The following is a 53,884-nucleotide window of genomic DNA, read 5'->3' as shown; positions in this document are numbered from 1 at the left end:
CATCGGACCGGAGAAGACCCTTGCGCTGCTGGGCCCGGAAGAAGCCCACCACCCTTTCCAAGACACCCAGGATGCCTTTCGGAGGTCCTGCGCCCCTTAGCCCCGGGTGGCGGAGAAGCTCGGCAAGCAGCTTGGGCAGAAGGGCCTGGTGGGCCTTTAGGAGGTCCAGGTAGGCCTCTAAAAGCTGCCTCAAGCCCTCCTCCAAGGGAGCCTCCTCCGCGGGGAGGCGTTCCAGAAACCCCGCCGGGATAAAGCGGGAAAGGGCTGCCCGCAAAAGGGCCTCCTTGCTGCCGAAACGCCGGAAGAGGGTTACCTCGTTCACCCCGGCCCGCCGGGCGATCTCCTTGGTGGTGGCCCCCCGGTACCCCCGCTCAGCCAAAAGCTCCAGGGCCGCAAAAGCAGCCCGCGATCCGGATCCTTGCCCCAGCCCTGGTCCTCCGGCCCTGCACGTAAGTGCATACTTACAGCGCAAGCCTACCCCCTTTCTCCCCCAGGGTCAAGGGTGGGTGTGGCATACTCAACCTAGGAGGAAAAACCATGACCCTACTGGACCGCCTAAGCCGTCTCATCCGGGCCAACCTGAGCGACCTGCTGCGCCGGGCCGAGGACCCCGAGAAGATCATCAACCAGGCCCTGGAGGACATGAAAGAAGCCCTAAGGGAGGCCCGGGAGCAGGTGGCGGCTGCCATGGCTGAGGGCAAGCGCCTGGAACGGGAGGTGGAAAGCCACCTGCAAGAGGCCACCCTCTGGGAGGAGAAGGCCAAGGAGGCCCTGAAGGCAGGCCGGGAAGACCTGGCCAAGGAGGCCTTGAGGCGAAGGAAGCGGGCCCTGGACCTGGCCGAGGGCTTCAAGCAGCAGGCGGAGGAGCAGAAAACCCTTGTGAGCCGCCTCATGACCCAGCTCAAGGCCCTCGAGGCCAAGATCGACGAGGCCGAGGCCAGGAAAAAGCTCCTTCTCGCCCGCAAGAAGGGGGTGGAGGCCGCCGAGGCAGTGCGGCGGATGGAATCCAAGCTGGACGCCCACCCGGCCCTCGAGGCCTTTGAGGAGATGGAGGCCCGCATCCTCTCCATGGAGGACCGGCACGAGGCCCTGAAGGAGCTGGATGGCCAGGACCTGGAAAAGGAGCTCGCCGCCCTCTCCGCGGAAAAGGAGCTGGAGGAGGAGCTTTCCCGCCTCAAGAAGGAGCTTGGCCAATCCTAATCCGGGCATCCCTCCTTGCGGGCAGTGTAGGCCGGCCCACGGGGGCTTAAGGGGTAAACTCCGTATCATGAGGCGGTACCTTATGGCCCTCGCCCTCTTTCTGGCCGCCTGTGCCCCCCAGGCCACCCAGGCCCCCGAGGCCCGGCCCCTTCTTAAGGAAACCGCCTTCTATCCCGCCACCACGGGCCTGGAGTGGGTCTATGTGCCCGAGGGGGAGGCCCTTTCCTCCCCACCCTACCGGGTGCGGGTGGAGGGCCCGGCCCTTTACGAGGGGCAGGAGGCGGTGCGCTTCCGAAGCTTCGGCCGGGGGGAGGACAGGGTCTACTACCGGCAGGTGGGGGCCTTTGGCGTGCGGCTTTTGGGCTTCCAGGACCCCTCCGCCCGGGTGGTCTTCACCCCCCCCATCCTGGAGTACCCCCCGGAGGCCCTCCTAGCCGTGGGCTACCGCTGGGGGGGCAGGGTGACAGTGCGGGTGGAGCTCCTCACCCCTGGGGGACGAGAGCCCCTGGCCCAGGGGGGCCTGAGCTATACCATGGAGGTGCTGGAGGAGCGGGAGGTGCGCCTGCCCGCCGGGGTCTTCCAGGTGTACCGCATCCGCCAGGTCTACCAGGACGAGCGCGGCCAGGATGTCCGGGAAGTCTGGTTTTCCCCCAGGGTGGGGGAGGTGCGCACCCGGGAAGGCCGCGTTCTGGTGGAGAAGAACTTCTAACTAGGGGGGAGCAATGGTACTGGACAAGGTGAATAGCCCGGACGACCTGAAGGGCCTGACCCTCGAGGAGCTCCTGGCCTTGGCCGAGGAAATCCGGAGCGAGATCATCCGGGTCACGGCGCAAAACGGAGGCCACCTGGCAAGCTCCCTAGGAGCGGTGGAGCTCATCCTGGCCCTGCACAGGGTCTTCCAGTCCCCTAAAGACCGCATCCTCTTCGACGTGGGCCACCAGGCCTACGCCCACAAGCTCATCACCGGGCGCAAGGGCCGCTTCCACACCCTGAGGCAGGAAGGGGGGCTTTCCGGCTTCACCAAGGTTCCCGAGTCGGAGCACGACGCCATCACCGCCGGGCACGCCAGCACCTCCTTGGCCCATGCCCTGGGCATGGCCATCGCCCGGGACCTGGCGAAGGAGGACTACCACGTGGTGGCGGTCATAGGGGATGGGGCCCTCACCGGAGGAATGGCCCTGGCCGCTCTCAACAAGATCGGGGAGCTGGGCAAGAGGATGCTCATCATCCTGAACGACAACGAGATGAGCATCTCGGAAAACGTGGGGGCCCTCAACAAGTACTTCAAAGAGCTTCAGATAAGAAAGTGGGTCCAGGACGCCGAGAAGCTGGGCCGGAGCATCCTGGAGCACATCTCCCCCAAGCTCTTCGGCCTGGTGGACCGGGCCAAGGAAGCGGCCAAGCTCATCCTCCACCAGGAGAATCCCTTCTACGCCTGGGGGATCCGCTACATCGGCCCCGTGGACGGCCACGACCTCAAGGGGCTCATCCACATCCTGGAGCACCTCAAGGAGCTGGACGGCCCCACCCTGCTCCACGTGGTCACCAAGAAGGGAAAGGGCTACAAGGTGGCCGAGGCCGACCCCATCTACTGGCACGGGCCCTCGGGCTTTGACCCCCTCAAGCCGGAGAAGGTTTCCAAGGGCTACACCTGGAGCCAGGCCTTTGGGGACGCCGTCACGGAGCTGGCCTATCTGGAACCCCGCCTCTTCGTCCTCACCCCGGCCATGCGGGAGGGGTCGGGCCTGGTGCGCTACTCCGTGGAACACCCCGACCGCTACCTGGACGTGGGGATCTGCGAGGATGTGGCGGTGACCACGGCCGCGGGCATGGCCCTACGGGGCCTCAAGCCCATCGTGGCCATCTATTCCACCTTTTTGCAACGGGCCTACGACCAGGTGATCCACGACGTGGCCATAGAGGCCTTGCCCGTGATCTTCGCCATAGACCGGGCGGGGGTGGTGGGGGCCGACGGAGCCACCCATCACGGGGTTTTTGACATCGCCTACCTGCGCACCATCCCCAACCTGCAGATCGCTGCCCCCAAGGACGCCTTGGAGCTAAGGGCCATGCTGAAGAAGGCCTTAGAGATCGGAGGGCCCATCGCCATCCGCTACCCCCGGGACAACGTGGAACGGGCCCCGGAGGGCGCCTGGCCCGAGATCCCCTGGGGCCGGTGGGAGGTGCTCAAGGAGGGTACCGAGGCCTACATCCTGGCCTTCGGAAAGACCTTGAAGTACGCCCTCGAGGCCGCCTCGGACGACCCCAGGATCGGGGTGGTGAACGCCCGGTTCCTCAAGCCCCTGGACCGGGAGATGCTCAAGGCGCTTGCCCACTACCGGCTCCTCACCGTGGAGGACCACCAGCGGATGGGGGGGTTTGGAAGCGCGGTCCTCGAGGCCCTAAACGAGATGGGCTTGAAGCCTCAGGTGAAGGTCCTGGGCCTGCCCGACCGCTTCCTGGAGCACGGCTCCATCCCAAGCCTCCACCGCCAGGCTGGGATCGACGCCGAGGGCATCCGGAGGGCCCTGGCGGAAATGGGCGTCCCTCCCACCTATGAGAGGGCTTGAGGCCCTCCCCTTCGCCGCCAACCTTTACAGGGTTCCCGTAGCGGAAGGGTACTTCCTGGTGGACGCCGGGCTTCCCTGGGAGGCGGGAAGGCTTCTAAGGCTCCTCAGGGAACCCCCCAGGCTCCTCTTCCTCACCCACCACCACACGGACCATAGCGGCGGGGCCCGGGCCCTTTGGGAACAGTTTGGCCTTCCCATCCTGGCCCATCCCAAGGAGTGGCCCTACCTGACCAAGGAAAAGCCCCGCCCTCCCCTACCCATACCCCTCCTGGGTCCCTGGCTCGCCAACCTGGCCCCGCCCCTTCCCCGGGAGGCCTTGAGGCCAGTGGAGGAAGGGGAGGAGGTCCTGGGATGGCGGGTGGTGGAGCTTCCCGGCCACACCCTGGGGCAGGTGGGGCTTTTCCGGGAAGGCCTCCTGATCGCCGGGGATGCCTTAAGGGGCAAGGGCCTTCCCCCCAGGTTCATCAACGAGGACCATGCCTTAGCCAAGAAGACCGTGCGCAAGATCCTGGACCTGGGAGCAGAAACCGTCTACCTGGGCCACGGAGGGCCCCTCTCCCGCCAGGAGGTGGAGGCCTTGGCCCTTAAACTGGGGGTATGAGAAAAGTCCAAGCGGGCCTCCTAGCCCTCCTCTGGAGCCTGGGCGCCTTGGCCTGGGCCCAGGAGGTGGTGGTCTACCCCGGCTTCGCTGAGGTCAAGGAACCCGTGCTCCTTCCCCCTTCCGCCTGGGTCTATTTGGCCGGGGAAAAGCTTTCCCGCATGGCCCCGGGATCCTTAAGGCTCCTTGGGGTGGAGGAAAAGGAGCGCATCAACCAGGGAACGGTGGTCCTTTTCCGCTACCAGGGGGAAGGGCCCGCCACCCTGCGCTACCTTTACACCGGGCTTTCTGGGGAGGTCTTTTACACCCTGGAGGAGGGAAGGCTTACCCTCTGGGCCCGGCTCCGGCTGGAGGGAGGGCCCCTGGAAGCCAGAAAGCTCACCCTGCTCGCCGGGGAAGCCCCCCTTCTCGGGGTGGCCGAGGCCAAGGGGATACCCATGCGGGCCTTCGCCGAGGCGCCTTCGGGGGAAAGCCCCTTTGGCCTCTTCCGCTACCCCCTGCCCCCGGGCCGGCTGGAGCCCGGCACCACGGAGATTCCCGTCCTCAAGGCCCAGGTAAGCCCAACCCGGCTTCTTCGCTACCAAGGACCCTTCCGCACGGACAGGCTTCTGGCCCTGGAGCGGGGCTACCGCTTTACGGCACCCTTCCCCCTGGCTCCGGGGAGCCTCGAGGTGGTGGAGGAAGGCTTCTTCCTGGGCCAGGCCCTGCTTCCCGCCACCCCTGAGGGAGAGGTGGCCGAGGTGTGGCTGGGGCGGGACCTCGAGGGCCGGCTGGAACGGTCGGTGAACCTGCTCCAGCAAAGCGAAAAGGAGGCCACCTACCGGGTGGAAACCCGCTTCAAAAACCCCTACCCCTACCCCATCGCCCTCCTCCTTTCGGAAACCTTCCCCCAGCCCTTCCGCCTGGACTTCCCCGAGGCCACCCACCTGCCCCAGGGCTACCGCCTGGAGGTCCCCCTTAAACCCGGGGAGGCCCTTACCCTGGTCTACCGCCTCACCCTTCTCCGCTAGGGACATCTGCCCCCACCCCCAGGCGGCATCCTGGAGGCATGAAGCCCGACCTTCACCGCTTCCCCCTCCTGGTGGCCTGGGAGATGACCCGGGCCTGCCTGCTCGCCTGCCAGCACTGCCGGGCCTCGGCGGTGCCGGACCCCTTACCCGGGGAGCTCACCACCGAGGAAGGCTTGAGGCTCTTGGAGGAGCTCGCCACCTACACCCCCAAGCCCATCCTCCTGCCCACGGGAGGCGATCCCCTGGCCCGGCCCGACCTCTTCCTCCTGCTGGAGGAGGCCAAACGCCTGGGCCTTAAGGTGGGGATCACTCCCGCCGTCACCCCCAGGCTCACCCGGGAGGTGGTGGAGCGCTTCAAGGAGCTTTCCGTGCACCAGATGGCCATCTCCCTGGACGGGGCGAGCCCCGAAAGCCACGATGGCTTCCGCGGAGTCCCGGGCACCTTCGCCCTGGCCCTACAGGCCCTGGAATGGGCCCGGGAGGTGGGCCTCATGACCCAGGTGAACACCACCGTGACCCGAAAGACCAAGGGGGAACTCACCGGCATCGCCGAGATCCTGGCGGCCAAAGGGGTGGCCACCTGGGAGGTCTTCTTCCTGGTACCCGTGGGCCGGGGAGCGCTTTTAGAGCAACTCTCCCCTGAGGAATACGAGGAGGTGATGCACCTCCTTTACGATCTCTCCCGCCGCCACCCCTTCAAGGTGCGCACCACGGAAGGCCCCATGTTCCGCCGGGTGGCCCTGGAGCGCCGCAAGAAGGAAGGAGGGGAGGACGGAGCCCTGGTGGGGGAAGGCCGGGGGGTGCACCTCTCCGACGGCTTCGGCTTCGTCTTCGTTTCCTCCACGGGGGAGGTGTATCCCTCGGGGTTTCTCCCCCTCTCCGCCGGCAATGTGCGGGAGAAGCCCCTTCTGGAGATCTACCGGAATAGCCCCCTTTTCCTCGAGCTCCGCAACAAGGCCCTTCTCAAGGGCAAGTGCGGGGTCTGCGAGTACCGGGAGCTTTGCGGGGGAAGCCGGGCCCGGGCCTGGGCGGAAACCGGGGATCACCTGGCCGCCGACCCCCGCTGCGCCTACATCCCTAAGGGCCTAGGACAAATGCCCCTGGCCTAAGGGGAGCGGGGTTCCCCATAATGGAGCCATGAAGCGCCTCTTGCCCGCCTTGCTCTTCCTGGGCCTTCTGGCCCTTGGGCAAAGCCCCGGGGCCAAGCTCTACTCCGCCAACTGCCAAAGCTGCCACCAGGCCACGGGGCAAGGGATACCCGGAGCCTTCCCGCCCCTCACCCACCTGGACAAGGTGGTCCAGGCCAAGGGGGGCCGGGAGTACCTGATCCGGGTGGTCCTCTACGGCCTCCAGGGAAGCCTTACGGTGGAGGACAAGACCTATAACGGGTTCATGCCCCCCTTCCGCCAGCTCAAGGACCAGGAGGTGGCCGACCTCCTGAACCACATCCTCACCACCTTCGCCAAGTCCAAGGCCAAGCCCATAAGCGCCGAGGAGGTGAAGGCGCAAAGGGCCAGGGCCCTCTCCCCCCAGGAGGTCCTCAAGTCCCGTCCCCCGGTCAAGTAGACCTGTGTACTCCCTCCCCCCGGGGCCTTTAGGCCCCGGGCACCTTTTCCTTAGCCTTTGGCGAGGGATAATGGTCTTGCCGTGGAGCCTGGGTTCCACCTTCTCTACGCAAGGCGCCTGGCCTGGCGCCACCGGCTCCTCTTGGCCCTTCCCTTGGCGCTTCTAGGCTTTCTCCACCCCTTCTTCGCCCTGGCCTCCCTCCTACCCTTTTTGCTTCCCGCCCGCCTTTGGGAAGGGCGGGCGCTACGGGAGATCGCCCGGGCCAGCCTGGCCTATCCCACCGCCTTGGCCTACGGGGAAGAACGGCTTTGGCAGGAAGCCCGCAAGCTGGAGATCCCTCCTCCCCCCTTCCCCCTGGGCCTTCTCGCCCTCTACCTAGTCCTCCTGGCCTTGGCCTTGGGCTCGTGGACGGGGCTTCCTCCCAGGGAAGCAAGCCCCTTCTGGTCCCTTCCCAACGCCGGGCGCCCCGCAATCCCCCAAACCCCCTTGGAAAGGGAGAAGCCAGCCGAAGCACCCGGGGCTTCACCTGGGAAAACCACGCCGCCCCCGGATTTCCCAGAGGCCCTCAGGAAGCCGCAAGGGAAGGAGCCAGGCCAGGGCCACCCCGCCCCAACCTCCCAGGAGGGAAGGGAACCGGAGCCCAGCCCCCAGGGATCTTCCCCCAGGGGTTCCCCCCGGGCCCCGGGGCAGGGCACCCAGGCGCCAAGCCGAGGGGAAGGAAAGCCAGAAGCCACCCAGGAGGTCCCAGGTCAGGAACCGGGCCAGCCTAAGGAAGCAGGCACCCCCACCCCAGGTGCCTCAGGACCCTCCCCAACCCTGGAGGCTCCCGCCTCCTTGCCCCTCCCAGAGCCCACCGGTCCCGGGCAGGAGCTCCTCGGGCCCGGCCGGGAAGGAAAGGGCCAGGACCTACCCTCCCCTTGGCGGGAGGGAAGCCCTCCAGAGGAAGTGCGCCGGGGAGTGGAGGTCTACCTGGAGCGCACTCCCCTCTCCCCTGAGGCCAAGGAGCTTCTAAGGCGCTACTTTAGCGGGCCCTGACCCTTTCCAACGCCTCGGCCACGCTCACCGGCCCCACCTCCAGCCGATCCGCCATGGGGAAGGCCCCCATGGAACCCCCGTGGCCGAAGCGGGCCCCCACCCGCAGGTCCACATCCTTGAGAAGCTCCCGCATGAGCTCGTGCTTCCTTCCGCCCTCCATGGCGGCGTAGGGGTTTTCCCGCACCTCGAGGAGGCTCACCTTTCCTCCCCCTTCCACCTCGTAGATGGCGAAGCGGGGGGCGTGCCCGAAAGGACCCGGATAAACCTTCTGGTCATCGTTTTTAGATAAGGCGATGGCGATGCGCATAGCCCTAGAATATACCCCAGGGGTATCAAGGGTCAGGGGTGCGCCGCCACTCCCCGCTCTTGCCCCCCGCCTTGTGCAAAAGCTGCACCCTCGAGATCACCAGGCCCTTGGAGGCTGCCTTCAGCATGTCGTACACGGTGAGGGCCGCCACGGCGCAGGCGGTTAGGGCCTCCATCTCCACCCCGGTTTCCGCCTTGGTGCGCACCGTGGCCTCGATGCGCACCCGCTTGGCCTCCCTTTCCAGCTCCACCCCCACCTCCACCCCGGTGAGGGGCAGAGGGTGGCAAAGGGGAATGAGCTCAGAGGTCTTCTTGGCCCCCATGATGCCCGCAAGCTGGGCCACCGTGAGGGGATCCCCCTTCCCCACACCCCCCTTTTCCAGGGCAGCCAGGGCCTCTTCCGTGAGCTCCACATAGGCCTCGGCGGTGGCGGTGCGGAAGGTGGCGGACTTCTCCGTCACGTCCACCATGTGGGGCCTGCCGTCCTTAAAGTGGGTGAGGTCCATGCCTCCAGTCTAGGGCCTGGGCAGGGCTACCCGCCAAAACCCATCCCGCTCACAAAGCGCAGGATGGGGTCCCGCAGGAAGTAGACGAAGAGCAAGACCAGTAACTGCAGCCCGAAGAAGGGAATCCCGCCCAGATAAATATCCGTGGTCTTCACCTCCTTGGGGGCCACGTTCCGCAGGTAGAAGAGGGCAAAGCCAAAGGGCGGGGTGAGGAAGGAGGTCTGCAGGTTCACCCCCACCAGGAGGCCGAACCAGAGCTTGTCTATGCTCAAGGCCTCGGCCCCGATGGCCAGAAGGGGCAGGGCGATGAAGGCGATCTCAAAGAAGTCGATGAAGAAGCCCAGCAGGAAGACCAACACCATCACGAAGAGGATGAAGCCCACCTCACCGCCCGGCAGGCCCGTGAGGAAGCCCTCCACCCAGAGATCCCCGTTGACACCCCGGAAGACCAGGCTGAAAAGGGTGGAGCCGATAAGGATGAAGATGACGAAGGCCGTGAGCTTGGCCGTGCCCTCCATGGCCCCGTAGAGGACCTTGAAGGAAAGCCTGCGGTTCAAAGCCGCCAGGATCAAGGCCCCCACCACCCCCATGGCCCCGGCCTCCGTGGGGGTGGCCAGGCCGATGAGCACTGTACCCAGCACCAAAAAGATGAGAACCAAAGGGGGCACCATGGAAAGAAGGGCCCTTCGGAGGAGGGGATTCCTGCGGATCCAAGGAAGGAGGAGCAGGGTCCAAACCCCCAAGGCCAGGAGCACCTCCAGCCACTCCGCCCAGGCGGGCAGGAAGCGCCCCACCGCATAAGCCCCTACCCCCACCAGCAGATAGGAGAGAAGGGCAAAAGCCGCCTGGGCTTCCTTACCGGCTTCGGGACGGGCTTCCGGAGGAAGGGCGGGAACCCACCTTGGGCGGAAAAGGGCCACGTAGATCACGTAAAGGAAGTAAAAGCCCACGGTAAGGGCGGAGGGGATCAAAGCGGCCTTGTACATATCCCCCACGGAAACCCCTAGCTGGTCCGACAAAACGATGAGGACCACGCTTGGGGGGATGATCTGGGCCAGGGTGGCCGAGCCCAGGATCACCCCGCTGGCGAAGCGGGGGTTATAGCCGTACTTCAGCATGATGGGCAGGGAGATAAGGCCCATGGCCATGACGCTGGCCGCCACCACCCCAGTAGTGGCGGCCAAGATGGCCCCCACGAAAACCACGCTTAGGGCCAAGCCGCCCCTTAAAGGCCCAAAGAGCTTCCCCATGGTGTCCAGGAGGTCTTCGGCCAGGCCGCTTTTCTCCAGGATGATGCCCATGAAGGTGAAGAAGGGGATGGCCAGGAGAAGCTGGTTGGACATGATGCCGAAGATGCGATCGGGCATGGCCTTAAGAAGGGGTGCGGGGAAGATGTCCAGGGCGATGCCCAAAAAGCCGAAAACGATCCCCACCGCCCCCAAGGAGAAGGCCACGGGGTAGCCGGAAAGCAAAAAGACCACCAGAGCCAAAAACATCAGGGGAGGCATGAGGTTTTCCAGGTTCATTCCACCACCTCCCGTTCCTCCTCCACCAGCTGCAGATGCCCCGTGAGGTAGGCGATGCGCTTGATCAGCTCGGAGATCCCCTGGAGGGTCAAAAGGGCAAAGCCCAAGGGCAAGGCCAGCTTGATGGGCCAGCGGGGAAGCCCTCCCACATCGGGGGACATCTCCTTCCCCAGGAAGGAGTTCATGGCCCAGGGCCAGGAGAGGTAGATGACCCCCACCGCCATGGGCAGAAGGAAGAGCACCGTCCCCACCACGTCGATCCAGGCCTGGGTGCGCTTGGAAAAGCGCCCGGAAACAAGGTCGATGCGCACGTGGGCGTTGCGCTTTAAGGCGTAGGCCCCGCCCAGGAGGAAGATCAGGCTGAACAGGTACCACTGGGCCTCGAGGTAGGCGTTGGAGCTGTAGCTGAAGCCGTAGCGCATGATGGCATTGCCCGCGGAAAGCAGGGCCACCAAAAGCACCAGCCACACGGTGAGTCTGCCTATGGCCTCGGTCAAGACATCTATGGCTTGCGAAAGACCCAGGAGAAAGCGCATTCCCAACCCCCTTGAAAACCCGCCCCATCCTACCCAGGGCAAGCGGGGGTGTCAATGCGGGCTTGCGTCCAGAAGGAATTTTTCCCTGGTCCCTTTCCACCCGAAGCCCTTACCGGGCCCGGCGGATCGGGGCTACCAGGAAGGCCCCCAGGAGAAAGAAGGTCCCCGCCAGGAGGAAGAGAACCAGATAACCCAGACCCTCTCCGCTGGCGTTCAGAAGGTCCAATGGCCGCCCGAAGGCTCCCGCCAGCACCTGGGGCACCACGATGGCGGTCTGCCATAAGCCCATGTCGGTGGCGTGGGCCTTGGGATCCCTCAGCACATCCGCCACCAAAGCCCAGTCCACCGCCAGGTAGACCCCGTAGAAAAGGCCAAAGAAAAGGGCCAGGAACAGCATGGCGTCATACCGGGGGAAAAACAGAATGAAGGGCATGAGCAACCCAAGGCCAGCCCCCGAAAGGTAGATCAGGGGCTTTCGGCCCAGCCGGTCCGAGGCCTTCCCTGCGGGAACGCTGGCCAAGGCCGCCCCCAAGGAGATCAGGAGGCCCAAAAGGGCCACCGCCTGGAAGGGCTCATTGGCAAGGGTCCGCCCTAGGGCCTGGAAAACCCGCACCACATCGGCCAGGTAGTACTGCAGGTAGGTCTGGGCCAGGTAAAAGCCCAGCATCACCAAAAAGCGGGTCAGGTAGACCAACAGAAAGTCCCGGTCCCGCCAGGGCCCCGCCATGGCAGCGAGAAAGGGACGGGGATGGGCCCCTGAAGGTCGGTCGGGGGCAACCCGGAGGCTAAGCCCAGCCCCCAGAAGGTTCACAAAGGCCGCCAGATAGGCCTGGAAGGCCAACGGAAGAAGAAACCCCACCGCACCCCCCAGGATCTGGCCGGAAACCTGCAACACCCCCATGTACCCCGAGGCGGTGCCCCTTTCCTTTCGGGGCACCAGGTCGGGGATGAGGGCGGAGTAGGGCCCGGTGGCCAGGTCGTCCGCCACCTGCAGGAGGAGGTAGGCCACCAGGAGCCAGAGGTAGCTTGGGGCATGCGCCAAAAGGAGAAGGGCTATGGCGGTGAGGAGGCTACCCGCAAGGAGGAAGGGCTTTCTCCTGCCCAGGCGGTCGGAGAAGTAGCCCATGATGGGGGGTCCAAGAATGGCCATCACCGCCCCCAGGCCGAAGAGGAAGCCGAGGCGGCTGGCCTTCTCCTCGGGAGGGGAAAGCTCCGCCACCTTGGCGGGCAGGATCACCAGAAGGACCAGGAACCACTTGAAGCTGGTGGCGAACCAATAGGCGGAAAGGGAAAGGTACCAGCCGGGCCCGTGGCGCATGGGCCTTACCTTACCAGACCGTGGCCTCGGGAACCACCAGGAGGGGCAGGGAGCTCTGGTGGGAAAGCACCTCCACCATGCGCCCAAGCCGGTGGCGCCAGGTGCTCTTGGCCTTGGAACCCAGGACCAGGAGGTCCGCCTCCCGAGCCTTGGCCAAGCGCAAAAGGTCCAGCTCCTCTTCCCCCTTGGACACCTCCACCACCCCGGTGGCCTTGAGGAGGCTTTCCAGGTGGGCTTTGGCCCGGGCTAGAACATCCGCTAGCCCCAAGGTTTCAGGATCCAGATAGGTGGGGAAGCAACACCCTCCTTGCCCGCTCACCAGGTGCAGGCCGAAGACCTCAGCCCCCAAGGCCCTTCCCCAAGCCTCCGCCACCCGGAAGGCGCTAAGACTTGCCGGGCTATCGTCCAGCCCCACGGCGATGCGGCGCACCCCCCTGAGGGCCCTGGGGAGCAGCAGAACCGGAACCTCCCCTCGGTGCAGGAGGTAGCGGGCGAGCCCACCCCGGGCCAGGACCTCGAGGGCATCCGTGCCCCGCTGTCCCAAAAGGACCAGGCGGCTTCGCAAGGCCTCCCCAGCCACCACCTGCGCAGGGAAACCCCGGAGCACCCGGGCCCTAAGCCCGGTATCCGCCAGGGTCTTTTGCACCTCCTTCTCCACCTGGCTAAGGGCTTCCTCCAGCCCCGGCCTAAGATGGGGAAAGCGGCGGCCAAGGGCCTCAAAGTAGGGAGTGGGCACCACGTGGAGAAGCTCCGCCGGGATGCCAAGCCCCTCCTGAAGGAAGCGGGCGCTTTCCACCACCGACTCCAAGCCCTCCCCCAAATCCACCGCGGCCAACAGGCGCATGCTTCACCCCCTGGCCCCAATATAATCCTTGCGTGCTCTGGCTTCGCGACCGCACCCTGGACCTCTCCCACCCCCGGATCATGGGGATCCTCAACCTCACCCCCGATTCCTTTTCCGATGGCGGCCTCTACCTGGACCCGGAAAGGGCCCTGGAAAGGGCCAAGACCCTGGTGGCCGAGGGTGCGGATCTTCTGGACCTGGGGGCTGAATCCACCCGCCCCGGGGCCGAGCCCGTGTCCGTGGAGGAGGAAAAGAAGCGGCTTCTTCCTGCCCTCGAGGCCATCCTGGAACTGGGGGTGCCGGTGAGCGTGGACACCCGCAAGCCCGAGGTGGCGGAGGAGGCCCTGAAGCTAGGAGCGCACCTCATCAACGACGTGACGGGCCTTCGGGACGAGCGCATGGTGGCCCTCTGCGCCCGGTACGGGGTGGCGGCGGTGGTCATGCACATGCCCGTGCCCGACCCCCAGGCCATGATGGCCCATGCCCGCTACGGGGACGTGGTGGCCGAGGTGAAGACCTTCCTCAAGGCCCAGGCGGAAAACGCCCTGAGGGCCGGGGTGCCCCAGGTGGTCCTGGACCCGGGGTTCGGCTTCGGGAAACTGCTGGAGCACAACCTGGCCCTCCTTAAACACCTGGAGGAGATCGTGGCCCTGGGCCACCCCGTTTTGGTGGGGCTTTCCCGGAAGCGCTCCATCGGGGAGCTCACGGGGGTGGAGGAACCGGCAAAAAGGGTCCTTGGCTCCGTGGCCGCCCACCTTTTCGCCGCCATGAAGGGGGCCAGGATCCTTCGCGTCCACGACGTGGCCGCCCACCGGGAGGCCCTTGCGGTGTGGAACGCCCTTTGGGAATAGATATGGGGGAGATCGCCCTTTTAGGTTTGGAGTTCTACGGTCGCCACGGGGTGAGGCCCGAGGAAGGCCGGCTTGGAGCCCGGTTTGTGGTGGACCTCTGGCTTAAGGTGCCCTTTGAGGGCAGGGGGGACCGGCTGGAGGAAACCGTGGACTACGCCGCCGTCTACGCCCTGGTGGAGGAGGTGGTGCGCCACCGCCGCTTCTACCTGATCGAGGCCCTGGCCGACCACCTGGCGGAAGCCCTCCTGCAAGCTTTCCCTCGCCTCGAGGGGGTGCGGGTGCGGGTGCACAAGCCCCACGCCCCCATCCCCGGGGTTTTTCGCGACGTGTACGCGGAAACGGAAAAAACGCGCTCCTAGAAACCGTTTCGGCCACTCATCTTGCGCTCATGGGAAAACCGTGGTAGGATAGCCCCGCCCAAAAGGGCTACGTGGAGAAGACCTATCCCTTCCCCCACTGCTCCCCAGGGAGCGGTGGGTTATAAACATTCTCACCCCCTTGGGCTAAACTGAAGGAGCCCGGCAAGGGGCGGGTCTATTATGGAAAGGGTAGCAATATTCATTGACGGCTCCAACCTGTACAAGGGGTTGGTGCAGCACCTGGGGCCGGATTATCGGCTTAACTTCGTGGAGTTTATCAGCCTTCTCACCGCCGGGCGCAGGCTTTTGCGCGCCTACTACTACAACGCCCCCCTTCCTCCAGAAGACCCCGCCGCCAAGGCCCACCAGAGCTTCCTCAACTACCTGAAGCGGGTGCCCTATGTGGCCGTGCGCCTGGGAAGGCTGGAAAGGCGGGCGGATGGCTTCGTGGAAAAGGGGGTGGATATCCAGATCGCCATAGACATCCTGCGCCTGGCCTATGCCGACGCCTATGACGTGGCGGTGCTGGTCTCCGGGGATGGGGACTTCGCCGAGGTGGTCAAGGTGGTCCAGGACATGGGCAAGCAGGTGGAGAACACCACCTTCCACGCCCTTTCCTCCCACCGCCTGGCCCAGCAGGCGGACCGCTTTTATCCCCTGGACGACTTCCCCTGGGAGCGCCTCCGGGCGCAGAGCCTGCCCCAGGCCCCCGAAAGCGGCGAGTAAACCCCGGCCTAGAGGAGTTCCTCGGGTCGGAAGAAAAGGGCGATCTCCCGGCTTGCGTCCTCGAGGCTCGCCGAGCCGTGGATCACGTTCTCGTCGATGGTGGTGGCAAAATCCCCCCGGATGGTGCCGGGAAGGGCGTCCTTGGGGTGGGTGGCCCCCATCATCTTCCGCACCTCGGCCACCACGTTCGGCCCCTCCAGCACCATGGCCACCACCGGACCCGAGGTGATGAAGCTCACCAGGCCGGGGAAGAAGGGTTTCTCCCGGTGCTCGGCGTAATGCCTTTCCGCAAGCTCCTGGCTGATCTGTAAAAGCTTAAGCCCCACGATACGAAAACCCTTCCGCTCAAAGCGGGCAAGGATCTCCCCCACCAGACCCCTTCGCACGCCGTCGGGCTTCACCATGACAAAGGTGCGCTCCATACCCCTAGGAGTTTAGCAGGTCTAGGGCCTTTTGAAGTAGCCCAGCAGGATGTAGGCCACCACCACCACCCAAAGGAGCACCAAAAGGGCATCCCGCCAGTTCAGGCGAACCCGGGGACGCTTGGGCTCCAGGACCTGGGTGGGCAGTTCCTCAGGCTCCTCCCCAAGCTTTAGGCGCACCGGGGCTCCTTTTGCCGCCTCGAGGGGCAGGGCATAGGGGCGACCCCCCTGGGGAAGCTCCTCGGGCACCCGCACCACGATGGCGCTCACGTTATCGGGGCCTCCCCACTCGTTGGCCAAGGCCACCAGGCGCCTGGCCGCCTCCTCCGGGGGAAAGCTCTTCAGAACTTCCCCCAGGGTGCGGTCCTCCAACACCCCGGAAAGGCCATCGCTGCAAAGCAAAAACACATCCCCAGGCTCCAGCTTAAGCCCCATGAGGTCCACCCGGGCCTGGGGAAAGGAGCCCAGGGCGTTGGTGATCACGTTGCGCCAGCGGTGGGTCTTGGCCTCCTCGGGGCTCAAAAGGCCCTGGCGCACCCTTTCCGCCACCCAGGAGTGATCCTCGGTGAGGAGGGTAAGCTCCCCTTTCCTGAGAAGGTAGGCCCTCGAGTCCCCCACATGGGCGATCAAGGCATAGGGAAGATCCAAAAGGAGGCAGGTGGCGGTGGTGCCCATACCCCGGTTCTCGGGGCGTTGCGCCTCCTGGTAAATGCGCTCGTTGGCCTTTTCAAAGGCTTGAAGGAGGGCCCTCGGGCTTGGGTCTACATTGCGCAGGTTCTCCAGGATCATCTCCACGGCCAGCCTGGCCGCCACTTCCCCTGTGCGGTGCCCCCCCATCCCATCCGCCACCACGAAGACCCCTCCCCAGGGGGTGAGGGCATGCCCCACGGCGTCCTCATTTTTGGGCCGCTTGAGGCCGGGGTGGGTTTCCAGGGCGAAGGCCAGACTGGACACGGGGGGATTTTACCGCATAGCCTTGACGCATACCGCATACCGCGGTAGCTTGAGAATAAGCCCGGGCCCGCAAGCCCGGCCTTTTGCTTTGGGTTGCTTGGCCCGGAGGGCCAACACATGGAGGGCGCCATGCGCTTTGAGAAAATCGCCCCCTATACCTACCGCATCCCCCGGCAGGGGAAGATGCGGGTGGATGCGATTTTCTTCGCCTCGGAGGAGATTTTGAAGGACCTCCAGGGGGAAAACTACGCTTCCCTGCAGCAGCTCATGAACGTGGCCACCCTGCCGGGGATCGTGGAACCCGCCCTGGCCATGCCCGACATCCACTGGGGCTACGGCTTCCCCATCGGGGGGGTGGCGGCCTTCGATCCCGAGGAAGGAGGGGTGGTGAGCCCGGGAGGGGTGGGATTTGACATCAACTGCCTTCCTGCCGGCACCCGCGTACTCTTTCATGACCGCTACACCCGCCCCATAGAGGAGGTGGCGAGGGAACAAGAACCCCTCCTCACCGTGTGGCGGCTTGGGGAAAAAGCCGAGGCAGGCAAAGCCTTTCTCCTCCTCTCCCGAGAAGCGGAAACCCTGGTGCGCCTCCGCACCGAGGGAGGGTTCATCCTGGAGGCCACCCCCGATCATCCCGTCTACACCCCCTCGGGAATGCGTCCCATAGGCACCCTGAAAAAGGGAGACCAGGTGGCCGTCCACCCCTTCCAGGGCTTTCCCCACGAACCCCCTCCGTCCCTGACCCTTCTAAGCGAGGAAAGGGCCCAAGCCCTAGGCCTTGCCCTGGGGTTTCCCCGAGCGGCAGATGTGCTGAAAGAGAAGGGGCTCCTTCCCCTACAGGCGGACCACCCTCACTTGCCAGCTATCCTACGCCTCTTGGGCTACGCCTTGGGGGATGGAACCCTTTACCGGTCCCGGGGCAGGGGGTACCTGGTGCTCTATGGGGACGAAGAAGGACTCCTGGAAGCCAAGGAGGACCTTAAGCGTCTGGGCTTCCAGGCTGGGGGCCCTTACGTTCGGGTACGAAACCACAGCTTCCGAGGACGGACCTTCACCTACCAAGAGGCTAGCCTTAAGGCCTCCTCCCGGGCTTTGTTCCTCCTTCTCCACGCCTTAGGCCTTCCCGAGGGCCCCAAGGCGCAAACGGCTTTTGCCTTACCTCATTGGCTCTTCTTCATTCCCGCTTGGCTTAAAGCCAACTTTTTAGCAGGACTATTCGGAGCGGAGCTCTCCGCGCCGAAGTGGGTAAGCGGACATGGGTACAACCTCGCCTCTCCTGTGCTCTCCCAGTCCAAACGGAAAAGCCTTTTGGGGATTGGCCGGACCTTCATGGAAGATCTGGCCCGCTTAATGGAAAGCTTGGGCCTGGAAGTCCAGTCCCTGCGTGAGGAACTGGATTGGGAGGAACCCGCTGATCCTTCCCACCGCTTCAAACTGATCCTCCGGAGTACACCGGAAAACCTCAGCCTCCTTTACGAGAGGGTGGGCTATGCCTACGCTCCCCAAAAAGCCTGGCTAGCCCAGGCGGCCGCTTTCTACCTGCGCCTGAAAAAGGCCCACTTAGAAGCTCGGGAAACCCAGGCCGAGGAGGTCTTGGCCCTACGGCAGGCAGGCCTAGGACCAAAACGCATCGCCGCCACCCTAGGCCTTCCTCGGCGCTTCGTGGAGCGTACCCTTTACGAGAAGCGAGGTGGATTCCGCCCCTGGGGATTTCCCACCTTCCCTGAGTTCCTCCAAAGGGCCGGCCCCATGTTTTTTGACAGGGTAGTGGCTATGGAAACCGTTCCCCACGGGGGAAGGGTTTACGACCTCTCCATGGCTCATGAGGGACACAACTTTGTGGCCGAAGGGTTTGTGGTCTCCAACTGCGGGGTACGCCTTTTGGCCTCCCATCTCACCCTGGAAGACCTCCTCCCCCGCCAACGGGAGCTGGCCGATACTCTCTACCGCCTCATCCCCTCGGGGGTGGGAAGCGAGCGCAAGGACGTGCGCTTCAGCAAGAAGGAGCTTAAGGAGATCCTCAGGGAGGGGGCTGGCTGGCTCATCCGCAGGGGCTTCGGCTACCCGGAGGACCTCCACTTCATCGAGTCGGAGGGCCGCCTCCCCTGGGCCAACCCGGACAAGGTTTCGGAGAGGGCCTTCGAACGGGGAGCTCCCCAGATCGGCACCCTGGGAAGCGGGAACCATTTCCTCGAGGTCCAGTACGTGGACCAGATCTACGACGAGGAAGCCGCCGAAGCCTTCGGCCTCTTTCCCAACCAGATCACCGTCCTCATCCACACGGGAAGCCGGGGCCTCGGCCACCAGGTCTGCCAGGACTATGTGGAAAGATTCCTCAAGGTGGCCCCCCGCTACGGCATAGAGCTGGTGGACAAGCAGTTGGCGGCAGCCCCCATCCAGAGCCCGGAGGGCCAGGACTACCTTCAGGCCATGGCCGCCGCCGCCAACTTCGCCTTCGCCAACCGGCAGCTGATCGCCCACTTTGTGCGGGAAGCCTTCGAGGCGGTGGGCTTCCCACCCAGGGAGCATGGCCTAAGGGTCCTCTACGACCTGGCCCACAACAACGCCAAGTTTGAGGAGCACGGGGGAAAGAGGGTCCTGGTACACCGCAAAGGGGCCACCCGGGCCTTCGGCCCCGGAAACCCCGAGATCCCCCTGGAGTACCGGCATGTGGGCCAGCCCGTGCTGGTGCCCGGGGACATGGGCCGCTACTCTTATGTGCTTTCGGGAACGGAAAAGGCCATGGCGGTATCCTTCGGCTCCAGCTGCCATGGAGCCGGACGCAAGATGAGCCGCCACCAGGCCAAGCGGGTGGCCCGGGAGCGCAACCTGATCAAGGAACTGGCGGAAAGGGGCATCCTGGTGCGGGCGGCCACCAAGGCCACCGTGGACGAGGAGATGCCCGAGGCCTACAAGGATGTTTCCGTGGTGGTGGAGGCGGTCCAGGGAGCTGGAATCGGAAAGAAGGTGGCCCGCCTAAGGCCCCTCATCGTGGTCAAGGGATAAACTCTAAGCGCTTTCTCACCGCCATCTGCTCCCATGGAGGGATGAGGCTCCTAGCTCTCCTCCTTTTCCTCTCCTGCTCCCTGGCCCAGACCCTACTTCCCGCCAGCACCTTTGGCCTTTCCTTTCGGGAGGAGGCTTCGGCCTGGATTTACGAGGGGGAGGGGGTGCGCTTCGTCTACGTGCCGGGGGTGGGCTGGGCGGAGCCCTTGGACCCCAGACTTCCCCCACCCGATGGGGAAAAACTGCCCCTCGAGGCCCTGAAGGCCTTGGGCTACTTCCGCACCCCGGAGGCCGGGGTACGCCACGGCGCCCAAGGACGGGCCCTCCGCCTGGTGCTGGACCTCCCCGGGCCCGAACCTGCAGCCAAGCCTTCCTCGGAGGGCCAGGCTCCAGGAAGCCTTTCCCTCCTTCTCCCCTACCTGGCCCCGGGGATGACCCAGGTTCCCTGGCCCAAGGGCATGGAGGCCCGGGTGCGCCTTTTGCCAGGGGGCACAGAGCTCAGCCTGAACTTCCCGGGAAAGCTCCTTCGCTACCGCCTCTTTCCCCTGAAGGACCCCGCGCGCCTGGTCCTGGATCTCTATGCCCTCGAGGCCGAGGTGGAGGAACCCGTGGCCGCGGGAGTCCGCTATCGGGAGATCTGGGCCTTTACCCCAGAGCCCCTAAGGCTTTACCTGGTGGAGGCGGAGAAAGGCAGGCTGGTTCCTGTGGGCAAGCCCGGGGTCCGGGCCCTACCCAAGGACCTTGCCCCAAACGCCCTGGCGGTGCTGAACGGGGGGTACTTTGACCCCAAAACCGCTACCCCCATCGGCCTCTGGGTCCAGGACGGGGTTACGGTTTCCTATCCCAGCGGCCGCATGGCTCTCTTATGGGATGGATTCAGCTTCTTCCTGGGGGTTCCCCGGTTTGAGGCAATGGTCCAGGGTCCTTCCGGAGAGCGGGTGCGGGTGGGCATCAACACCTCCCGGGCCCGCTACACCGCCCACACGGTCCCGGGACCCGTGGGCATGGAGGGGGAGGAGGTGGCCTTGGTGATGGGAAACCGGGTACAGGCCATCTTCCCCGCCCCCCAGGAACTTCCTCCTGGAGCCTGGGCCCTTACCTTTCCCAAAGGAGCCCCTCCCTTTCCCCTAAAGCCTGGGGACACCCTAAGCCTCTACGGGCGCCTGGACCCCCCTTTCCGCTACGCACTGGAAGCAGGCCCCCTTTTGGTCCAGAAAGGCCAGTACGCCTTTGACCCCAACCGGGAGAACTTCCGCGACCCAAGGCCCCTCCAGGCCATAGCCCCCCAGGCGGCCGTGGCCTGGACCCGGGAGGGGAAGCTTTGGCTTTTGGTTTCCGAGCCCACCACCCCCGGGGTCCTGGCCCGGGCCCTCCTCACCTTGGGGGCGTGGAACGCCCTAAGGATGGACGGGGGTGGATCCGCCCAGCTCTGGGTCAAGGGGAGGCTACGGAACCCTTACCAGGGCTCTCCCAGGCCTGTGGTTAGCGCCTTGGCCCTCTACGCTCCTTGAAGGTGCCTCCCCCCACGGGAAGCGGGAAGTTAACCCCACATCCGGACTGCTTTGGGGAGAGTACCCCTGCAAAAAGGCTTTTCCAGGATTCCCACCCTGGCACGGCCAGGGTGGGGTGATGTTAGCTCACCCGCTCCACCCGGATGAGGTTGGTGGTCCCCCGCACCCCAAAGGGCACTCCCGCGGCGATCACCACCCTCTCCCCCACCTGGGCCAGCCCGCAGGCCTTGGCCTTCTCCAGGGCGATGCGCACCATGTCGTCGGTGTCCTGGGGGTCGGGGGCCAGATGGGGCAGAACACCCCAGACCAAGGCCAGCTGCCGCTCCACCTCGGGGTTCGGGGTGAGGGCCAGGATGGGCACTTTGGGCCGCGTGCGGGCAATGCGCCTGGCGGAGCTTCCCGTGGCGGTAAAGACCACAATGGCCTTGGCTTCCACCGCCTCCACGATGTCGTCCGCCGCCTGGGCGATGGCGTCCTGGGTGGTGGGGGTGGGAGCCGGGCGGAGGACGTTGAGCTTTTGCAAGAACTCGGGGGAGGACTCCACCACCCGGGCGATCCTGGCCATGGTGGCCACCGCCTCCACCGGGTAAGCCCCGGCAGCGGTTTCCGCGGAGAGCATCACCGCATCCGTGCCGTCGAAGATGGCGTTGGCCACATCCGAGGCCTCTGCCCGGGTGGGGCTTGGGTTCTGCACCATGGACTCCAGCATCTGGGTGGCGGTGATCACCGGCTTGCCGGCGGCGATGGCCCAGAGGATAAGGCGCTTTTGCATGATGGGCACCTCCTCCAGAGGCATCTCCACCCCCAGGTCCCCCCGGGCCACCATGATGCCGTCGGCCTCTTCCAGGATCTCCTCAAAGCGGTAGACGGCGGAAGGCTTCTCTATCTTGGCCATGAGCCGGGCCCGGGAACCATGCCGGGCCAGGTAGTGCCGGGCCAGGAGCAGGTCATCCCGGGTGCGCACGAAGGAAACCGCCACCCAGTCCACCCCGAGCTCCGCCCCCAGGGCCAGGTCCTGGATGTCCTTTTCCGAGAGAGCGGGGATGGAAAGATCCGAGCCAGGGACGTTGATCCCCTTACTGTCGGAAAGAATCCCACCCAGCTCCACCACGGTGTGGATCTCGTCCCCTTGGATCCTCTCCACCCGAAGGCGCAGGCGGCCGTCGTCCAAGAGGAGCACCTGACCGGGAGCCACGTCCTCGGGAAGCCCCTTGTAGGTGATGGAAACCCGGGTCTCGTCCCCCTCCACGGGAGCCCGGGTGAGGATAAAGGGCTGGCCCACCTTCAGCTCCACCCGGCCCTCCTTGAACCGGCCGATGCGGATCTTGGGGCCCTGGAGGTCCTGGAGGATGGCCAGGGTTTTGCCCAGTTCCTTCTCCACCTCCCGCACCCAGGCCACCCGTTTCCGGTGCTCCTCGTGGGTGCCGTGGCTAAAGTTCAGGCGAAAGACATCCGCCCCTGCCTCCGCCAGAGCCCGGATGGCTTCCTTGGAGTCCGAAGCGGGCCCCAGGGTGGCCACAATCTTGGTGCGCTTAAAAGGCCTCATACCCTAAAAAGCGCGCCGCACGCCCCAGCTCCTCCTCGATGCGCAGGAGCTGGTTGTACTTGGAAAGGCGATCCGAACGGGAGAGGGAACCCGTCTTGATCTGCCCGGCGTTCACCGCCACCGCTAGGTCGGCGATGAAGCTGTCCTCGGTTTCCCCGGAGCGGTGGCTGATCACCGCCCGGTAGCCGGAGCGCTGGGCCAGGCGGATGGCCTCGAGGGTCTCGGAAAGGGTGCCGATCTGGTTCACCTTCACCAGGATGGCGTTGGCCACACCTTGCTGGATCCCTTGGCGAAGCCTGTCCGGGTTGGTTACGAAAAGGTCATCCCCCACCAGCTGGACCCTGCCACCCAGGCGCTCGGTGAGAAGCCGCCAGCCTTCCCAGTCGTCCTCCGCCAGGCCGTCCTCAATGGAGCGGATGGGGTATTTGTCCACCCATGTGGCCCAGAACTCCACCATCTCCTCCGAGGAAAGCACCCGCCCTTCCCCTTCCAGGTGGTACTTCCCCTCCTGGTAAAGCTCGCTGGCCGCGGGATCCAGGGCCAGGGAAACCTCCTGCCCCGGGGTGTATCCCGCCCGCTCAATGGCCAAAAGAAGAAGCTCTATGGCCTCCTCGTTGCTCCTTAGGTCCGGAGCGAAGCCTCCCTCGTCCCCCACATTGGTGCTGTATCCCTTTTCCTTCAGCACCCCCTTCAGGGTGTGGAAGACCTCAGCCCCCACCCGCAAGGCCTCGGAAAAGCTTTCCACCCCCGCAGGCACCAGCATGAACTCCTGGAAATCCACCCGGTTGTCCGCGTGCTTTCCCCCGTTGATCACGTTCATAAGGGGAACCGGCAAAGTAACCGCCTGAACTCCCCCCAAATAACGGTATAAAGGCAGACCCAAAGCCTCCGCCGCCGCCCGGGCTGTGGCCAGGGAAACCGCCAGGATGGCGTTGGCCCCCAGGTTGGACTTGTTAGGAGTGCCGTCCAGCTCCAGCATGGCCCGGTCCACCCCCTCCTGGTCCAGGGCATCCCGGCCGATGAGCTCGGGGGCGATGCGTTCCAGGATGTGGGCCACCGCCCGGCGCACCCCCTTCCCCAGGTAACGCCTACCCCCATCCCGTAGCTCCAAGGCCTCATGGGTGCCGGTGGAGGCTCCGGAGGGCACCATGGCCCTGCCCCTGGCACCACCTTCCAGCTCCACCTCGGCCTCCACCGTGGGAAAGCCCCTAGAGTCTAAAACCTCCCTGGCTTTCACGTTCACGATCGTGGTCATGGACTCCTCCCCTAAGCGTTTCTGGAAGCGCTTCCCGCCCCTCGGAGCCAAGTTTACACCCGTAGGGGCACCACCACCGCCTGGTACCCCTCCGCCGCCTCCCCGGAGGAAGCCTCCCCTGGGCGCACCAGGCTAGGGCTGGTGGGCCCGGAAAGCAACAACACCGCCTGGCCGGAGAGAGGGGAAAGGGCCTCCAAGAGATAGCGGGCGTTGTAGGCCACCGCCAGGGGCAGGCCCTCGAGGTGCACGGGAACCTCCTCCTGCCCCTTGCCGTAGTCCCCCTCAGCGGAGAGCAATACCCGCCCCTCCTCAAAAAGAAGGTCCACCCTATGGTTTTGCCGGTCAGAAAGGACGCTCACCCGGCGCAGGGCCTCCCGGAAGGCCTCCACATCGAAGGCCGCCTTCAGGGGAAACTCCTTGGGGATCACCCGCTCATAGTCCGGGAACTCCCCTTCCATAAGCCGGACAGCCATGCGCAGCTGTCCCTTGCCGGTGGCGGCAGCGCCTTGCGAACCGCTGGTGGCGAGGCCTAGAACCCCCGGGCCCAGGGCCAGGGCCACCTCCCCCTCGCCCATACCCTTCAGAACCCTCACCATCTCGTCCACGCTTCGGGCAGGCACCACCACCTTCTTGGCAAAGGGTTGGGGCTTGGCAAGCCTGTAAAGGGCCAGGCGGTACCCGTCGGAGGCCACGGAGCGAAGCCCGCCCTCGGAAAACTCCAGCTGCACACCCCGGAAGATCGCCCGGTACTCTTCGTTGCTGGCCGCATAGCGCACGTGGGATAGCGCCTTAAGAAGCTCCTCCACCGGCAAAAGGGTCTGGAGGGGATAGGGCTCTGCGGGGCCTTCCAGGCTGGGAAAGAAAAGCTCCGGGTAGCCTTCGTCGGGGGCAAGGCTCAGCCGGGTGCTGAAGGAACCCGAAGAAAGGGAAAGCTCCGCACCGAAGTCCAGCTCCACCTGATCCCCGGGAAGGCTGCGCACCAGTTGGAAGAAAGGCTGGGCGGGAACCAGAAAACGCCCCTCTCCCTCCGTGGGAAGCTCCAGGCGCACTTCCAGATCCACCTCGCCATTGGTTCCGAACAACACCAGGGCATCTGGCGTAAGGGCTAGGCCCAAGTAGGTAAAAAGGGGGTTGGAGCTTCGCGTGGGAATGACCCGTTCCAGCAAGGCCACGTGTTCGGTTAGCAGGGTTTTTGGAACTTTCACCTTCACGGGGTTTGCCTCCTCTCTACTGTTCTTACTATGGGTTTCTTAAAGATCTTAAAGGATAGTAGTCGTAGTAATAGGGGCTGTGGATATGTGGATAAGGGGTAGAAAATGCTGTGTGGGAGCGAAAAGGGCTTGTGGAAAACCTTTGTGGATAACTGGCCTTGGGTTGTGGATAAGCTGTGGATAACTGGCCAGTTATCCACAGGCTCCGAAGGGGGGTTGGTTTTCCACAGTTTGTCCACAGGGTTATCCACAGGAAAATCGGGGTTATCCACAGGGTTATCCACAGGTTATCCACAGGGGTCATGTCAGGGCCTCTTTCAGGCTGCGAAGCAGCTTCTGCACCTCTCGGTCGCTTTCCGAAAGCTCCTGAACCTTTTGGATGGCATAGAGGACGGTGGTATGGTCCCGCCCTCCGAAGAGCTGGCCGATTTCCGGGAGGGAGGAGCGGGTGAGTTCCCGCACCAGGAACATGGCGATCTGGCGGGGTAAAACCACCTCCTTGCGCCGGCCACCTCCCACCAGGTCCTCCGGGCGCAGGGCGAAGTACTCCGCCACCTTGCGCACGATCTCGTGGGGATCCACCTCCACCTCCTTGGAGGCGAAGATGTCGGAAAGCGCCTTGGCGGCCACGGCGCGGGTGAGTTCCACCCCGTTTAGGGAAGCGTAGGCGATGGTGCGCATCAGAGCACCCTCCAGCTCGCGGATGTTGGAGGTCACCTGCCGGGCTATGTACTCCAGCACCTCCTCGCTGATCCTGAGACCCCGTTGCTCGGCGTTCATCTTGAGGATGGCGATGCGGGTTTCCAGGTCAGGGGGCTGGATGTCGGTGATGAGGCCCCATTCGAACCGGCTTCGTAAGCGGGCCTCGAGGGTCAGGATATCCTTGGGGGGCCGGTCGGAGGAGAGGATGATCTGCTTGTGGGCCTCGTAGAGGGCGTTGAAGGTGTGGAAGAACTCCTCCTGGGTGCGCTCCTTGCCGGCGATGAACTGGATGTCGTCCACCAAGAGAAGGTCCACGGAGCGGTACCGCTCGCGGAATTCCGTCATGCGGTCCTCGCGGATGGCGTTGATGAGCTCGTTGGTGAAGGTTTCCGTGGATACGTACTCGATCTTCAGGTGGGGGAAACGTTTGGCCACGGAGTGCCCCACGGCGTGCATGAGGTGGGTCTTGCCCAGGCCCACGCCCCCGTAGATGAAAAGGGGGTTGTAGGCGCGCCCCGGGGACTCGGCCACCGCCACCGCCGCCGCATGGGCCATGGAGTTGTTGGGCCCCACCACGAAGTTTTCAAAGGTGTACTTGGGGTTGAGGTTGGGCTTGGCTGCTTCGGAAGGGGCAGGGGTGTGGAAGATATCCTCCTGGACGGCCACGCTGGGGACCACCTTGAGCTCAAACCGGGGAGGCTGGGCTCCCAGGAGACCCAGGGCCTCCTGGATCAGCTCGGCGTAGTGGCGCTTGATCCAGTCCAGGGCGAAGGAGGTGGGCACCGCCAGCTGGAGTACCCCATCCTGGATGCCCAAGGGGCGGATGCGCTCGAACCAGGTGTGGAACTCCACCTCGGTGATGTTGCGGCGGATGTGCTCCAGGATGTGTTGCCAGACGGCCTCGTGGGTCAAGGCTACCCCCCCGCGTTTCCGGAGGAACATTCTACGCCAAGGCCTTGGGTAAAGTGGAGGGTGGGATGCGTTACGACGTGGTGGTGGTGGGAGGTGGGCATGCAGGGCTGGAGGCGGCCTGGGCGGCCGCGGCCCTCGGAGTGCGGGTGGCCCTGGTCACCATCAACCCCGAGCGCATAGGCATGATGCCCTGCAACCCGGCGGTGGGCGGACCCGGCAAAAGCCAGCTGGTGGCGGAGCTCACCGCCCTGGGGGGGCTTATGGGCCGGGCGGCGGACGCCACCGCCATCCACACCCGGGTGCTGAACCGCTCCAAGGGACCGGCGGTGCAAAGCTTGAGGGTCCAGGTGGACCGGGATCTCTACGCCCTTAAGGCCCAGGAAATCCTGGCGGAGAGGCCGGTCGAGGTGATCCGGGGGGAGGTGGCGAGCCTCTTTGTGGAGGGGGGAAGACTTCTTGGGGTGCGCACCGTGGATGGCCGGGAGATTCCCGCCAAGGCGGTGGTGGTGGCGGGGGGAACCTTCCTGGGGGGGGTGGTCTGGTACGGAAGGCGTTCCCGGCCAGCGGGACGGCAGGGGGAGCCGCCGGCCCGGTTCCTTTCCCGTAGCCTCGAGGCCGTCGGCCACACCCTGCGCCGGTTCAAGACGGGGACCCCACCCCGGATCCGGGCGGATTCCGTGGACTTCTCGGAGCTCTTGGTGGTGCCCCCGGAGGTACCCCCGGGAAGCTTCACGGGAAGCCCGGGACCCCATGCGGCCAAGCTTCCCACGTGGCAGACCCGGACCACATCCCGCACCCACCGCCTGATCCTGGAGAACCTGCACCTGTCTCCCCTTTATGCCGGGGATATCGTGGGCATCGGTCCCCGCTACTGCCCCTCCATTGAGGATAAGGTGGTGCGCTTTTCCGACAAGGATAGCCACCTTCTCTTCGTGGAGCCCGACGGGCTTGCCACCAGCGAGGTGTACCTGCAGGGGTTCTCCTCCAGCCTGCCGCCGGAGCTCCAGGAGGAGATGGTGAAAAGCCTGCCGGGGTTTGGGCGGGCGGTGATCCAGCGCTACGCTTACGCGGTGGAGTACGACAGCCTGGATCCCACGGAGCTTACCCGGGGGCTCCGGTCCCGCTTCCTCCCTGGGTTGTTCGCTGCCGGGCAGGTGAACGGCACCTCGGGGTACGAGGAGGCCGCGGCCCAGGGCCTCCTGGCGGGGCTGAACGCTGCCCGGTATGCCCTGGGCCTCTCAGAGGTGCATCTCCCCCGGGAAAGCGGCTACATCGGGGTGATGGTGGACGACCTGGTGGGCCGGGGTACGGACGAGCCCTACCGGATGATGACCTCGAGGGTGGAGCTCCGCCTCCTCTGCCGGGCGGACAATGCGGACGAGCGCCTGGTGCCCTTGGCGGTGGAGTGGGGCCTTAGGCCCAGGGAGGATCTGGAAGCGATGAGGGAAAAGTACCGCCGGGTGGAGGCGGAGCTAAGGCGCCTCGAGGCCTTGCGGGTGGATGGGGTGAGCGGCTTGGTGTGGCTGAGGCGTCCGGAAAACACCTACGGGGCCTTGGCGGAACGCTTTCCCCCACCTGTTCCTTTGAGCCCCGAAGAAGCCTACCAGGTGGAGGTGCGGGCCAAGTACGCGGGGTACATCGAGCGGCAGGAGCAGCTGCGGGAAAAGCTGAGGGACCTGGAGGGCTTTCGCATACCCGAGGGTTTGGAGTTCCCCCGGGTCCCGGGCCTTTCCCGGGAGGCCGTGGAAAAGCTTTCCCGGGTGAGGCCCCGGACCGTGGCGGAGGCTGCCCGGGTCCCTGGGATACGGGACTCGGACCTCACGGCCCTGCTGGTGCACCTCAGGGTGCTTTCCCGGTGAGAGGGGGATGTTTCCCGTGAAACATTGGGGGTGGGGGTGGGTCTAAGCCCAAAGGGCGTTCAGCTTCTTCTGGAGGGTGGAAAGGCCTTGGGGCTGGACCTCGAGGCCCACCTTTCCACCTTCTCCCGCCTTTACGACCTCCTCATGGAGGCCAACCGGCGCACCAACCTCACGGCCTTGCGCACGGAGGAGGAGGTGGTGGTCAAACATTTCCTGGACTCCCTCACCCTCCTTACCTTGCCCCTCTTCCAGGGGCCATGGCGGGTGCTGGACCTGGGCACGGGGGCGGGGTTTCCCGGGCTTCCCCTGAAGATCGTGCGCCCGGAGCTGGAGGTCACCCTCCTGGACGCCACCAAGAAGAAGGTGGCCTTCGTGGCCCAGGCGGTGGAGGCCCTTGGGCTGAAGGGGGCCTACCCCCTCTGGGGCCGGGCGGAGGAGCTGGCCCATATGCCCGAGCACCGGGAGGCCTACCACCGGGTGGTGGCCCGGGCGGTGGCTTCTCTTTGCGTCTTGGTGGAGCTGGGCCTGCCCTTCGTGGCCCTGGGAGGGTATATGCTGGCCCAGAAGGGTCCGAGGGTGGTGGAGGAGGTGGCCCCCTTGCCCAGGGCCCTAGCCCTCCTGGGAGGCGGTTTGGTTACCGTCCACTCCTTGGTTCTTCCCGTGGCCCAGGAGGAACGGAACCTGGTGGTGGTGCCCAAGGAGGCCTCTACCCCGGCCAGGTATCCCCGGCGACCGGGGGTGCCCGAGAGAAATCCTTTATGCTAGGGTCCAAGGTGTTGCGGCGGATCGCCCTGGTGAACCAGAAGGGGGGGGTGGGCAAGACCACCACCGCCATCAATCTGGCCGCCTACCTGGCCCGCATGGGGAAGAAAGTCCTCTTGGTGGACCTGGACCCCCAGATGAACGCCACCAGCGGCCTTGGGCTCCGGCCCGAGCGCGGGGTGTACCAGGTGTTGCAGGGGGAACCCCTGGAGGCCTTGGTGCAGCCCGTGGACGGTTTCCATTTGTTGCCGGCCACCCCGGAGCTGGTGGGGGCCACGGTGGAGCTTCTGGAAAAGCCCCTGGCCCTAGGGGAGGCCTTACGGGACGAGGGGTACGATATCACCCTCTTGGACGTGCCCCCCAGCCTCTCCGCCCTCACCCTGAGCGCCCTGGCGGCGGCGCACGGGGTGGTGGTCCCGGTGCAGGCGGAGTACTACGCCCTGGAGGGGGTGGCGGGGTTGCTCTCCACCCTGGACGAGGTGCGCACCCGGCTGAACCCGTGCCTTAGGCTTCTCGGCATCCTCATCACCATGTACGACGGCCGGACCCTTTTGTCCCAGCAGGTGGAGGCCCAGCTTCGGGCCCACTTCGGGGAGAAGGTGTTCTGGACGGTGGTGCCCCGGAACGTGCGGCTGGCAGAGGCCCCGAGCTTTGGCAGGACCATTGCCCAGCATGCCCCCACCTCGCCGGGGGCCCACGCCTACCGCCGTCTGGCCGAGGAGGTGATCGCCCGTGTCCAAGAAGGCTAGCGGTTTAGGGAGGGGCCTCGAGGCCCTCCTGCCCAAGGGCGGCGGAGGGGTGGTCCGGCTTCCCCTGTCCGCCATCCGGCCCAACCCCCACCAGCCTCGCCGGAGGTTCTCCCAGGAGGGTCTGGAGGAGCTTGCGGCTTCCATTCGGGAGAAAGGCCTGCTTCAACCCCTGGTGGTGCGTCCCAAGGGGGAGGGATACGAATTGGTGGCCGGGGAGAGGCGCCTTAGGGCCGCGGAGATGGCGGGCCTGAAGGAGATTCCCGTCATCATCCGCGACCTCACGGACCAGGAGGCCATGGAGGTGGCCCTGGTGGAGAACCTCCAGCGGGAGGACCTCACCCCGTTGGAGGAGGCCCGGGGTTACCAGGCCCTCTTGGGTCTGGGCCTCACCCAGGAGGAGGTGGCCAAGCGGGTGGGTAAGGCCCGCTCCACGGTGGCCAACGCCCTGAGGCTTTTGCAGCTTCCCGAGGAGGTTTTGGAGGTCTTGGAACAGGGGCTCATCAGCGCAGGCCACGCCCGGGCCCTTTTGATGCTGGAGCCTGAGGACCGGCTTTGGGGCCTGAGGGAGATCCTGGAAAAAGGGCTTTCCGTACGCCAGGCGGAGGCCTTGCGGGAGCGTTTGGTGCGGGAACGGGAGCGCAAAACCCAGGAACCCTCTCCCCTTTCCCTGGAGCTTTCCCGGCACCTGGGCCTGCCGGTGAGGGTGGTGGGGGGAAGGCGGGGGAAGGTGGTCATCCACTACCGCTCCCTGGAGGAGCTGGAGGCCCTTTTAGAGCGGCTGGGTTACCAGGCGTAGCCAAAGAGGACCCGTACCGCGCCGTTTTGGTCGGTGCGGTAGACCCTTACCCCATGCTGGTCCAGGCGCTCCAAGACCTCGGGGTGGGGGTGGCCATGGGGGTTCCTTCCCACGCCTATCAAGGCCACCTGGGGTCGGGTGCGTTCCAGGAGGTCCTCGTCCGTGCCCGTGCGGGAGCCGTGGTGGCTAACCTTAACCACCGCCACCTGCGGGGGAGTGAGCCTTTCCTCCACCTCCCCGGGCACGTCTGCCAGGAGAAGGGCTTTGGGCCCGACGAAGTCCAGGAGGAGGACCAGACCGCCTTGGTTGTCGTCTGCTTGCGGGCCAGGAGGCCAGAGGACCTCGAGGCTCCCTTTGCCCACGCGAAGGCGGGTGCCGGTTCCGGGGAAGAGGATGGGCACTTTCCGGCTTTGCAGGGCCTGGACCAGGGGGTGCTCCTTTGGGAAGGCGGGGGAGAGGAGGGCGAGGCCGATGGGAACCTCCTCGGCCACCTTGAGGAGGCCTCCGTGGTGGTCGGCATCGGGGTGGGTGGCCACCAGGACCTCGAGGGCCTCCACCCCCAGGGCCCTTAGGGCCCGCACCACCTTTTCCCCCTGCTCGGGCCGGCCCCCGTCCACCAGCACCTCGGCCCCACCCAGCCGGGCCAGCAGGGCATCCCCCTGGCCCACGTCCAGGGCAAAGAGGTCCAGGGGCTTGGGCCAGGAGGCGAGGAGGCTGACCAGAAGGGGAAGGCTGGCAAGGAGGAGGGCTTTCCGCCAGAGGAGAAGCTGGTGCAGAGCCAGGGCCAAGGGGAAAAGCCCAAGGTAGTAGAGGGCGAAGCCCAAAGGGGAGATTTCCCCCCAGCTTAAGAGTGGGCCACGGCTTGCGGCCTGGGCCAGGAGAAGGAGGGCCCGGGCCATGGGCTCCAGAAGGGGTGCCGGAAGACCCCCAAGGAACAGCTTGAGGAATCCCAGGGGTACCAGGAGGGAGGCCAGGGGCAGGGCCAGGAGGTTGCTGAGGGGGGAGAGGAGGGGTAGGAAGCCGAAGCGGTCAAGGAGAAGGGGAACCAGGGGGACCTGGGCGGCCAGGCTGGTGAGAAGGGCTCCTCTTAGGTACCCCCATGCTCCCTGGGGTCGGGGGAGGGCGGGCAGGAGGAGGGCGATCCCCGCAACCGCCAGGTAGGAGAGCTGGAGGGAAAGGCTTAGCAGGCTTGCGGGCCACCACAGGAGCTGAAGAAAGAGGGCGAGGCCCAGGGCCTGGAGCACCCCGGCGGCTCCAAGGCCGAGGAAGAGGCCCAGGAGGGATAACCCGGCCATGAGGCTGGCCCGCACCAAGGAGGGGCTTGGCCCCGCCAGCCAGAGGTAAAAGGGTAGAGCCAGGAGGGCCAGGAGGTAGCGCCATCGGCCCAAAGGGGTGAGAAGGAAAACCAGGCTTGCCACCAGAAAGCCCACGTGGAGGCCCGAGAGGGCCAGGAGATGGGCGAGCCCCGCCTTTTGGAACTGGGCGTAGGTATCCTCGAGTTCCCTTTTGTCCCCCAGGACCAGCCCCTCCAGTACCTCGAGGGCAAGGGGCGAGAGTCCCTGCGCCAGGCGGGCACGGAAGGGAGCCCGGGGGTCGGGAAGCGGGGCCAGGGGTTCCGCCCGTTCCACGTGAAACACCCCTCTTATCCCCCGGGAGAGGAGCCAGGTGCGCTGGTCAAAGCCCCCGGGGTTGCGCTTGCCCTGGGGTGGAGCCAGGTACCCCCTCAGCCGGTAGCGGCCATCCTCCAGGCCCGGGTAGTGCTGCACCCAGAGCCTGTGCCCCTGCCAGAGGATGGTGCCTTGGTGGAGGGTGAAGACACCCTCGAGGCGGGTGCCGTAAGGGGGTTCCGGTACGGGGAAGAGGAGGCCCCGGAGGAGGACAAAAACGAGCCCAAGGGCGAAGGGAAGCCGGAGGAAGGGGAGGAGTAAGGGCGCCAGGAGAAGGACCCAGGGATGGAAAAGCCCCCAGGCTCCCAGGAGCCCGCCTAGACCCAGGCCTACCCCTGGACCCCAGGTGGAGAGGGGAGGCTTGGGGAAGAATGCCCTAGGGCCGGACATAGGGCCTGAGCCGTTCCAGGGTGGCGGGGCCGATGCCCTTGACCCTCAGGAGGTCCTCCACCCTGGCGTAGGGTCTTCCCGCCACGATCCTCTGGGCCAGCACGGGGCCGACCCCAGGGAGGCTCATGAGCTCCTCGAGGCTGGCTTGGTTCAAGCTAATGGGCTCAGGGGCTGGGGGCTCAAAGCTGGCCTCCGCCAGGGTTTCCACCCACACCGGCTGGGGTTTCGGGACCAGCTTGGGCCAGAGGCTGGAAAGACCCAGGAGGGCTACCGCGAGGAGGTAGAGGAGGACCACTCCGTCAAGGCCAGACCAAGCCCGCCTAGGAGAACCCCGGCCAGGACCCAAGGATCCACCCCGGGGTTCAGGGCCACGAAGGCCACGGTGTAGGCCAGGGTGAGGAGGGAGAGGACCTTTAAGGGGAGGGCCAAAGGGTTTCTCCCTCCCTGGGCCTTGGGCGTGGGGGCTGGGGGAGGGGACTCCGGCTCCGGGGCTAGTTCCACCGAATCCCGCTTGGGAGGGAGTTCCTCTTCCCACACCGGGGCCTTCGGGGGGCTCGGGAGGAGGGGGGGTGGGGGGGAGGGGGTTTCCTGGGTCAGGGGGAGCCTTGGGGGGCGGGGGCGGGAGCCGAGGTGGCCTTGCGGGCCCGGGCCACGTGAGGTTTCAACCCTTCCAGAAAGACCTTGAGCTCCTCCAGGGGGAAGGCCTTCAGGGGGAGGACCAGGGAATCCTCCTCCCCTTGCACCAGGAGGGTGCCGGCCTCTCCCTTGCCCACCCGGCGGATCCTGGCCAGCTCCAGGCGCTTTACCCCGGCGTCGTCCACGAAGACCAGGTGGGCCTCGGTGACGGCCAGAAAGCCACCCGGCCCTTCCAGCTTGACCAGGGCTTCCTCGCCCAGGCGGGAAAACGCCGCTTCATACTTGCTCATGGCCCCATTGTATACTTCCCCTCGTGCCCTTGCGCTTGGGACACCGCGGCGCCCCTCGCCTGGCGGAAGGCGAGGCCCAGGTCTATGTGGAAAATACCCTGGAGGCATTCCGCCAGGCCTTGGAGGCTGGGCTGGATGGATTTGAGCTGGACGTGCACCTCACGCGGGATGGGGTCTTGGTGGTGCACCATGACTTCACCCTGGGAGGCGTCCCTATTAGCGGGGTTTCCTCTAGGGAGCTCCCGGCTTATGTGCCCACCCTCGAGGAGGTGCTGAGGACCTTCCCCGAAGCCTGGATCAACGTGGAGCTGAAAAGCCTTCCCCCGGAAACCGACGGCCGGGAGGAGGCCTTGGCCAGGCTCCTGGCCCGTTACCCCTCGGATAGGATCTGGGTGAGCTCCTTTGATCCCTTGGCCCTGGTGCGCCTTAAACGGCTTGGGGTGGGGCCCCTGGGCCTTCTTTATGAACACGAGGAGGCGGAGGCCCTGGCCCCCTGCCTGGGGGTGGAATGGGTGCATCCCGAGGCCTCTTTGCTCAGCGAGGCCAAGGTGAGGGAGCTAAGGACCCGCTACCGGGTACTGGTCTGGACGGTGAACCGCCGCCAGCAAGCCCAGGAACTGGCCGCCTGGGGGGTGGATGCCCTGGTCACCGATTTCCCGGGGGTCCTCGTATAATGGGGGGGCTATGGCGAACCTGAAGAGCCTTCCCGTGGGTAAGGGTGCCCCCGAGGTGGTGAACATGGTCATCGAGGTGCCCAGGGGTTCCGGCAACAAGTACGAGTACGATCCGGAGCTTGGGGTTATCAAGCTGGACCGGGTCCTTCCCGGAGCCCAGTTCTATCCCGGGGACTACGGGTTCATTCCCTCCACCCTGGCCGAGGATGGGGATCCCCTGGACGGCCTGGTTCTCTCCACCTACCCCCTTTTGCCCGGCGTGGTGGTGGAGGTGCGGGTGGTGGGCCTTCTGCTCATGGAGGACGAGAAGGGCGGGGACGCCAAGGTCATCGGGGTGGTGGCGGAGGACCAGCGCCTGGACCACATTCAGGACATTGGCGATGTGCCCGAGGGGGTTAAGCAGGAGATCCAGCACTTCTTTGAAACCTACAAGGCCCTCGAGGCCAAGAAGGGCAAGTGGGTGAAGGTCACGGGCTGGCGGGACCGGCAGGCGGCCCTGGAGGAGGTAAGGGCCTGCATCGCCCGCTACGGGGCCCGTTGAGGCCAATCCTCTGGGAAAGGACGGGGCCTGGCCGAGGGGCTAGGCCCTTTTTAAGCGGCTTACAATGGGGTTGGAGGAGGCTTATGGTCTGCCCGGCATGCGGGGAAACCCTGGAGCTGGAGGGGTACAAGGCGGGGGACCTCCTGGACTGCGAGGCCTGCGGGGCGGTCTTGCGCCTGCTTTCCGACGGCACCCTGGAGCTGGTGGAGGCCCCCCCCGAGGAGGAAGGAGAGGCCCTTTGGGGGCTTACCGCCTATGGGGAAGGGGAGGAGGCGGTTCTGGTTTTTTCCGACGGCACCTTGGAGGAGGAGGTGCGAACCCTCAAGGCCGACCTCCTGGAAGCCCTTCGCCGCCTGGAGGAGGGGGTGGGGGAGGAACCCCCCAAGGAGGCCGAGGACGAACCCAATCTGGAGCCCGATTACCTGACGGCCCATGTGGAAACCGACCAGGGCCCCATGGCCCTGCGCCGCATCCTTTTCCCGGGAAGCCCGGACCTTTTGGAGTTCACCCTGCCCTCGGGCTCGGTGTACCAGTTCACCTTCCGCGAGGTCCAGGAGCTTCTCAAGCCCATCCTCCTCTAAGGTGCGCCTGGTCCTGGTACCCACCCCCATCGGCAACCTGGAGGACATCACCCTAAGGGCCCTGAGGGTGCTCAAGGAGGTGGAGGTGGTGGCCTGTGAAGACACCCGGCGTACCGGGCTTCTCCTCCGCCACTACGGCATCCCTACCCCCACCCTGCGCTTGGACCAGCACACGATGGGAAAGGCCAGGGAACTCCTTTCCCCTTACGCTTACGTGGCCTACGCCACGGACGCCGGCACCCCGGGCATCTCCGATCCCGGGGCGGATCTGGTGCGGCTGGCGTTAGAATGGGGCTGGCGGGTGGAAGCGCTTCCGGGTCCCACCGCCCTCATCCCCGCCCTGGTGGCCTCGGGCCTGCCCACCCACCGCTTCACCTTTGAGGGGTTTCTGCCCAAGGGGGGCAAGGAGCGCAAGGAACGGCTTTGGGCCCTGGCCCGGGAAGGGAGGACCGCGGTGCTGTACGAAAGCCCCCATCGCCTGCAAAAAACCCTGGAGGACCTCATGGGGGTCTACGGCCCCGGGCATCCCGTGGCCGTGGCCCGGGAGATCAGCAAGGTGCACGAGGAGATCTTCCGGGGGACCCTGGAGGAGGCCTGGAGGCACTTTCAAAACTCAAGGGGCGAGTTCGTTTTGGTGCTGGGACCCAAGGAGGCGCCACCCGTGGAGGCCAACCAGCTCTTGGAGGAGCTAAAAGCCCAGGGCCTTAAGGGTAAGGCCCTTTTCCGGGCCCTTCTGCAGAGGGGGGTTCCCAGGAACGAGGCCTATCGCCTGGCTTTGGAAGGGGAGAAGAAGCCCTTTGAGGAGGGAGAATGAAGCGCATAGGGGTGTTTACTTCCGGCGGCGACGCCCCGGGGATGAATGCGGCCATCAGGGCGGTGGTGCGCCAGGCCTATGCCTTGGGCCTCGAGGTGATCGGCATCCGCCGCGGCTATGCGGGCATGATCCTGGGGGAGATGGTGCCCTTGGGGGTGCGGGATGTGGCCAACATCCTTCAGCGGGGGGGAACCGTCCTCCTCACCGCAAGAAGCCAGGAGTTCCTCACGGAAGAGGGCCGGGCCAAGGCGGCGGAGAAGCTCAAAGCGGCGGGCATCGAGGGCCTGGTGGCCATCGGAGGGGACGGTACCTTTCGCGGGGCCATGCGGCTTTTGGAGGAGCATAAGGTCCCCGTGGTGGGGGTGCCCGGCACCATCGACAACGACCTTTACGGCACCGATTACACCATTGGCTTTGACACCGCGGTGAACACGGCCCTCGAGGCCATAGACCGCATCCGGGACACCGCAGCCAGCCACGAGCGGGTCTTCTTCATCGAGGTCATGGGGCGGGACTCCGGGTTCATCGCTTTGGATGTGGGGCTGGCTGGGGGGGGCGAGGTGATCGCCGTGCCCGAGGAACCCGTGGACCCCAGGGCCATCGCCGAGGGGCTTCTGGAATCCCTGCGCCGGGGTAAGTCCAGCTCCATCGTGGTGGTGGCGGAAGGGGCCTATCCCGGGGGGGCGGCGGGGCTTCTCGCCGCCATAAGGGAGCACGTGCCGGTGGAGGCCCGGGTTACGGTCCTTGGCCATATCCAGCGGGGGGGAAGCCCCACCGCCAAGGACCGCATCCTGGCGAGCCGCTTGGGGGCGGCAGCGGTGGAGGCCCTGGCTGGGGGGACCAGCGGGGTCATGGGTGGGGGAGGTGGAGGGGGAGGTGGAGCTCACCCCCCTCAAGGAGGCGGTGGAGCGTAAGAAGGACATCAACCGCTCCCTTCTGGCCCTGTCGCGGATTCTGGCCCTCTAGATAGCCTTGCGGCTGACCTAGATAGCCTTGCGGCTGACCTAGATAGCCTTGCGGCTGACCTAGATAGCCTTACGGCCGATCTAGGCCCAGGGCCCGCCTGAGCCATGGGGAGGTCCAGGCCAGGCGGAAGGCTTCCCGGGTGAAGGGGCTCTGGCTCACCCCGTCGTAGACCGGGGTGGGAAGGTTCAGGGAGGGGTAGCGGAGGCTCCCGGCGGCGGTTTTTTCCCAGGGATAGCCGGTCCAGATGGCCAGGGCCACGAAGAGGCCCAAAAGGAACCCTCCCAGGGAGCCCAGGAGGACCTCGAGGCCCTGGGAAAGGGAGGGAAGGGGGAGGCTTTTGGCCAGAAGCCCCAGGAGAAGCCCGAGGCCAAGACCCCACCAGGGGCCGGCAAACCCCACCTGGGCCAGGAGGAGGTAGAGCACCACCCCAAGCCCGGCGAAGGCCCCCTGGAGGCCGCTCCGGTAGCCCCAGGCCAGGGCCACGGCCAAGCCTAGCAGGGCCAGGAGATCCACCCAGGTGAGCATGGCCTCAGTTTACCGCCTAGCCCCGGATATCCCAGCCCCGGCTTCTTAAAGCCGTCAGGAGGCGGGCCATGGCCTCCTCCACCTCCTCGTCCTTGAGGGTGCGCTCGGGGTGGCGGAAGCGCAGGTGGAAGGCCAGGCTCTTCTCCCCAACCCTAAGGGGTGGGCCCTGGTAGAGGTCAAATAGCCGTAGGCTTTCCAGGTAGGGTCCAGCTGCCTGGCGAAGGAGGGCCTCCACCTCCCCGTAGGGCGTGGCCTCGGGAACCACCACTGCCAGGTCCCTGAGGGCTAAGGGGTAGCGGGAGGGGTCCTGGAAGCGGAAGGGTTTCTCGGGAAGGGGGAGGTGAAGCTCAAAGATATAGACCGGGGGAAGCTCGAGGGCCTTGAGGATCTCCGGGTGCACCTGGCCCAGGAATCCCTTTTCCTCCCCGGCCACCCTTACCTTCCCCGAAACGCCGGGATGGAGGAAGGGGTAGGGATGGGCCTCCACCCTCAGGTCCAGGCCCAGCCGGTTCAAAAAGGCCTCCAGAAGCCCCTTGAGGAGGGGGTAGCCGGAAAGCTTCTCCCCATGGGGAAGCCCCAGGCCTTCCCCGAAGAGGAGGCCTGCCAGATGGGTTTCCTCCCTCACCCAAGCCCCCTCTTTCCCGAAGACCCTGCCCACCTCGAAGAGGAGGGCTCTTTCCGGGCGGTCCAGGGCCAGGTTTTCCTTGAGGAGCCTGAGGAGGCCGGGGAAGAGGTGGGTCCTCAGGGCGGCCTTTTCGGGACTCAAGGGATTTTTGAGGCGCCAGGGGGGCGGGGGCAGGCGAAAGAGGGAAGCCTCCTCGGGGTCCATGAAGCTATAGGTGTAAACCTCCTGGAAGCCAAGGCCCGAAAGGAGTTCCCGCAGGCGGCGCTCCCTTTGGTAGGGCCTCTCCACCCCCCGGTTGTCGGGGGCGGGGAAGAAGGCAGGAAGGTCCAGGGGAATGCTTTCGTAACCCTGGATTCGGGCGATTTCCTCCACCAGGTCCTCTTCCAGCTCGAGGTCCAGGCGGCGGCTGGGGGGTGTGACCCGGTAAGGACCCTCCCCCTCTACCCGGCAGCCCAGGCGCCTTAGGATGGCAAGCTGTACTTCTTCCGGGTACTGGGTACCGAGGAGTTGGTTGGCGTACGCAGGGCGGAAGGGAATGGGCCTTTGTGCCTGGGGGGTTCCTTCCTCCAGGATGGTCTCCGCCACCCGGGCCCCTGCCAGGGTCTGGAGGAGGCTTAGGGCCCTTTGGGCTGCGGGTACCTGGCCCAAGGGGTCCACCCCTCGCTCGAAGCGGTAGCTGGCCTCGGTGCGGAGGCCATGCCGCCTGGCGGTTTTGCGGATGGAAACGGGGTCAAACTGGGCCACCTCCAGGGCGATGGCCCGGGTGTCCTCCTGCACCTCGCTTTCAGCGCCCCCCATGACCCCGGCGAGGCCGATGGGGAAACTTTCCTCCCCCCTGTACCCAGCGATCACCAGGTCCTCGAGGTGGAGTTCCCTTTCCACGCCATCCAGGGTGACCAGCTTTTCCCCGGGCTTGGCCCGGCGCACCAGGATACCCTCCCCCACGAAGCGGAGGTCAAAGGCGTGCATGGGCTGGGCCCGTTCCAGCATCACGTAGTTGGTGATGTCCACCACGTTGCTTATGGGCCTCATCCCGCAGGCGAAAAGGATGCGTTGGAGCCAAAGGGGGCTCGGCCCCACCTGGAGGCCAAAGGCGTAGGAAAGGGTGAAGTGAAGGGCCCCGCGAGGGTCTTCCACCCTGAGGCCAAAGGGTAGGGGCACCTTCTCCGTTTCCAGCCGCACCTCGGGCAGAATCAGGCTGTAGCCCAGGGCGTGGAGATCAAAGGCCAGGCCCAGGATCCCCAGGGCATCCGGGCGGTTGGGGGTGACCTCGATGTCCAGCACCTCCTCCTCCGGCCAGGCCTCGGCTAGGGGGGTGCCGGGAGGAAGGGTATCGGGGGGGAACTCCAGAAGCCCACCGCCGTATTCCCCTACCCCGAGTTCCTTGGGCGAAAGGGCCATGCCGTGGGAGACCACCCCCTGGATGGTTCTTTCCCCGATGGCCAGCCCTCTTACCTCCGTGCCGGGAAGGGCCAGGGCCACCCCGATGCCCGCCCGGGCGTTTCCCGCCCCCGAGACCACCTCCACCACCTTTCCCGCATCCAGGACCAGGCGCTTCAGGCTGGTGCTGGAGATGGGGTGGGCCTCGAGGACCCGGGCGAAGACCACGCCGCCGGGTATCTGGAAGATCCTTTCCATGCGGTCGGTTTCAAAGCCGAGGCTGGCGAGCCGCTCCTCCAGAACCTCGGGGCTTTCCAACTCGGGCACGTAGCTTTTTAGCCAGGAAAAAGGCACCCTCATAGAATCCCCCGGAACTGCTCCAGGAACTTAAGCCTTCCCCCGAAGAAGTAGCGGATGTCGGGGATGTTGTAGCGGAGCATGGCCAGGCGTTCGATTCCGAGCCCAAAGGCGAAGCCTGTGACCCCCTGGTAAGCGGGGGGAAGGCCCAGGGCTTTTCGGTACTCCTCCACCGCCTGGAAGACCTTGGGGTGGACCATCCCGGCCCCTCCCAGCTCCAGCCATTTCCTTCCCTCCGGCCACCAGATGGCGAACTGGGCCCCGGGTTCCACGAAGGGAAAGTACACGGGCTGGAAGCGCACCCGGGATTCCGGGCCGTAAAGGGCCTGGGCCAGCTCGTAGATGGCTCCCTTCAGGTGGGCCATGGTGATCCCTTCCCCCACCACCAGGCCTTCCAGCTGGTGGAAGACCGCCTCGTGGGTGGCGTCCGTCTGCTCAAAGCGGAAAACCCGCCCCGGCACCACGATGCGGAAGGGAGGGGTGTGGGCCACCATGTAGCGCACCTGCATGGGGGAGGTGTGGGTGCGAAGAAGGAGCCTGCCCCTCACCTCTTCTCCCAAGGGGCCAGGAAGGCTATGCTCCTCCCCTTCCAGCCAGAAGGTGTCCCACATGTCCCGGGCCGGGTGGTGCTCGGGGATGTTCAGGGCGTCAAAGTTGAAGAACTCGCTTTCCACCTCGGGGCCTTCCACCGCCTGGTAGCCCAGGGAGCGGAAGATCTCCACCAGCTCCCGCTCCATGAGGGTGATGGGGTGGAGTCCCCCGGTGAAAACCTCCACCCCTGGTAGGGAAACATCCTGGCGCTCCCTTTCCAGGGCCCTTCTCAGCTCCTCTTCCACCAGGGCTTTTTCCCGCTCCTCCAGGGCCCGTTCGATGGCCTCCTTGAGGGCGTTTAGGGCCTGGCCCTTCGCTTTCCTTTCCTCGAGGGGAAGGCTGGCAAGGGCCTTCATCTCCTGGGTGAGGAGGCCCTTTTTGCCCAGGTAGCGGGCCTTCAGGGTTTTTAAGGCCTCGAGGTCCCGGGCTTCCCGGATGGCGGCTAGGGCTTCTTGCTCGAGCTCCCGCATCCTTTAGAGAATACCTTGCCCCGTCCCGGGCGTGGGGAGGGTGGGGCAAGGAGATGGCGGCACCCCCTTACGCTCCTTCCCCGGACAGGTCGAGGACTCCGTTTCCACTCGCTTACTAACTAAAGCGCCTCGGCGAGCTTCCGGAAGGCCTCTGGAGGCTCCGGGGCCCTGCCCCCATCCGCCCAGGAGAAGCGAAGGTCCTTGAGAGGACCCTCCCCCACCCCCATCCCCTGGGGGAAGAGGGGCCGCAGGTCCAGGGGTCTGGCCTCCTCCCCGCCGAAGGCCTCTTGGAAGCGGGCCACCTCCTTCTCGTGGCCGAAGTGAAAGGCGTAAAGCCACCACCTCCCTTCCTCCAGGAGGGCAAAGAGGAAGCGGGGATGGGGAGTAAGCTCGGGAAATTCTCCGGTGAAGGGCCTCTTTAGAAAGACGGAGGCCTGCCCCGGCCTCAGGCGGAAGACCACCTCGAGGACCTTTCCCAACAGGCCAAAACTCCCCACAAAGGGCCGCACCAGGTCGTAGCCTTGCACGTTCTTCACCACCACCCCCCCGGCCCGCACCACCCTTCCCTTGGGGGTCTTAAAGGTCAGGCCCAGGACCTCTGCCGGAAAGAAAAAGGTCTGGCCAAAGCCCCCCCGTTCCAAAAGCCCCCCCACCCCGCCAGGGAGCTCCACCGGGGGGAAAGGGGGATAGAGCCGGGTGCCGGAAAGCCTTTCGTACACGGAAAGAAGCCCGGCCTCCCCAGGGGCTACCAGGTACTGGTCGGCGGCATGGAGCTCCATGGGGTTATGGTAGCGCGGGTAGGAGGGTTCCGGGACCAAAGAGCCTACCTGACGGGGGCCAGGAGGAGGTTGAGAAGGGCCAGGGCCACGCCCACCGCCACCGCCAGGGGGAAGCTATGAAGGAAGAAGGGATAAAGAAGCCCGGCCAGGGTGCCCCCCAGGTAAAAGGCGGCCACGTAGGTGCCGCTTACCCCCGCTCCCCTTCTTCCTGCAGCTCCTGAGGCCAGGCTTTGGGCGGTGAAGAGGGCGGCCATGAGGAGCACGAATCCCAGAACCAGGCCTGGGGGTGGCAGGAGCAAAAGCCCCAGGGCGAGGAGGACCAGGGAGAAGGCCAGGCGAAAGGTGGCCACCGCCCCGAACCGGCGGGCCAGAAGCCCCGAAAGGGCGCTTCCCGGGATGCCGAAGAGGTAGGCCAGGTACACGAGCCCCACCTCGCCTGGGCGGAAGCCCAGCTCCAGAAGGCGGTAGGGGAGGAGGTTGGCCAGGAAGAGGTTCAGGAAAAGGAGGATGAAACCCGCCAGGTACAAGGGAAAGGCGGAAAGGTCGTATTGCGGCCTACCCAGGGCGGGAAGCCCCGCAGGAGCCCGGATGAGGAGGAGACCCAGGAGAAAAGCGGGCAGGGAAAGGAGGAAGAGGGCCTCCCTCACCCCGACGACCTCGGCCAAAACCCCTGCCAGCACCCGGCCCATGCCCCCGCCCAGAACATTCCCCGCCATGTATACCCCGGCCATCTCCCAGGCCTTTTGGGGGAAGAGAAGGGGAATGAGGGCGATGGCCAAGGTGGGCACGAGGGCGGCCCCAACCCCCTGGAGGATGCGGCAAAGGGTCCAGGGGAAAAGGCTTGGGCTAAAGGCCCCGAGCACCCCCCCTAGGCCCACCAAGAGAAGGCCCCCGCCCAACAGGGCGCCTGCCGGCAGGCCCAGGCGGGGTACCCAGGGGGAAAGGAGCACCAGAAGCAAAAGGGGCAGGCCCATGCCTGGACCCGCAGCCCCCGGAGGGACAGCGAAGAGCTTTTCCAAAAGGGGAAGCAAGGGCACCACCGCGTAGAGGGCGCTGTAAAGGGCTACCCCAGAGAGCACCACCGCCCACCGCATCCCCCTTATCCTATGGGCAGCATGCGCCTTCTTCAGGTGGCCTTACCCCTGCCCCTTCCCCCCATGACCTACCTGCCTCCCCTGGGCCAGGAGGGTGTAGACGGGGAAGAAGCCCTGGGGAAACGGGTGGCGGTGCCCTGGCGGGGGGAGGTGCGGGTGGGGGTGGTGGGTGGGGGAAGGGGGCAGGCCGAGCCATGCCTTGCGGCACGCCATCGCCTATCTGGACTCGAGGCCCTATTTGCGCCCGGAGGAGATCCTGTTTCTGGAGGAAGCCGCCCGTTACCTCTTTGCTCCCTTGGGCCAGGTGCTTGCCGATTTCCTGCCCCCTTTTCCCGAACTAAGGCACCGGGTGCGCCTCTACCCAGGGGCGGACCCAGCCCTTCTGCCCAAGGGGTTGGAGGGCCTGGTCACCTGGCAGGAGGCTAAGGGGTTTGACCCCAAGCTTTTGGATTACCTGCGGGAGGCTGGGGTCTTGCAGGAGGAGGTGGCCTTTAAGGAGGGGAGAAAGGTTCTCATCCCCCTGGAGAAGGGGCATCCTGACCCTCTTCTGGACGCTGTTTTGCAGGTCCTTTGGACCCTGGGCCAAGCGGAGAGTTTGGCAGCCTTGGCCCGGGCTGCTGGGGTAGGGGTGGGCCGGGTGAAGAGGCTTCTCGCCGAGGGGTACATCGGCTACGGGACTCCCAGGGAGCCTTCCCCTGCGGGCGAGCCCCTAAAGCCCCTCTTCCTTCCGGAAAGGCCCGAAAGGCTGAACGGGGGGAGGCTTGGGGAGAGGATGCGTTTCCTGGCGGGCCTGGTGGCCAAGGGAAGCCACCTGGTGCTCTTTCCCGAGGTAAGCCTTTTGGAACGCTTCCTCCGCCACTTCCCCCAGGCCAGGCCGTACCATGGGGGCCTTTCCCGGGAAGCGCGGGAGGCCCTTTTTCGGCAGCCTGGGGGCTTGATTTTCGCCACCTATGGCGGGCTTCTCCTCCCCTTCACCCCGGATTCCCTGGTGGTGGTGGAAGAGGGAAGCGAAAGCTACAAGCTTCCCTCGGGGACCCGGGCCTTTGTGCCTCCCTTGGCGGAGCTCAGGGCAAGGCTTGTGGGCGTGCCCCTCACCTACCTTTCCCTGGTGCCCGCGGTGGAGGTCTTGGAAAAGCCGGGCCTGGCCTTCCCTGTACCCAAGCCGAGGGTTCTCCTGTTGGACTTGAGGAAGGAGAAGGGGTATCCCCTGGTGGGAAGGGCCTGGGCCCTTTTGAGGCAGGTGGAGGAGAAGGGGCGGCAGGCCCTGGTCCTTTCTCCCCGCTTGGGCTATAGCGCCCTCCTCCTCTGCGCCGACTGCGGGTACAAGCCCACCTGCCCCAACTGCGCCCTTCCCTTGCGCTACCACAAGGGGGGCAGGGGGGAGCTGGTCTGCCACCAGTGCGGCCACCGCGAGCCTCCCCCGGTTCTGTGCCCGGAGTGCGGTTCCCCCCTCCTCGAGCCCAAGGGACCAGGGCTGGAATGGCTGCAGGAAGAACTAAGGGGGCGCCTTTCCCTACCCGTGTACCGCTACTCCAAGGAGGGGAAGGACGACCTGGGCCCCCTGCTCAAGGGAGAACCAGGGGTGGTGGTGGGCACCACCGCGTTTCTCCGGGGCCCGGTGCTCCCCGAGCTGGCCTTGGTCCTCCTGCCCTATGCCGATGGCTTCCTCTACGATTCCGATTTCCGCGCCGCCGAGCGGTACCATCGCCTGCTTTGGGCCCTCACCGAGCTGAGGCCGGGGAGAAGGCCCCTTCTGGTCCTCCAGACCTACACCCCCGACCACCCTGCTCACCAGGCGCTTTTGGAGGGAAGCGTGGAGGTCTTTCCCTGGAGGGAAAAGGCCCTGCGGGAGGCCCTGGATTACCCTCCCAAGGTGCGGATGGTGAAGCTGGAGGTTGCCCACCGCAAGGAGGAGCGGGCCCTCGAGGAGGCCTATGCCTTCCTCGAGGCCCTCAAGGGGGTGGCCCGGGAGGGGGAGGTGCTGGGGCCTGCCCCCGCCCCCGTCCCTCGGGTGAAGGGGGTGTACGTGTACCACCTCCTCCTGCGGGGGAGCACGGAGCGCCTGGCCGAGCTCCTCTCCCGTTTGGACCGGCGGCGGTTCAAGCTGGACCCCGACCCCCACCGCTTCGTGGGCCTGCTGGAGGACTGATGCTACCCCGAAAAGCACCCCTGCCCGCTTGGAAGCCCGCTTCTCGTGTGCAAGTTCTTTGAGGGAAACGCTTGGGCCCGGTAGAGTGGAAGCATGGCGTGGAGGCTTGGGTTCCTTTTAACTTTGGCGCTGGCCGGGTGCCTTCCCGCTTCTCATGGGCCCTCTCCCTTGGGGGCCCCCAAGCCCTGCCCCCCCGGGCAGGAGCGGCTTAGCCCCACGGGCCCTTGCCTGCGTCCCGAGGAGCGGGCTTCCCTATACTCCACGGCGGAGCTTTGGGTGGGGGTAGGGGAGGCCACCTACCTTTGGATCTTCTCCGCCGGGGCGGGCAGGCCCGAGGAGTACCACTTCCAGGATGAGGTTTTCCCCTTGGAAGCCTTGGACTGGGGAACCTACCGGGTGTGGGTGCCCCTTTGGGCGTTTCCCGGGGAGCCCTATGCCCTTTGGATCCGCTGGAAGGACGGGTGGTACGTGCGGTGCGGCCTTTTCTACCCCTATCCCTTGCGACTTCCCCCGGGAGTGGGGGTGGAGAGCGAGCGGGTGGCTCGCTGGCTGGAAGAGCGGGCCACCCCTCCTTTCGCCGTGGAGATAGGGCCCGGGGTTATCCGGGGGGAACCCTTCCCCAAGCCCCAGGCTCGGACTCCCGTGGGTTGGCTTCGGGTGCGTCCCCTAGAGAAGCAAGAGGCCCGTGCCCTCCGCATGAAAAGCGCCCCGCCCGATCTGGAAACCTACAGTTGCTGGCCCTATGGAGCCCGTTGAGTTGCAAGAGCGGGCCTGGATAGAGGTGGACCTCTCCGCCCTCGAGGCCAACCTGCGCCTTCTCCAAAAGATGGCCAAGGGGGAGGTCATCCCCGTCCTCAAGGCGGACGCCTACGGCCACGGGGCCCTTCCCCTGGCCCGCTTCCTGGAGGGAAAGGGCGTGGGGCGCTTCGCCGTGGCCACCCTGGCGGAGGGGAGGGCCTTGAGGGAAGGGGGGGTCAAGGGGGAGGTCCTCCTTCTCGGGAGCCTCCACCCCCTGGAGGCGGAGGCGGCTCTAAGGTGGGGGCTTACCCCAACCCTTTCCACCCTCGAGGCCGCCCAGGCCCTGGCCGCCCGGGCCAGGGCCTTGGGGCTCACCCCCAGGGCCCACCTCAAGGTGGACACGGGGATGAACCGGGTGGGCTTTCCCTGGGAGAAGGCCAAGGATGCCCTCCTGGCGGTGGAGGCCTTGGGGATAAGGGTGGAGGGAGTCTACACCCATCTGGCCACCGCCGGGGAGGACGAGGCTTTCGTGGAGGTGCAAAGAAGCCGCTTCCAAAGGGTGCGGGAGGCTTTGGGGGAAGGCTACTTCTACCACCTGGAAAACTCCCACGGGCTTCTGCTGCACGGGGGGGAGAACGTGCGGGTGGGACTTGCCCTCTATGGCCTCATCCCGGGTTTCAGCCTAAAGCCCATCCTCCGCCTTCTCGCCCGGCCCACCCTGGTGAAGCAGCTGGGGCCGGGGGATCGGGTGGGCTACGGAGGGGAGTACGTGGCCCGGGGTGGGGAGTGGCTTCTGACCTTGCCCGTGGGCTATGCCGACGGTCTTCCCCGGGGGGCGGTGCGCTTCGTGAAGGGTCCCGAAGGAGGCCTTTACCCGGTGGCGGGCCGCATCTCCATGGACCAGACCACGGTGCTTTCCCCGGGGCCTTTGCCCCTGGAGGCGGTCTTGGAGGTACTCTCCCCGGATTTCGGCCCCACGGGGCTTTGCGCCTGGGCCGAGGCCCGGGGGACCATCCCTTACGAGGTGGCGGTGCACCTTTCCCGGAGGTTTCCTCGGGTTTACCGCTATGGCGAGGAGGTGTGGGAGGTTCTAAACTAGACGGGTGCAAGCGGTGCGCCTGTTCCAGGGCTACCTTTGGTACCCCAGGGAGCTTGCCCTGGACCTGAAAACCCTGCTTCCCCAGGAGGTGGAGGGAGCCAGGCTTCTCCTGGACGAGGTGCCGCCCCCCACACCCTTCTTTGAGGACGGTACCCCCACGCACACCCAGCGTTTTTACCAGGTTACCCTTCTTCTCCTCACCGAGGAACCTCCCGAGGCCTTGAAGCCCCTGACGGAAACCCTGGCCCCCATCCTTCGGGGGATGCTGGAGGGGCTTCCCAAGGAGGTGGGCTGGCTTCTTCTGGAGGATTTGCGTCCCCTCTAGGGCTTGCGGAGGAGGAAGGCCAGGAGGAGGGAGGCCCCACCCAGGGCAAAGGCCAGGAGGCTTTCCCTTTTTAGGGCGAATCCCTTGGGCCTTAAGGGCTTCAGGATGCCGGTTTGGTAGGCCTTTACCTGATCCAAGGGTGCCTCCGCCAAAAGGTCCACCACCGGGGGGCTTCCCGGGGGGGCCCCCAGGGTCCAGGGGCCTCCTTCCGGGCTAGTGGGGCGCAGGTACCAGGGAGCGAAGGGGTCGAAGAGGCCCACAGCCCCGTAGTAGCCGTAAGGCCCAGGGGGAATCCCAGTGTCCACCGCCACCCATTCCCCTTCCCGCCATACCCTCACGGGCGTCCTTTCCCCGGTGGGGGTACGCTTTTCCCCGCCGAATCCCGTGAGGATATAGGCCACCTCCCAGCCTTGGTCAGGAGGGGTGGAAAGCCCGGGAAGCAAGGCTTCCTCCCCTCCTTCCCCGGTGTCCAACCAGAGGGCCACCGTGGCCAGGCTGAAGCCCAAGGGGCCCTCGAGGGGATTCGGGTAGCGGCTCAGGCGCACCTTCAGGACCAGCCTCCCTTCCCGTTCTTCCCCTGCCAGGGCCAGAAGGTCGGCATAGCCCTCCCCTGCCTCCTGGAACAGGGCTGCCCGGGGATAGCGGTAGGCCAGGCCCTGATCGTCGCCCACGGGGTCCTGGAAGAGAAACAGCATGCCCATCTTTATACCAGGGCCACCAGGGCCCTCACCACCTTTTCCGGATCGTGCTGGGCCAAGGGGCCCTCCTCCCGGAAATCCCCCGTGATCACCCTCACCCCGTCCGCGGCGAAGGGCCTCGGGTCAAAGGCCACGGGAAAACGCCCTTCTGCCGCATACCGCCCTTGGACTTCCTCCGGGATGGGGGCGGTGTGCACCAGGACCACCTCGGGCCTCCTGCCGAGATGGTAGGCGATGGCCTTGTAGTGGTCGTAAGCGGTGTAGCCATCGGTTTCCCCCGGCTCGGTCATGAGGTTCACCACGTAGACCAGGGGGGCCTTTGCCTTGGCCATGGCCTCCAGGAGGGGCTTGGGCAGGAAGCTGGGGATGACGCTGGTGTAGAGGCTTCCCGGGCCCAGAACCAGGAGGTCCGCCTGGCGGATGGCCCTGAGGGCTTCCTCCATGACCCGCTGGGGCTCGGGTTCCAGGAAGACCTCCTGGATCCGCCCCCTTTTTTCCCGAATGACCACCTCGCCCACCACCTCCGAACCATCGCGGAAGCGGGCCTTAAGCCGCACCGCCTCGGGGGTGGCGGGAAAGACCTGGCCTCTAAGCTGCAGGATGGCGTTGGCCTCGAGGATGGCCTGGGCGAAGTTCCTGGCCTCCTGGTTCAGGGTCAAGAGGAAGAGGTTGCCGAAGGTGTGGCCCTTAAACTCCCCTTCCTGGAAGCGGTGGTGCAGGAGCTTGGGAAGGGCGGGGTGGTCGGAAAGCGCCGCCAGGCAGTCCACCAGATCCCCCACCGCTGGCAGGCCAAACGCAGCCCGAAGCCGGCCCGTGGAGCCCCCATCGTCGGTCACGGCCACGATGGCGGTGGTGTTGGCCGTGTGCTCCTTTAGGCCCCTAAGCACCCGGGAAAGCCCGGTCCCACCGCCAAAGGCCACCACCTTGGGACCCTGCTCCAACCTCCTGCGCACGTAGACCCTTTCCGGCACCGCCTCGGGCTCGGTGAAGGCGGAGAGCATGCTCCGGTTCATGCTCCTTACCCCTCCCACCAAGAGGGTGAGGCCCAGGAGGACAAGGCCCAGGGCCCAGGGTTCCGGGGGTGGAGGAGGGAGGAAGCGGGCAAGCCCAAAGGCCATGAGGCCTACCCCCAGGCCCGCCAAGGCGGCGTAGCGCTTGACCCGCATCCCCGGGTAGAGCCAGCGAAGCGGGGGAAAGCGCCGGGCAAGCCCTTTGGCTACCCGGTACAATCCCTGGTACTTACTCCTCCTTGTCCACATCCCGGTGGCTCACCTCCACCCGGAACCGGCTGGAGAGCTCCTCGGCAAGCCGCTCGGCCACGGCCACGCTCCGGTGCCTTCCCCCGGTGCACCCCACGGCCACGGTGTAAAAGGCCCTGCCTTCCTTCTGGGCTCCCTCCGCCGCCAGCCCCACCACCGCCAGCAGGGCCCGGTAGTAGGGCTCGTACTCTTCCCGGAACACGTAGGCCTGCACCTCGAGGTCAAGCCCCGTCTTGGGCTTGAGGGTGGGGTCATAGTGAGGGTTTGGCAGGGGGCGCACGTCCAGGACCAGATCCGCCTCCTGGGGCGGGCCCCACTTGAAGCCAAAGGAGATGAGGCGCAGAAGAAAGCCCGCCTCCTCCCCCAAAAAGAGCACCAGGGCGTCCTTGAGGGCCCTTGGGGAAAGCTCCGAGGTATCCAGGACCAGGTGGGCCCTGGCCCGTAAAGGACCCAGGATGCGGCGTTCCTCCCCAATCTCCCGCATGAGATTTCCCGCTCCCAGGGGGTGGACCCTCCGGGTCAGGTTGTAGCGGCGCAGGAGGACCTCGGGGCGGGCCTCGAGGTAGACTACGGTGGGCTTGAGCTGGTCCAATACCCTTTCCAGATCCCCGAAGAAGGCCAGGGCCCGGGCGTCCAGCACCACCCCAGCCCGCTCCACCCCCCTTCGGCTCAGTTCCTGCAAAAGGGCTTCCCACAGACTTGGGGGAAGGTTGTCCACCATGAAGTAGCCCAGGTCCTCAAGGTATCCCCTGGCCGTGGTCTTGCCCGCTCCGGAAAGCCCCGAAAGCACCAGAAACCGCATCCCCTTGACTATACCCGCCTTCTGAGCCAGAGGTTGAAAAGGGAAAGGAGGAAAAGCCCAGGAAGCCCCACCACCCCGATGAGGAGGTCGTGGGTGCGCTCCACCAAGATGAGGGATAGGCCTGCGATGGCGTTCAGGGTTCCGTGGAAGAGGGCTGCCGCCAGCACCGAGCCTGCCTTTTCCCGGACCCAGAGGAGCCCGGGGGTCAGGGCCAGGGTGAAGAGGATCATCATGGGAACGCCGAGGAGAGGTTCTCTGGGATAGTTATGGCCGGCCAGGATAAGGGGAGCATGCCACAGGCCCCACCAGAAGCCGATTTCCAGGCTGGCGGGCCAGAAGCCCCGCACCTTTAGTTTTTCCCACAGGTACCCCCGCCACAAAAGTTCCTCTCCCAAAGCGGCCAGGAGGTTTACCGTGGCTCCCGCCACCAGGGCGGAGAGGATGAGGACCAGGGGGAAAAGCGCAGAGAGGGTTTCCGGGATCGCCTGGGCTGCTTCCTGGGGCGCGGTTTGCCGGAGGGCTTCCCATCCTTTCCAGGCACCGAAGGGAAGGCTTAAGGGAATGGAAAGCAGGGTGAGGGCCACGGGGAAGAGCCAGGCGAAAAGCCAGTAGCGGTTGGGCCGTAGGGCAAGGGGGAGGCGCACTCCCTCCTTGCGGGCGAAGGAAAGGGCCACCAGGCCGGGAATCCACATGTAGAGGAAGCCAAAGGCCAGATAGGCAGGGCTACCCACCCGCCCGCCCTGCAGGTAAAAGGCCAGGAAGGCCACCCAGGAAAGCCCCAGGGTCCAGTAAAGGGCCCTCATGCCACCTCCTTCCACTTCAGCAGGGGAAGGGGATCTTCCGGGTTGAGAAGAAGCCCGGAGCCGTTTTTGAGCACCAGGAGCACTCCCTCCCCCCGCCTGGCTCCCACGAGGGCTTCCACGGATAGTCCCTCCAGCCGGAGCCGCTTGCGGTGGTAGCCGGGCATGGAGACCTCCCCCTGAAGGGTCCACCAGGGAAGGGCGAAGGTGAGGAGCCTCACCTCCGCCACCTCCGAGCGGTGGATCGTGCGGCGGCCTAGGGGGTGGTGGATGACGAGCACCGGGCCATTTAGCTCGTAGAAAAGCCTCTGGGGAAACCCCATGAGCCAGTAGAGGAGGCCCCCCATCAGGAAGAGGTCCACCAGGAGGATGCCGAGGAGGAGGGGGAGGCTTTCGGGATCCTCCCGGGCGGCCAGGAGGATAACCCCGCCCAAGGCCAGGAGGGAGAAGAGGAGCAAGACCAGGAAAAACCGCCTAGGGTTCCCGTCCCTCTTCGGGTGGAGCCTCATCCTTCCACCTCCCCGCCTTCTTGGCGGCTTCCTTGAGGAGGAACTCGATCTGGGCGTTCACGCTCCTCAGCTCGTCCTGGGCCCATTTCTCCAGCACCCGATAGAGCCTTGGGTCAAGCCTTAAAAGGAAGCGCCTCTTCTCCTTTTCTCTCACCCCACCCCCTTAGGTGTACAGGGTACCCACGTTCATCACCGGCTGGGCCTGGGCCTCAGCCACCAGGGCCACCATGAGGTTGTTCACCATGGCTGCCCGGCGCTCCTCGTCCAGGGCGATCCCCTGGGCCTCGAGGCCCAGGAGGGCTTCCTTCACCATGCCCACCGCTGCCTCCACGATGAGCCTCCTGGCCGCCACCACCGCCAGGGCCTGCTGCCGGCGGAGCATGGCCTGGGCGATCTCCGGAGCGTAGGCCAGGTGGGTGAGACGGGCCTCCAACACCTCCACCCCGGCCGCCTTCAGGCGCTCCTGCACCTCGGCCTTGAGCTCCTCGGCGATTTCCTCGGGGTTTCCCCTTAAGGACCTGCCCTCGGCATCGTAGGGGTAGCGGCTCGCCAGCGCCCTGATGGCTGCCTCCGACTGGATGGCCACGAAGCTCTGGTAGTTCTCCACCTGGAAAAGAGCCTTGGCCGTGTCCACCACCCGCCACACCACCACGGCGGCGATCTCTATGGGGTTTCCCTGGGCGTCGTTCACCTTGAGCTTATCGGAGGTGAAGTTGTGGACCCTAAGGGAAACCCGTTTTCGCTGGGCCAGGGGGTTGGTGAAGTGGAAGCCTTCCTCCCGGACGCTACCCACGTACCGCCCCAGGAAGACTATGGCCACCGCCTCGTTGGGTTGCACGGTGAAAAGCCCCGCCGCTAAAAGCCCCGAGGCCAGAAGAGCGGGGATGAGGTGCCAGAGGTAGAAAAGCTCCTTCTCGGTCAGCAACCGATACCCTGCCCAGCCCAGCCAGAGGAGGGCCAGGAGGAGAGCCAAAAGGGCAAGAAAGCCGTTTTGTCGCCACGCCGCAGTTTCCTTTACCTCGCGCATACCGCCTCCCTTTAGTTCCTGAAGACCACCTCTTCCCGGGAGAAGACCCTAACCGCCACCAGGAGGGCAAGCCCGGCGTAGACCAGGGTGGAACCCCAGGTGAGGCCTGCCTGCAGGGGGCTTGCGCTTCCCTTCAGGAGGGCGTCCATGAGGAGGGCCACAAGGTGGTGGTCTTCCCAGCCCTGTTGGGGCCCAGTAGGGCATAGACCTCCCCGGGGGCTACCTGGAAGGTGAGGTCCCGCACGGCCAGGCGCTGGCCGTAGGCCTTGGTGAGACCGGCGACTTCAATCATATATCTAAGTGATATCATACCACCCTATCCGGGTCAAGGGCCATAATGGATTTGCATGAAGGCCATGACCTTCTGGGTCAAGCCGCAAAGTTCCATTGAGGCCCTGCCCGAGGCCAGGGACCTGGTGCGGGACCTCTTGGAGCTTTTCTACGAGTACTTCCCCGAGTACGAGGGATGCCTGGGGTTTTCCCAGTCCCCGAGAAGGCCCCGCTACCTTTTTCTTTACATGGAGGGTCCTTGCGGAGGGCTTCTGCCCTCTGCCGCCCTTTTCCTAAAGGATCTTCTGGAGACCGCCTTTCCCGGGGCCGAGGTGAGGGTTTACGGTAAGCCCTGGCCCTAACGCCTTTTCTTCACCAGCCACGCCTCTTCCCGCACCCCTTCCCGGGCGTTCACCACCCGGGCCAGGACGAAGAGGAGGTCGGAAAGGCGGTTGAGGTAGCGGATGGCCTCGGGGTTCACGGGTTCCTCCCGGCTTAAGGCCACCACCTTGCGCTCCGCCCGGCGCACCACGGTGCGGGCCAGGTGCAGGGCTGCCGCCGCCGGGTGCCCTCCCGGGAGGATAAAGCCCTGGAAGGGAGGGCTTTCCTCCATGTAGCGGTCGATGGCCTGCTCCAGCCCCTCCACGTCCTGGGCGTCCATGCGGGCGATGTTCTTCTCGTAGGGGCTCCCCATGCGGGTGGCCAGGTCGGCCCCCAGGTCAAAGAGGGCATTTTGGATGCGCTCCAGGAGGTCGTGCAGGTCCAGGTGCTCCTGGGGAAGGAGGCTTCGCGCCAGGCCCAGGGCGGAGTTGGCCTCGTCCACGGTACCGTAGGCCTCCACCCGGGGATGGGCCTTTGCCACCCGCTCGGCCCCGTAAAGGCCGGTTTCCCCTGCGTCCCCGGTCTTGGTGTAGATCTTCATGGCCCCATTGTAGGGCTTACCCGAAAAAACATTCCCCGGGTTTCCCCGGGGGGTTTTGGCGGGCCCGAGAGGATTCGAACCCCTGACCTGCTGATCCGTAGTCAGCCGCTCTATCCAACTGAGCTACGGGCCCAAGCCGACCTCTAAGGTAGCACGGGAAAGGCATTTTTGTCAACAATGGCCTTGGTGCGGAATAAGCGTCTAGAAGCCCATCTTCTCGCCCTGCTTCGGGGGCCCAGGACCCTCGCTGCTTTCCCGCCAGGGAAACAA

The 53,884-nt window shown here is 65.7% G+C and carries 55 protein-coding genes, 1 tRNA gene and 6 pseudogenes (1 of these 62 cut by a window edge); 29 read left to right on the top strand and 33 right to left on the bottom strand.

Annotated elements, in window-relative coordinates; translation table 11 throughout:
* Positions 1-427 carry the 5' portion of a TetR/AcrR family transcriptional regulator gene (locus tag TNMX_RS09860; protein ID WP_038031861.1) on the bottom strand. It extends 167 nt beyond the left edge of the window, so the window shows 427 of its 594 coding nt (coding positions 1-427); the start codon lies at positions 425-427; the stop codon falls past the left edge of the window.
* Between the two features lie 110 nt (positions 428-537).
* On the opposite strand from TNMX_RS09860, the gene TNMX_RS09855 reads away from it, so the two are divergent.
* From TNMX_RS09855 to TNMX_RS09820, 8 genes are all read left to right on the top strand, one after another.
* Positions 538-1,200: a PspA/IM30 family protein gene (locus TNMX_RS09855; protein ID WP_038031700.1), complete on the top strand. Its 663-nt coding sequence runs from the start codon at positions 538-540 to the stop codon at positions 1,198-1,200.
* Positions 1,201-1,267: 67 nt separating this feature from the next.
* A complete protein-coding gene (locus tag TNMX_RS09850) occupies positions 1,268-1,909 on the top strand; it encodes a hypothetical protein (RefSeq protein WP_019550744.1) in 642 nt (213 codons plus the stop codon).
* Between the two features lie 13 nt (positions 1,910-1,922).
* Positions 1,923-3,770 carry a 1-deoxy-D-xylulose-5-phosphate synthase gene (dxs, locus tag TNMX_RS09845; protein ID WP_038031698.1) on the top strand — a complete coding sequence of 616 codons (1,848 nt, stop codon included), beginning with the start codon at positions 1,923-1,925 and terminating at the stop codon, positions 3,768-3,770.
* A complete protein-coding gene (locus TNMX_RS09840) occupies positions 3,757-4,371 on the top strand; it encodes an MBL fold metallo-hydrolase (protein ID WP_019550746.1) in 615 nt (204 codons plus the stop codon). The genes dxs and TNMX_RS09840 overlap by 14 nt, the downstream gene beginning before the upstream one ends.
* Complete coding sequence (locus TNMX_RS09835; protein ID WP_038031696.1) at positions 4,368-5,378, top strand: hypothetical protein; 1,011 nt, start codon at positions 4,368-4,370, stop codon at positions 5,376-5,378. Before TNMX_RS09840 ends, TNMX_RS09835 begins: the two co-directional genes overlap by 4 nt.
* 38 nt (positions 5,379-5,416) lie before the next feature.
* Positions 5,417-6,487, top strand: coding sequence for a TIGR04053 family radical SAM/SPASM domain-containing protein (locus TNMX_RS09830; RefSeq protein WP_038031694.1), 1,071 nt, complete (start codon positions 5,417-5,419; stop codon positions 6,485-6,487).
* Positions 6,488-6,515: 28 nt separating this feature from the next.
* Positions 6,516-6,944 carry a cytochrome c gene (locus TNMX_RS09825; protein WP_038031692.1) on the top strand — a complete coding sequence of 143 codons (429 nt, stop codon included), beginning with the start codon at positions 6,516-6,518 and terminating at the stop codon, positions 6,942-6,944.
* Between the two features lie 81 nt (positions 6,945-7,025).
* Positions 7,026-7,979, top strand: coding sequence for a hypothetical protein (locus TNMX_RS09820; protein ID WP_038031690.1), 954 nt, complete (start codon positions 7,026-7,028; stop codon positions 7,977-7,979).
* Here the strand turns inward: TNMX_RS09820 and TNMX_RS09815 are convergent.
* The 6 genes from TNMX_RS09815 to TNMX_RS09790 form a co-directional block, all read right to left on the bottom strand.
* The gene (locus TNMX_RS09815) at positions 7,966-8,286 is read right to left on the bottom strand and encodes a NifB/NifX family molybdenum-iron cluster-binding protein (protein WP_038031688.1); all 321 of its coding nucleotides are present in this window, start codon (positions 8,284-8,286) and stop codon (positions 7,966-7,968) included. The two genes, TNMX_RS09820 and TNMX_RS09815, sit on opposite strands and share 14 nt — an antisense overlap.
* A gap of 25 nt (positions 8,287-8,311) precedes the next feature.
* Complete coding sequence (moaC, locus tag TNMX_RS09810) at positions 8,312-8,791, bottom strand: cyclic pyranopterin monophosphate synthase MoaC (RefSeq protein WP_038031686.1); 480 nt, start codon at positions 8,789-8,791, stop codon at positions 8,312-8,314.
* 26 nt (positions 8,792-8,817) lie between these two features.
* Positions 8,818-10,317, bottom strand: coding sequence for a TRAP transporter large permease subunit (locus tag TNMX_RS09805; protein ID WP_038031684.1), 1,500 nt, complete (start codon positions 10,315-10,317; stop codon positions 8,818-8,820).
* Positions 10,314-10,853: a TRAP transporter small permease subunit gene (locus TNMX_RS09800; RefSeq protein ID WP_038031682.1), complete on the bottom strand. Its 540-nt coding sequence runs from the start codon at positions 10,851-10,853 to the stop codon at positions 10,314-10,316. The genes TNMX_RS09805 and TNMX_RS09800 overlap by 4 nt, the downstream gene beginning before the upstream one ends.
* Positions 10,854-10,962: 109 nt before the next feature.
* A complete protein-coding gene (locus TNMX_RS09795) occupies positions 10,963-12,171 on the bottom strand; it encodes an MFS transporter (RefSeq protein ID WP_038031680.1) in 1,209 nt (402 codons plus the stop codon).
* Between the two features lie 10 nt (positions 12,172-12,181).
* Positions 12,182-13,015 carry a universal stress protein gene (locus TNMX_RS09790; protein WP_038031679.1) on the bottom strand — a complete coding sequence of 278 codons (834 nt, stop codon included), beginning with the start codon at positions 13,013-13,015 and terminating at the stop codon, positions 12,182-12,184.
* A gap of 32 nt (positions 13,016-13,047) precedes the next feature.
* Here TNMX_RS09790 and folP point away from each other — a divergent pair, with 32 nt between their 5' ends.
* The 3 genes from folP to TNMX_RS09775 all read left to right on the top strand — a co-directional run bounded on the left by folP (position 13,048) and on the right by TNMX_RS09775 (position 14,951).
* The gene (folP, locus tag TNMX_RS09785) at positions 13,048-13,866 is read left to right on the top strand and encodes a dihydropteroate synthase (protein ID WP_038031676.1); all 819 of its coding nucleotides are present in this window, start codon (positions 13,048-13,050) and stop codon (positions 13,864-13,866) included.
* 2 nt (positions 13,867-13,868) lie between these two features.
* Positions 13,869-14,225 carry a dihydroneopterin aldolase gene (gene folB, locus TNMX_RS09780; protein ID WP_019550757.1) on the top strand — a complete coding sequence of 119 codons (357 nt, stop codon included), beginning with the start codon at positions 13,869-13,871 and terminating at the stop codon, positions 14,223-14,225.
* A gap of 180 nt (positions 14,226-14,405) precedes the next feature.
* Positions 14,406-14,951 (top strand): NYN domain-containing protein, encoded by a 546-nt coding sequence (locus tag TNMX_RS09775; RefSeq protein WP_015715952.1) that lies wholly within the window; start codon positions 14,406-14,408, stop codon positions 14,949-14,951.
* A gap of 8 nt (positions 14,952-14,959) precedes the next feature.
* Here TNMX_RS09775 and ndk read toward each other — a convergent pair whose 3' ends face one another.
* Entirely contained in the window at positions 14,960-15,373 is a 414-nt protein-coding gene (gene ndk / locus TNMX_RS09770) for a nucleoside-diphosphate kinase (protein WP_019550759.1), read from the bottom strand.
* Between the two features lie 21 nt (positions 15,374-15,394).
* A complete protein-coding gene (locus TNMX_RS09765) occupies positions 15,395-16,327 on the bottom strand; it encodes a PP2C family serine/threonine-protein phosphatase (protein WP_038031674.1) in 933 nt (310 codons plus the stop codon).
* 129 nt (positions 16,328-16,456) lie between these two features.
* On the opposite strand from TNMX_RS09765, the pseudogene TNMX_RS13620 reads away from it, so the two are divergent.
* The 4 genes and pseudogenes from TNMX_RS13620 to TNMX_RS09755 all read left to right on the top strand — a co-directional run.
* Positions 16,457-16,774: pseudogene (locus TNMX_RS13620) on the top strand (RtcB family protein); the annotation flags it as partial.
* A 33-nt stretch (positions 16,775-16,807) separates the two neighbouring features.
* Positions 16,808-16,912, top strand: a pseudogene (locus tag TNMX_RS13615) (hypothetical protein); the annotation flags it as partial.
* Between the two features lie 69 nt (positions 16,913-16,981).
* Entirely contained in the window at positions 16,982-19,333 is a 2,352-nt protein-coding gene (locus TNMX_RS09760; RefSeq protein ID WP_371180296.1) for an RtcB family protein, read from the top strand.
* Positions 19,334-19,374: 41 nt separating this feature from the next.
* On the top strand, positions 19,375-20,844 hold the full coding sequence (locus tag TNMX_RS09755; RefSeq protein WP_038031672.1) for a phosphodiester glycosidase family protein: 1,470 nt from the start codon (positions 19,375-19,377) through the stop codon (positions 20,842-20,844).
* A 121-nt stretch (positions 20,845-20,965) separates the two neighbouring features.
* On the opposite strand, the gene pyk is transcribed toward TNMX_RS09755, so the two are convergent.
* The 4 genes from pyk to dnaA all read right to left on the bottom strand — a co-directional run bounded on the left by pyk (position 20,966) and on the right by dnaA (position 26,470).
* The gene (pyk, locus tag TNMX_RS09750) at positions 20,966-22,390 is read right to left on the bottom strand and encodes a pyruvate kinase (RefSeq protein ID WP_038031669.1); all 1,425 of its coding nucleotides are present in this window, start codon (positions 22,388-22,390) and stop codon (positions 20,966-20,968) included.
* The gene (gene eno, locus TNMX_RS09745) at positions 22,377-23,645 is read right to left on the bottom strand and encodes a phosphopyruvate hydratase (protein ID WP_038031667.1); all 1,269 of its coding nucleotides are present in this window, start codon (positions 23,643-23,645) and stop codon (positions 22,377-22,379) included. The genes pyk and eno overlap by 14 nt, the downstream gene beginning before the upstream one ends.
* Positions 23,646-23,698: 53 nt before the next feature.
* Positions 23,699-24,856 (bottom strand): DNA polymerase III subunit beta, encoded by a 1,158-nt coding sequence (gene dnaN / locus TNMX_RS09740; RefSeq protein ID WP_038031666.1) that lies wholly within the window; start codon positions 24,854-24,856, stop codon positions 23,699-23,701.
* Between the two features lie 300 nt (positions 24,857-25,156).
* Entirely contained in the window at positions 25,157-26,470 is a 1,314-nt protein-coding gene (gene dnaA / locus TNMX_RS09735) for a chromosomal replication initiator protein DnaA (protein ID WP_026328994.1), read from the bottom strand.
* 44 nt (positions 26,471-26,514) lie between these two features.
* Between dnaA and mnmG the strand changes: the two genes are divergently transcribed.
* Genes mnmG through TNMX_RS09715 form a run of 4 tightly spaced genes read left to right on the top strand, consistent with a single transcriptional unit; the run spans position 26,515 to position 30,636 of the window.
* Positions 26,515-28,329 (top strand): tRNA uridine-5-carboxymethylaminomethyl(34) synthesis enzyme MnmG, encoded by a 1,815-nt coding sequence (mnmG, locus tag TNMX_RS09730; protein WP_256378176.1) that lies wholly within the window; start codon positions 26,515-26,517, stop codon positions 28,327-28,329.
* 36 nt (positions 28,330-28,365) lie between these two features.
* Positions 28,366-29,094, top strand: coding sequence for a 16S rRNA (guanine(527)-N(7))-methyltransferase RsmG (gene rsmG / locus TNMX_RS09725; protein WP_172640116.1), 729 nt, complete (start codon positions 28,366-28,368; stop codon positions 29,092-29,094).
* Positions 29,088-29,840, top strand: coding sequence for a chromosome-partitioning ATPase Soj (soj, locus tag TNMX_RS09720; RefSeq protein WP_015718360.1), 753 nt, complete (start codon positions 29,088-29,090; stop codon positions 29,838-29,840). The genes rsmG and soj overlap by 7 nt, the downstream gene beginning before the upstream one ends.
* Complete coding sequence (locus tag TNMX_RS09715) at positions 29,824-30,636, top strand: ParB/RepB/Spo0J family partition protein (protein ID WP_015718359.1); 813 nt, start codon at positions 29,824-29,826, stop codon at positions 30,634-30,636. Before soj ends, TNMX_RS09715 begins: the two co-directional genes overlap by 17 nt.
* On the opposite strand, the gene TNMX_RS09710 is transcribed toward TNMX_RS09715, so the two are convergent.
* The 4 genes from TNMX_RS09710 to TNMX_RS13395 are packed head-to-tail and all read right to left on the bottom strand — an operon-like array spanning position 30,624 to position 33,619.
* Positions 30,624-32,693: a DNA internalization-related competence protein ComEC/Rec2 gene (locus TNMX_RS09710; protein WP_038031656.1), complete on the bottom strand. Its 2,070-nt coding sequence runs from the start codon at positions 32,691-32,693 to the stop codon at positions 30,624-30,626. The genes TNMX_RS09715 and TNMX_RS09710 overlap by 13 nt on opposite strands.
* A complete protein-coding gene (locus TNMX_RS09705) occupies positions 32,680-32,988 on the bottom strand; it encodes a helix-hairpin-helix domain-containing protein (protein ID WP_019550771.1) in 309 nt (102 codons plus the stop codon). Before TNMX_RS09705 ends, TNMX_RS09710 begins: the two co-directional genes overlap by 14 nt.
* A complete protein-coding gene (locus TNMX_RS13400; protein ID WP_253269399.1) occupies positions 32,961-33,230 on the bottom strand; it encodes a hypothetical protein in 270 nt (89 codons plus the stop codon). The genes TNMX_RS09705 and TNMX_RS13400 overlap by 28 nt, the downstream gene beginning before the upstream one ends.
* A 56-nt stretch (positions 33,231-33,286) precedes the next feature.
* Positions 33,287-33,619, bottom strand: coding sequence for a hypothetical protein (locus tag TNMX_RS13395; protein WP_253269398.1), 333 nt, complete (start codon positions 33,617-33,619; stop codon positions 33,287-33,289).
* Positions 33,620-33,642: 23 nt separating this feature from the next.
* Between TNMX_RS13395 and TNMX_RS09695 the strand changes: the two genes are divergently transcribed.
* The 5 genes and pseudogenes from TNMX_RS09695 to pfkA all read left to right on the top strand — a co-directional run bounded on the left by TNMX_RS09695 (position 33,643) and on the right by pfkA (position 37,195).
* Positions 33,643-34,293, top strand: coding sequence for a glycerophosphodiester phosphodiesterase (locus tag TNMX_RS09695; protein ID WP_038031654.1), 651 nt, complete (start codon positions 33,643-33,645; stop codon positions 34,291-34,293).
* Positions 34,294-34,303: 10 nt separating this feature from the next.
* Positions 34,304-34,834, top strand: coding sequence for an inorganic diphosphatase (locus tag TNMX_RS09690; RefSeq protein WP_015718353.1), 531 nt, complete (start codon positions 34,304-34,306; stop codon positions 34,832-34,834).
* Between the two features lie 83 nt (positions 34,835-34,917).
* Complete coding sequence (locus tag TNMX_RS09685; RefSeq protein ID WP_038031652.1) at positions 34,918-35,415, top strand: hypothetical protein; 498 nt, start codon at positions 34,918-34,920, stop codon at positions 35,413-35,415.
* Position 35,416: 1 nt separating this feature from the next.
* The gene (gene rsmI, locus TNMX_RS09680; protein WP_019550776.1) at positions 35,417-36,229 is read left to right on the top strand and encodes a 16S rRNA (cytidine(1402)-2'-O)-methyltransferase; all 813 of its coding nucleotides are present in this window, start codon (positions 35,417-35,419) and stop codon (positions 36,227-36,229) included.
* Positions 36,226-37,195: pseudogene (gene pfkA, locus TNMX_RS09675) on the top strand (6-phosphofructokinase). Before rsmI ends, pfkA begins: the two are co-directional and overlap by 4 nt.
* Before the next feature lie 69 nt (positions 37,196-37,264).
* Here the strand turns inward: pfkA and TNMX_RS09670 are convergent.
* The 5 genes from TNMX_RS09670 to TNMX_RS09650 form a co-directional block, all read right to left on the bottom strand.
* Positions 37,265-37,720: a hypothetical protein gene (locus TNMX_RS09670; protein WP_038031650.1), complete on the bottom strand. Its 456-nt coding sequence runs from the start codon at positions 37,718-37,720 to the stop codon at positions 37,265-37,267.
* 16 nt (positions 37,721-37,736) lie between these two features.
* Positions 37,737-40,085, bottom strand: coding sequence for a phenylalanine--tRNA ligase subunit beta (gene pheT, locus TNMX_RS09665; RefSeq protein ID WP_038031647.1), 2,349 nt, complete (start codon positions 40,083-40,085; stop codon positions 37,737-37,739).
* The gene (gene pheS / locus TNMX_RS09660; protein ID WP_038031645.1) at positions 40,082-41,143 is read right to left on the bottom strand and encodes a phenylalanine--tRNA ligase subunit alpha; all 1,062 of its coding nucleotides are present in this window, start codon (positions 41,141-41,143) and stop codon (positions 40,082-40,084) included. The genes pheT and pheS overlap by 4 nt, the downstream gene beginning before the upstream one ends.
* A gap of 119 nt (positions 41,144-41,262) precedes the next feature.
* Complete coding sequence (locus tag TNMX_RS09655; RefSeq protein WP_038031857.1) at positions 41,263-41,922, bottom strand: DUF5639 domain-containing protein; 660 nt, start codon at positions 41,920-41,922, stop codon at positions 41,263-41,265.
* 44 nt (positions 41,923-41,966) lie between these two features.
* Positions 41,967-43,016, bottom strand: coding sequence for an MFS transporter (locus tag TNMX_RS09650; protein ID WP_019550782.1), 1,050 nt, complete (start codon positions 43,014-43,016; stop codon positions 41,967-41,969).
* A 21-nt stretch (positions 43,017-43,037) separates the two neighbouring features.
* Here TNMX_RS09650 and TNMX_RS09645 point away from each other — a divergent pair.
* The 4 genes and pseudogenes from TNMX_RS09645 (at position 43,038) to TNMX_RS09630 (ending at position 47,327) form a co-directional block, all read left to right on the top strand.
* Positions 43,038-45,165 (top strand): annotated as a pseudogene (locus tag TNMX_RS09645) (primosomal protein N').
* A 168-nt stretch (positions 45,166-45,333) separates the two neighbouring features.
* The gene (locus tag TNMX_RS09640) at positions 45,334-45,921 is read left to right on the top strand and encodes a hypothetical protein (protein WP_253269393.1); all 588 of its coding nucleotides are present in this window, start codon (positions 45,334-45,336) and stop codon (positions 45,919-45,921) included.
* Positions 45,908-47,002, top strand: a complete 1,095-nt coding sequence (gene alr, locus TNMX_RS09635) for an alanine racemase (RefSeq protein ID WP_038031641.1) — start codon at positions 45,908-45,910, stop codon at positions 47,000-47,002. Before TNMX_RS09640 ends, alr begins: the two co-directional genes overlap by 14 nt.
* Before the next feature lie 4 nt (positions 47,003-47,006).
* Positions 47,007-47,327 (top strand): DUF3208 domain-containing protein, encoded by a 321-nt coding sequence (locus TNMX_RS09630; protein WP_015718342.1) that lies wholly within the window; start codon positions 47,007-47,009, stop codon positions 47,325-47,327.
* Here TNMX_RS09630 and TNMX_RS09625 read toward each other — a convergent pair.
* The 9 genes and pseudogenes from TNMX_RS09625 to TNMX_RS12660 all read right to left on the bottom strand — a co-directional run.
* A complete protein-coding gene (locus tag TNMX_RS09625; protein ID WP_038031855.1) occupies positions 47,324-48,022 on the bottom strand; it encodes a glucodextranase DOMON-like domain-containing protein in 699 nt (232 codons plus the stop codon). The genes TNMX_RS09630 and TNMX_RS09625 overlap by 4 nt on opposite strands.
* Before the next feature lie 8 nt (positions 48,023-48,030).
* Entirely contained in the window at positions 48,031-49,284 is a 1,254-nt protein-coding gene (gene yvcK / locus TNMX_RS09620) for a gluconeogenesis factor YvcK family protein (RefSeq protein ID WP_038031639.1), read from the bottom strand.
* Complete coding sequence (rapZ, locus tag TNMX_RS09615) at positions 49,265-50,086, bottom strand: RNase adapter RapZ (RefSeq protein WP_038031637.1); 822 nt, start codon at positions 50,084-50,086, stop codon at positions 49,265-49,267. The genes yvcK and rapZ overlap by 20 nt, the downstream gene beginning before the upstream one ends.
* 8 nt (positions 50,087-50,094) lie before the next feature.
* On the bottom strand, positions 50,095-50,889 hold the full coding sequence (locus tag TNMX_RS09610) for a type II CAAX prenyl endopeptidase Rce1 family protein (protein WP_038031635.1): 795 nt from the start codon (positions 50,887-50,889) through the stop codon (positions 50,095-50,097).
* The gene (locus TNMX_RS09605; protein WP_038031633.1) at positions 50,886-51,395 is read right to left on the bottom strand and encodes a hypothetical protein; all 510 of its coding nucleotides are present in this window, start codon (positions 51,393-51,395) and stop codon (positions 50,886-50,888) included. The genes TNMX_RS09610 and TNMX_RS09605 overlap by 4 nt, the downstream gene beginning before the upstream one ends.
* A complete protein-coding gene (locus tag TNMX_RS09600; protein WP_038031631.1) occupies positions 51,361-51,549 on the bottom strand; it encodes a hypothetical protein in 189 nt (62 codons plus the stop codon). The genes TNMX_RS09605 and TNMX_RS09600 overlap by 35 nt, the downstream gene beginning before the upstream one ends.
* A gap of 9 nt (positions 51,550-51,558) precedes the next feature.
* On the bottom strand, positions 51,559-52,422 hold the full coding sequence (locus TNMX_RS09595) for an SPFH domain-containing protein (protein ID WP_038031629.1): 864 nt from the start codon (positions 52,420-52,422) through the stop codon (positions 51,559-51,561).
* Positions 52,423-52,433: 11 nt separating this feature from the next.
* A pseudogene (locus TNMX_RS12890) lies at positions 52,434-52,586 on the bottom strand (ABC transporter permease); the annotation flags it as partial.
* Positions 52,583-52,714 (bottom strand): annotated as a pseudogene (locus tag TNMX_RS12660) (ATP-binding cassette domain-containing protein); the annotation flags it as partial. The pseudogenes TNMX_RS12660 and TNMX_RS12890, both read right to left, overlap by 4 nt.
* A 55-nt stretch (positions 52,715-52,769) precedes the next feature.
* On the opposite strand from TNMX_RS12660, the gene TNMX_RS09590 reads away from it, so the two are divergent.
* Positions 52,770-53,054, top strand: coding sequence for a hypothetical protein (locus TNMX_RS09590; RefSeq protein WP_028493682.1), 285 nt, complete (start codon positions 52,770-52,772; stop codon positions 53,052-53,054).
* Here TNMX_RS09590 and TNMX_RS09585 read toward each other — a convergent pair.
* Positions 53,051-53,614, bottom strand: coding sequence for a cob(I)yrinic acid a,c-diamide adenosyltransferase (locus tag TNMX_RS09585; protein ID WP_038031627.1), 564 nt, complete (start codon positions 53,612-53,614; stop codon positions 53,051-53,053). The two genes, TNMX_RS09590 and TNMX_RS09585, sit on opposite strands and share 4 nt — an antisense overlap.
* A gap of 56 nt (positions 53,615-53,670) precedes the next feature.
* A tRNA-Arg gene (locus TNMX_RS09580) sits at positions 53,671-53,747 on the bottom strand.
* Positions 53,748-53,884 lie beyond the last annotated feature (137 nt).

The sequence above is a fragment of the Thermus sp. NMX2.A1 genome (assembly GCF_000511705.1).
In the GTDB taxonomy this organism is placed as follows: Bacteria; Deinococcota; Deinococci; order Deinococcales; family Thermaceae; genus Thermus; species Thermus scotoductus.
This window is presented reverse-complemented; position numbering and strand designations above follow the sequence as displayed.

Excerpts from the sequence above, each read along its gene's own strand:
- TNMX_RS09650 (WP_019550782.1), bottom strand. The coding sequence starts at position 43,016 with ATGCGGTGGGCGGTGGTGCTCTCTGGGGTAGCCCTTTACAGCGCCCTC.
- eno (WP_038031667.1), bottom strand. The coding sequence starts at position 23,645 with ATGACCACGATCGTGAACGTGAAAGCCAGGGAGGTTTTAGACTCTAGG.
- folB (WP_019550757.1), top strand. The coding sequence starts at position 13,869 with ATGGGGGAGATCGCCCTTTTAGGTTTGGAGTTCTACGGTCGCCACGGG.
- TNMX_RS09855 (WP_038031700.1), top strand. The coding sequence starts at position 538 with ATGACCCTACTGGACCGCCTAAGCCGTCTCATCCGGGCCAACCTGAGC.
- TNMX_RS09710 (WP_038031656.1), bottom strand. The coding sequence starts at position 32,693 with ATGTCCGGCCCTAGGGCATTCTTCCCCAAGCCTCCCCTCTCCACCTGG.
- TNMX_RS09595 (WP_038031629.1), bottom strand. The coding sequence starts at position 52,422 with ATGCGCGAGGTAAAGGAAACTGCGGCGTGGCGACAAAACGGCTTTCTT.
- TNMX_RS09655 (WP_038031857.1), bottom strand. The coding sequence starts at position 41,922 with ATGGAGCTCCATGCCGCCGACCAGTACCTGGTAGCCCCTGGGGAGGCC.
- dxs (WP_038031698.1), top strand. The coding sequence starts at position 1,923 with ATGGTACTGGACAAGGTGAATAGCCCGGACGACCTGAAGGGCCTGACC.
- pheT (WP_038031647.1), bottom strand. The coding sequence starts at position 40,085 with ATGAGGGTGCCTTTTTCCTGGCTAAAAAGCTACGTGCCCGAGTTGGAA.
- TNMX_RS09850 (WP_019550744.1), top strand. The coding sequence starts at position 1,268 with ATGAGGCGGTACCTTATGGCCCTCGCCCTCTTTCTGGCCGCCTGTGCC.
- TNMX_RS09830 (WP_038031694.1), top strand. The coding sequence starts at position 5,417 with ATGAAGCCCGACCTTCACCGCTTCCCCCTCCTGGTGGCCTGGGAGATG.
- TNMX_RS09690 (WP_015718353.1), top strand. The coding sequence starts at position 34,304 with ATGGCGAACCTGAAGAGCCTTCCCGTGGGTAAGGGTGCCCCCGAGGTG.
- TNMX_RS09790 (WP_038031679.1), bottom strand. The coding sequence starts at position 13,015 with ATGCGCCTGTTGGCCGCGGTGGATTTGGGGGAGGGCTTGGAGTCGGTG.
- TNMX_RS09815 (WP_038031688.1), bottom strand. The coding sequence starts at position 8,286 with ATGCGCATCGCCATCGCCTTATCTAAAAACGATGACCAGAAGGTTTAT.
- alr (WP_038031641.1), top strand. The coding sequence starts at position 45,908 with ATGGAGCCCGTTGAGTTGCAAGAGCGGGCCTGGATAGAGGTGGACCTC.
- ndk (WP_019550759.1), bottom strand. The coding sequence starts at position 15,373 with ATGGAGCGCACCTTTGTCATGGTGAAGCCCGACGGCGTGCGAAGGGGT.
- TNMX_RS09775 (WP_015715952.1), top strand. The coding sequence starts at position 14,406 with ATGGAAAGGGTAGCAATATTCATTGACGGCTCCAACCTGTACAAGGGG.
- TNMX_RS09670 (WP_038031650.1), bottom strand. The coding sequence starts at position 37,720 with ATGCTCACCTGGGTGGATCTCCTGGCCCTGCTAGGCTTGGCCGTGGCC.
- pyk (WP_038031669.1), bottom strand. The coding sequence starts at position 22,390 with ATGAGGCCTTTTAAGCGCACCAAGATTGTGGCCACCCTGGGGCCCGCT.
- rapZ (WP_038031637.1), bottom strand. The coding sequence starts at position 50,086 with ATGCGGTTTCTGGTGCTTTCGGGGCTTTCCGGAGCGGGCAAGACCACG.
- TNMX_RS09605 (WP_038031633.1), bottom strand. The coding sequence starts at position 51,395 with ATGAGGCTCCACCCGAAGAGGGACGGGAACCCTAGGCGGTTTTTCCTG.
- yvcK (WP_038031639.1), bottom strand. The coding sequence starts at position 49,284 with ATGTGGACAAGGAGGAGTAAGTACCAGGGATTGTACCGGGTAGCCAAA.
- TNMX_RS09835 (WP_038031696.1), top strand. The coding sequence starts at position 4,368 with ATGAGAAAAGTCCAAGCGGGCCTCCTAGCCCTCCTCTGGAGCCTGGGC.
- TNMX_RS09625 (WP_038031855.1), bottom strand. The coding sequence starts at position 48,022 with ATGCTGTTTCTCTTCCAGGACCCCGTGGGCGACGATCAGGGCCTGGCC.
- TNMX_RS09840 (WP_019550746.1), top strand. The coding sequence starts at position 3,757 with ATGAGAGGGCTTGAGGCCCTCCCCTTCGCCGCCAACCTTTACAGGGTT.
- TNMX_RS13395 (WP_253269398.1), bottom strand. The coding sequence starts at position 33,619 with ATGAGCAAGTATGAAGCGGCGTTTTCCCGCCTGGGCGAGGAAGCCCTG.
- moaC (WP_038031686.1), bottom strand. The coding sequence starts at position 8,791 with ATGGACCTCACCCACTTTAAGGACGGCAGGCCCCACATGGTGGACGTG.
- TNMX_RS09585 (WP_038031627.1), bottom strand. The coding sequence starts at position 53,614 with ATGAAGATCTACACCAAGACCGGGGACGCAGGGGAAACCGGCCTTTAC.
- soj (WP_015718360.1), top strand. The coding sequence starts at position 29,088 with ATGCTAGGGTCCAAGGTGTTGCGGCGGATCGCCCTGGTGAACCAGAAG.
- pheS (WP_038031645.1), bottom strand. The coding sequence starts at position 41,143 with ATGCGGGAGCTCGAGCAAGAAGCCCTAGCCGCCATCCGGGAAGCCCGG.
- TNMX_RS09760 (WP_371180296.1), top strand. The coding sequence starts at position 16,982 with ATGCGTCCCATAGGCACCCTGAAAAAGGGAGACCAGGTGGCCGTCCAC.
- TNMX_RS09825 (WP_038031692.1), top strand. The coding sequence starts at position 6,516 with ATGAAGCGCCTCTTGCCCGCCTTGCTCTTCCTGGGCCTTCTGGCCCTT.
- TNMX_RS09685 (WP_038031652.1), top strand. The coding sequence starts at position 34,918 with ATGGTCTGCCCGGCATGCGGGGAAACCCTGGAGCTGGAGGGGTACAAG.
- TNMX_RS09805 (WP_038031684.1), bottom strand. The coding sequence starts at position 10,317 with ATGAACCTGGAAAACCTCATGCCTCCCCTGATGTTTTTGGCTCTGGTG.
- TNMX_RS09610 (WP_038031635.1), bottom strand. The coding sequence starts at position 50,889 with ATGAGGGCCCTTTACTGGACCCTGGGGCTTTCCTGGGTGGCCTTCCTG.
- TNMX_RS09795 (WP_038031680.1), bottom strand. The coding sequence starts at position 12,171 with ATGCGCCACGGGCCCGGCTGGTACCTTTCCCTTTCCGCCTATTGGTTC.
- TNMX_RS09800 (WP_038031682.1), bottom strand. The coding sequence starts at position 10,853 with ATGCGCTTTCTCCTGGGTCTTTCGCAAGCCATAGATGTCTTGACCGAG.
- TNMX_RS09590 (WP_028493682.1), top strand. The coding sequence starts at position 52,770 with ATGAAGGCCATGACCTTCTGGGTCAAGCCGCAAAGTTCCATTGAGGCC.
- TNMX_RS09755 (WP_038031672.1), top strand. The coding sequence starts at position 19,375 with ATGAGGCTCCTAGCTCTCCTCCTTTTCCTCTCCTGCTCCCTGGCCCAG.